Genomic DNA, 55,279 nt, shown 5'->3' with positions numbered 1-55,279 from the left:
CTCGCACGTCGAAGCGGCCGGCGTCCCGCTCGCGGCGCTCACCGCCTGGGGCATGGTCGTCGAGCTCGCCAAGGCGCACGAGGGCCAGCGGATCCTCATCCACGCCGGGTCGGGCGGAGTCGGCCACTTCGCGGTGCAGTTCGCCGCCTACTTCGGCGCCTCGGTGATCGCGACCGGCTCGACCCGCAACCTCCAGTGGCTGCACGAGCTCGGCGCCGCGCAGGTGATCGACCACACCGCCGAGCGCTTCGACGAGCTGCTGTCCGGCGTCGATGTGGTCATCGATCTGGTCGGCAACGTCCACGACGACACGGGCTCGCGCTCGCTGAGGGTCCTCCGCCCCGGGGGCCTGATCGTGAACGCGCCCACCGGGAGCTGGCCCGGGTTCTTCGAGGAGGCGGCCGCTGCGGGCGTGCGCGCCTCCACCTACCGCGTCGCTCCCGACGGGGCGACCCTCGGCGTGGTCTCGCGCCTGCTCGAGTCGGGCGACGTCCGCGTCTTCATCGACGGCATCTTCCCCCTGGCCCGCGCCTGCGAGGCGCACGAGCAGCTCGAGACGGGTCACACCCGCGGCAAGATCGTCCTCACCGTCTCCGAGGGCTGACCTCAGCGAGATGCCGCTCCGGTACGCCACGCGGAGCGTGTCGCGTACCCGGGCGGCGTCTCGCGGGGAGGGTCAGGCGAGAGAGCGCTCGAGGACGAAGTCGTCCTCCCAGCGGTCGCCGACGAGGAAGCGCTTGCGGCCGACGACCGCGAAGCCGTGCTTGGAGTAGAACCGCTGAGCACGCGCGTTCTCCTCGTTGACGCCGAGCCAGACGCCCGCGGCACCGTGATCCCGCGCCTCCTCGAGGGTCGCGGCCATCAGCGCGGCCGCCGCTCCGGAGCCGTGCCGGCCGGCCAGGAGGTAGAACTTGCTGAACTCGACGGTCGGACGCAGCCGGATCGCCGCGACGACGTCGGCGTCGGCGGGCTCCCCGCGCACGAGCATCGCGTAGCCGGTCAGCGCGCCGGAGTCGTCGTCGACCAGGAGCGAGCGGAGCGGATCGGCGAGGTGGTCGCGGAAGCGCTCGACCGAGAGCACGGTGCGCACGAACTCGGCCTTCGCCTCCGCGGTGGTGTGCGGCGGGCAGGCCAGCGGGAAGGTCGCGGCGGCCAGCTCGGCCAGGGCCTCGGCGTCGGCGGCAGACGCCCGGCGGACGATCACGGGAGGCGCGGCGAAGCGGAGCGGCGGATCACCGGTCCAGTATGCCGGGACGACGAAGGAGGGGGCCCGCCGAAGCGGACCCCCTCCTCACGTCAGTGCGTGCTCGGCTCAGGCCAGGACGTTGACGTCCAGCGGGATGCCGGGGCCGAAGGTCGTCGAGACGGCGGCCTTCTGGATGTAGCGGCCCTTCGAGGAGGACGGCTTGAGGCGGAGGATCTCGTCGAGCGCGGTCTTGAAGTTCTCCTGGAGCTGCTCCTCGGTGAACGCGGCCTTGCCCACGACGAGGTGCACGTTGGCGTGCTTGTCGACGCGGAACTCGATCTTTCCGCCCTTGATCTCGGTCACGGCCTTCGCCACGTCCGGGGTCACGGTGCCGGTCTTCGGGTTGGGCATGAGGCCGCGGGGGCCGAGCACCTTTCCGAGACGGCCGACCTGGCCCATGAGCTCCGGGGTCGAGACGGCGGAGTCGAACGAGGTGTACCCGCCCGCGACCTTCTCGATGAGCTCGGCGCCGCCGACCTCGTCGGCACCGGCGGCCAGCGCGGCCTCGGCGGCCGGACCGGTCGCGAACACGATGACGCGGGCGGTCTTGCCCGTGCCGTGGGGCAGGATGACCGTGCCGCGGACCATCTGGTCGGCCTTGCGGGGGTCGACACCGAGCTTGAGGGCGACCTCGACGGTGCTGTTGAACTTGGCGGAACCGGTCTCGCGGGCGAGCGCGACGGCCTCGTCGGCCGTGTAGAACTTGCCCTCTTCGAGCTTGGCCGCGGCGGCCCGGTAGGCCTTCGACTTCTGTGCCATGTTGTTTCTCCTTGAAACGAGAATGTGGTTCTAGAGCCTGGCGGGCTCTCCCACGGGGGTGATGGAGTTCTGGTGGTGCCGCGATCGCGGCCGTGACTGCTGCTCGCGGGAGGCGGAGAGGTCGTGCGGAGGCTTTTCCGGACCGGGCGTGCGACCCCGCTGAGGGGCCGCCGTCGGCTTCTCGAGGCTTCCGCGGTGGGTCCGCGCCGGTGGGCGCGTCGCTCCCGCCGTCGAGCAGCGCGTCGCGCTACTCGACCGTGATGCCCATCGAGCGGGCGGTGCCGGCGATGATCTTCGCGGCGGCGTCGATGTCGTTGGCGTTCAGGTCGACCTGCTTCGCCTCGGCGATCTCGCGGACCTGCGCCTGGGTGAGCTTCGCGACCTTCACGGTGTGCGGGGTCGAGGAGCCCTTGGCGACGCCGGCGGCCTTCTTGATGAGCTCCGCCGCGGGCGGGGTCTTCAGCACGAAGGTGAACGAGCGGTCCTCGTAGACGGTGATCTCGACGGGGATGACGTTGCCGCGCTGCGACTCGGTCTGCGCGTTGTACGCCTTGCAGAACTCCATGATGTTGACGCCGTGCTGACCGAGCGCCGGACCGATCGGGGGCGCGGGGTTGGCCGCGCCGGCCTTGATCTGGAGCTTGATCAGGCCGGTGACCTTCTTCTTGGGGGCCATTCTGATTCCTTTTCTCAGGGTTCGAGCGGTCGGGGGCTCCCGGCCGCTCTCCCGCGCATCCGACGGTGCCGGATCGCGGTGGAGGAGGGTCGTCCGGCGCGCACAGAGGCGGGCGCCGACACGAAAACCCGTACGAGCTTACACGAGCGGGGCCACCCCCGACAGGGCGGAGGAGGGGCCGACGCCCGGGGGCGCGTGGGGCGGTGCCGGAGGGGGCGCCGCCCGGAACGGCGAACGCCCCCTCCGACGTGCGGAGGGGGCGTTCACGCGGCGCGGAGGCGACGCGTCAGAGCTTGGTGACCTGGTCGAACGACAGCTCGACCGGGGTCTCGCGCTCGAAGAGCGAGACGAGCACGGTGAGCTTGCCGCTCTCGGGCTTGATCTCGCTGATCGAGCCGGGAAGACCCGCGAACGAGCCCTCCTTGATGGTGATGGTCTCGCCGATCTCGAAGTCGACCTCGGCGGGCAGCACGCGCTGGGCCTGCTTCTGGCCCTTGGCGCCGGAGGTCTTCGAGGGGGCGACGTCCTTGATCTCGACGAGGCTCTTCAGCATCGTGAAGGCCTCCTCGAAGCGCAGCGGGGTCGGGTTGTGGGCGTTGCCCACGAAGCCGGTGACGCCCGGCGTGTGGCGGACGACCGACCACGAGTCCTCGTTGAGGTCCATGCGCACCAGCACGTAGCCGGGGATGCGCACGCGGGTGACCATCTTGCGCTGGCCGTTCTTGATCTCGACCACGTCCTCCATCGGGACCTGGACCTCGAAGATGTAGTCCTCGGCCTCGAGCGAGACCTTGCGGTTCTCGATGTTGGACTTCACGCGCTTCTCGAAGCCGGCGTAGGAGTGGATGACGTACCACTTGCCCGGCTTGCCGCGCAGCTCGGTGCGGAAGGCCTCGTACGGGTCGATGTCGGCGAGGTCCTCACCGGCGGCCTCGGCGTCCTCGGCGGCGACCTCGGCCTCGTCCTCGACGGCCTCGAGGGCCGCTTCGGCCTCCTCGACGGTGTCGATGTGCGCGGCCTCGTCGACCGCGGAGTCGGCCTCGGGGTCGTCGACGGAGCCGATGGCGTCCAGCGCTGCCTCGAGGTCGGAGGCGAGGTCGTCCTCGGACTCGTTCTCGTCGATGATGCTCAGCGCACCCTGCTCGGCGGGCTCGACGGCGTCCTCAGCCTGCGACTGGACGTCGCCCTCCTGCTCCTCCTCGACCTCCGACGACTGCTCGGCAGCCGTCGCCCAGTCGACGTCGTCGCGGTTTCTGTCAGACACTCGTCACAACTCTCTCTCGATCGATCGGTCGCGCCCCTCGGGGCGCGTCCCGCTGTCGCCGGCACCCTCCGCTCGCGCGGCCCGGATGCTCTCGGGTCAGGCGGCGGGTGTGCCGAACACGTACGTCACGGCCAGGGCGAACACCCAGTCGAGGAAGGACACCAGCGCCATCATGATGACGACGAAGATCAGCACGACCACGACGTAGTTGCCCAGCTCCTTGCGGGTGGGCGTCACGACCTTCTTCAGCTCGGCGATGACCTGCCGGATGAAGAGGGCGATGCGCGCGAACGGGTTGCGCCGCGCGGCTCGCTGCTGATTGGCGATCGCGACGACGTCCTCGCTCGGCTCGTCGACTGCTTTCCCGGCCACCTGCACGCACCTTTCCCGCACCGGAACCTCCGGTGTGGCCGACCGCCCGTCATGGGCGGCCCTGGACCGATGACCGCAGCGTCGCGGGGACCGCGTGCGACGGGCATCGATGTGCAGGGCGGACAGGGCTCGAACCTGCAACCTGCGGTTTTGGAGACCGCTGCTCTACCAATTGAGCCACCGCCCTATGGATGCCGTTGCGAGCATCCGAGGAGGAGACCGACCCGCCGCCCCACCGCCGCGACCCTCGCGGGCGCTGTGGATGAGGGCAGAGATCGACTACCTCGGACGAGTGTACGTGGACCCGCAGGGCGTGTCCAGCCGAGCGGCGGGGGGCCTCGGAGCCCCGTGCGCGCGCAGGATACGCTGGCCGTCGTGTCCTCCACCACGCGCATCTCCGCCCGCATCGCCGCCATCGCCGAGTCCGCCACTCTGAAGGTCGACGCCAAGGCGAAGGCCCTCCAGGCTCAGGGCCGCCCGGTCGTGTCCTACGCCGCCGGCGAGCCCGACTTCCTCACTCCCGAGCACATCGTCGAGGCCGCCTCGGCCGCCGTGCTCGACCCGGGGAACTACCGCTACACCCCCGCGGCGGGCCTCCCCGACCTCCGCGCTGCCATAGCTGAGAAGACGGCGCGCGACTCCGGATGGGCCGTCGACCCCTCGCAGGTCGTGGTCACCAACGGCGGCAAGCAGGCCGTCTACCAGGCCTTCCAGACCCTCCTCGACGACGGCGACGAGGTGCTGGTGCCGACCCCGTACTGGACCACCTACCCCGAGGCGATCAAGCTCGCCGGCGGCGTTCAGGTGGACGTGTTCGCGGGCGCCGACCAGGGCTACCTGGTCACCGTCGAGCAGCTGGAGGCCGCGCGCACCGAGCGCACCAAGGTGCTCCTGTTCGTCTCCCCCTCCAATCCCACCGGCGCCGTCTACTCGGCCGAGCAGACCCGCGAGATCGGCGAGTGGGCCGAGGAGCACGGCCTCTGGATCATCGCCGATGAGATCTACCAGAACCTCGTCTACTCCACCGGCGACCAGGACGACGCGAGCCCGCTCGAGCACGCGACCTCGATCGTCGAGGCGGTGCCGGCCCTGCGCGACCGGACGATCCTCGTCAACGGCGTCGCGAAGACCTACGCGATGACCGGCTGGCGCGTCGGATGGATGGTCGGCCCGGCCGACGCGATCAAGGGCGCCTCGAACCTGCAGTCGCACCTCTCGAGCAACGTCTCGAACATCTCGCAGCGCGCCGCGATCGCCGCCCTCACCGGCCCGCAGGAGCCGGCCGAGGAGATGCGCCTGGCCTTCGACCGCCGCCGCCGCACCATCGTCGCCGAGCTGAACGCGATCGACGGGATCGAGTGCCCCACCCCCGGCGGCGCGTTCTACGTCTACCCCGACGTGAACGGGCTGCTGAACCGCGAGTGGAACGGCACCACCCCGACGACCTCCCTCGAGCTCGCCGACCTCATCCTCGAGCAGGCCGAGGTCGCCACCGTCCCCGGGGAGGCCTTCGGACCGAGCGGCTACCTCCGCCTGTCCTACGCCCTCGGCGACGACGCGCTCCTCGAGGGCGTGCGCCGCTTGCAGCGGCTCTTCGGCACCGTCTAGCCCCTCTCCTCCTGCGTCGTCGATAGGCCGCGGCCGGCTCGACGACGAGGTGCGTCGCAGAGAGCGGGATGCGCAGCGCGGACGACGATCCGCCGACACGCGGATCGCCGGTCGCCGCTCGACCGTGCCTCACGGTGACCGGCGGGTACTGCGACGCGCCTGTCCGACAGGTGAGGGGTGCCTGGCATCTCGGGGCGGGGAGGGCAAGAGGGAGGCGGAAATCGGGGATCACTGTCGCCGGAGGGGTGCGACAGGGCACGCTGTGACGATGAGCGAAGACCACGCCGTCCGAGTCCGCGACCTGCGGAAGGACTACGGGGGCGCTCCGGCGGTCGCGGGAGTCTCCTTCGACATCCACCGGGGCGAGACCTTCGCGCTCCTCGGCCCGAACGGCGCCGGGAAGTCGACGACCATCGAGATCCTCGAGGGCTACCGCGACCGCTCCGGCGGCGAGGTGTCGGTGCTCGGGGTCGACCCGCGCCACGGCGACCTGGCGTGGAAGGCGCGTCTGGGGATCGTCCTGCAGTCCAGCGGCGAGTCCGGCAACGCGACGGTGCGCGAGCAGATCGCGCACTTCGCCAGCCTCTATCCGCGACCGCGCGACGTCGACGAGACCATCGAGGCCGTCGGGCTGACGTCCAAGGCCCGCTCGCGCATCGGGCGCCTCTCCGGCGGCCAGCGCCGCCGTGTCGACGTCGCCCTCGGCATCATCGGCCGTCCCGAGCTGGTGTTCCTCGACGAGCCCACCACGGGATTCGACCCCGAGGCCCGCCACTCCTTCTGGGACCTGATCGCTCTGCTCAAGAGCGAGGGCACGACCATCCTGCTCACCACCCACTACCTCGACGAGGCCGCCCGCCTCGGCGACCGCGCCGCCGTGATCTCCGGCGGGCGGCTCCTGGCCATCGGCCCGATGAGCGCGATCGGAGGGGACGAGGCGCGCGTCCCGATCGTGCAGTGGCGCGAGGACGGCGTGCTGCACCGGCTGCGCACCACCGAGCCCGCCCGGACCGTCGCCGAGCTGCACGCCCGGATCGGGGAGCCGACGGCGCTCGAGGTCGTCCGCCCCAGCCTCGAGGACATCTACCTCGACCTCATCCGCGAGGACCGCGACGCGGTCGACCTGATCGGAGAGCCCGCGTGACCGCCGTCGCCACCCGCCCCCGCACCCTCTCCACCGGCCCGGGACGCACCGTCCACCTCGGACTCGCCCGGGCCCGCTACGAGATCCGCTCGTACTTCCGCGCTCCGGACCAGGTGTTCTTCACCTTCCTCTTCCCGGTGCTGCTCCTGACGATCTTCTCGGTCGCGTTCGGCGACACCGCGGTGATGCAGGCGAACCCGCAGGACCCGGGCATCCCGATGGCGGAGTACTACGTGCCGGGCCTGGCCGCGGCCGGGATCCTGCTCTCGGGCGTCCAGAACCTGGGCGTCGACATCGCGGTCGAGCGCGGCGACGGCACGCTCAAGCGCCTCGCGGGAGCACCGCTGCCGGTCTTCAGCTACTTCATCGGCAAGTTCGGCCAGGTGCTCGTGACGAGCCTCGCGCAGACGGCCCTGCTGCTCCTCGTCGCGGCGACGGTGTTCTCGGTCGAGCTGCCCACCGACAGCGGGCGCTGGGCGACCTTCGCCTGGGTCTACCTGGCAGGAGTCGCGACGTCGGCCATCCTCGGCATCGCCGTCTCCGCGCTGCCCCGCTCGGGCAAGAGCGCGACCGCCGTGATCGTGCCGCCGCTGCTCGTGCTGCAGTTCATCTCGGGGTCGTACCTGTCGTTCACGACGCTGCCGGACTGGCTGCAGAACACGGCGAGCGTCTTCCCGCTCAAGTGGATCGCGCAGGGCATGCGCGCCGTGTTCCTGCCGAGCGGGTTCGAGGAGGCGGAGGTGAACGGGTCGTGGGACCTCGGCGGCGTCGCGCTGGTGCTCGGTATCTGGCTCGTCGTGGGGCTCGTCGCCTGCCGCTTCGGCTTCCGCTGGATCCGCCGCGACAGCTGAGCCGGAGGAGGCCGCGGCCGGAGGGCGCGCGTCCCCGGGAGCGCGGGGCCTGCGCGCGCAGACCGCGCGGACTCAGACCGCGGTGCCGACCACGACGGGCTCGGGGTGCAGCAGCACGCCGAACTCCGCCAGGACGCGGCCCTGGACGTACCGGGCGAGCTCGGCGACCTGCTCGGCCGTCGCTCCTCCGCGGTTGGTCAGGGCGAGGGTGTGCTTGCTCGACACGGCGGCCCGCGAGCCGGGCAGGGCGAAACCGCGCGAGACGCCGGCGTGCTCGATCAGCCACGCGGCGCTGAGCTTCACCAGGCCGTCGGCGCGGGGAGGCACGGGCAGCCCGACGGGCGCTCCGGCCTCGACCGCGGCGAGCGGGGTGATGACGGGCGCCTCCGCCGTCGGCTCGACCGGCCAGCGCGGCGCCTCGGGCGGCAGGGAGTCGGCGAACGCGCTCGTGACGAGGGGGTTGGTGAAGAAGGAGCCGGCGCTCGCGGTGTCCGGGTCCTCCGGATCGAGGACCATGCCCTTGCCCGCACGCAGCGCCAGCACGGTCTCGCGCACCCGCGCGAGCGGCACGCGGTCGCCGAGCGCGACTCCGAGCGCCGACGCCAGCTGACCGTAGGCGACGGGAGTGCCGTCGCCCTCGGCGCCGACCTCCTCGAGCGCGAACTCGACGGCCAGCACCGCGCCCCGGCGGCCCTGCTTGATCACGGAGGTGCGGTAGGCGAACTGCAGCTCCTCCGCCGTCAGCCGGACGGGCTCGCGGGCGCCCTCGTCGAGGAAGTCGACCGCGACCAGCGTGTCCGAGAGCTCCTGGCCGTAGGCGCCGATGTTCTGCACCGGCGACGCACCGACCGTGCCGGGGATGCCGCTGAGAGCCTCGAGGCCCGCCCAGCCGCGCTCCACGGTCGTCGCGACGAGGCCGTCCCACGACTCGCCCGCCTGGACCCGCAGGAGCACGAGCCCCGGCTCGTCGGAGGGGAGCCGCTCGACGCCGGTGGTGCGCACGCGCACGACCGTGCCCTCGACCCCGTCGTCGCCCACGAGGAGGTTGGAGCCGCCGCCGAGCAGCAGCCACGGCTCGTCGTCCGACCACAGGCCGACGAGCGTCTCGACCAGCTCCGCCTCGGTGGCGGGCTCGACGAGGCGCTCGGCGGGTCCGCCGACGCGGAGGGTGGTCAGGGCGGAGAGCAGCGGCGCGGAGGTCACGCGAGTCGGACCCGTGCCTGGGCCTTGCCGAGGACGGACTGGCCCTCGACCGAGACGGCGAGGTCGACGCGGACCCAGCCCTCCTCGGCGTTCACAGCACCGATCCTGGCGACCACGTCGATGGCGGCGCCGTCGCGCGGGTCCACCACGACGGGGCGGGTGAAGCGCACCTGGTAGTCGACCACGCGTCCGGGGTCGCCGACCCAGTCGACGACGACCTGCACCGCGGTGCCCATCGTGAGCATGCCGTGCGCGAGCACGCCGGGCAGGCCGACCTCGGCGGCGACGTCGTCGCGGTAGTGGATGGGGTTGAAGTCGCCCGAGGCGCCCGCGTAACGCACCAGGGTGCCGCGGTCGATCGGGAAGCGGCTCTCGGCGACGACCTGGCCGACGCTCAGCTCGGCGAGAGCGGGCAGTGCGGTGCTCATTCGTCTCCCCTGACCACGAGGGTCGAGATCGCGGTGACGACGTGCTCGCCGCTCGCGTCGACCATGCGGGACTCGGTGGTGACCATCGAGTGGGCGCCGAGCTTCTTGATGGCGGCGACCGAGAGGGTCGCGGTCAGCTCGTCGCCGGCGACGACCGGACGGGACAGCACGAAGCGCTGGTCTCCGTGCACGACGCGGCTGAAGTCGATCCCGCCGTCGGGCTCGGCGAGCAGCTGCTGGAGCGTGAACTCCTGCACGACGACGGCGAAGGTGGGCGGAGCGACGAGGTCGGGGTGCCCGGCGGCGCGGGCGGCCTCGACGTCGTGGTGCAGGGGGGAGGTCGCGGAGACGGCGCGGGCGAACTCGCGCACCTTCTCGCGCCCCACCTGATAGGGCTCCGTGGGCGCGAAGACGCGCCCGACGAGTTCGGGGTTCACTGGCACCCGGCCATACTAGGCGCTGCCGTCGCGGGGCCCTCGGGGCTCCGGAGGCGCCGCCGGTGGTCACCCGGGTATGACCACCGAGAATTTCCCATCCGTGTATGGCTGACCCGCGGCCGAACTTCTCCGAAGCTGGCGGGCATGTCGACACCCACTCCCGAGCGCGACTGGGCGACCTACGCCCGCGAGCTCGGCACCAACATGCACCGGGCCCGCATCGCCAAGGGCGCCAGCCAGGAGCGGATCGCCCACGCGGCCGGGCTCGCGGGCTACACCTACCAGAAGTTCGAGAAGGGCGAGTCGAAGCCCGGCTCGCCCGCGAACCCCACGCTGCACACCCTCCTCGCGCTCTGCGAGGCGCTCGAGATCGAGCTGACGGACCTCCTGCCGCCCGATCCGCCGCGCACCTCACGAGGCGCCGAGTAGCCGGAGCACCGCGCCGGCCAGCCGCGACCCCGAGCTGAGATCGAGGTCGACCTCGCCGAGCCCGTCGGCCTCCAGGCGGAGCCTGTCCTCCCCCGACTCCCCCGGGCGGCACAGGGAGACGTGCACCGTCGCGCCCGCGGCCCCGTCTCGGCCCGCCCAGAGCACCACCGGGAGCGAGCTCGCCGCGGAGCGGTGCAGCCGCTCCCCCGCCGCGACCAGCTCGTCGTGCTCGCCCGCGCACCAGCGCGGGCACCCCTCGTCGTTCCTGCCGTCCATCCGCTCCTCCACGTTCCGCACCCCTCGGTCGAGGAGACCAGCCCACCAGGCGGTACCGACACCGAGGGCCCGCCGCGCCCCAATCCCGACCGGGGTGTGGACAGGAGACGGTCGTCCGCCCGTTGTGGAGGAGCGAGGACCAGGATCCCATACGCAGGTGGTGCCGCCAGGGGTCCGGCACGAAGCACCGGCGCGGTGTCAGCGGTGGACGATCAGCCAGGTCGCGATCGCCGTGGTCGAGCCCGTGTTGACCATGCGGTGCGGCCGCTCGCACGGGAACGTGATGGCGTCGCCCGGCCCGAGGACGACCGACTCGTCCTCGAACTCGACCGTCAGCTCTCCGAGCGTCACCGTCCCCATCTCGAACCCGTCGTGGCGGAGCAGCTGCCGGTGCGCCGTCGAGGTCGAGCCCGGCGGGTAGGTCGACTCGAAGAAGTCGACGGCGTCCAGCGGACGCGGCGCCAGACGGCGGAACAGCACTCCGCCCTCGAGCGCCACGGGCGACGACTCGCGCGCCCGGACGACCGCGGTCTCGACCGGCGCCGACGCGCCCTGGTCGAACACGGCGGACAGCGGGACCCCCAGCGCGTCCACGAGGGCGATCAGCCGGCCGACCGAGGGCTGCATGGCTCCGCGCTCGATCTGCGAGACGGCGCTCACGGAGATGCCGAGTCGCCCGGCGAGTGCCTTCAGCGACAGGCCCGCCGAGAGCCGCAGCTCCCGCAGCCGGGCGCCGAGTCCGGCCCCGTCCGCGATCGCCCGGGCGGCCGCCTCGTCGGGCGCGGTGTCGTCGGAGGGCATGGCCCGTCCCCTCTCGCGGATCGTCACACAGCCGTAACGGAGCCGAAACGAGCGGCGGCCTCCCGACTCGTAGCGTGGCCCGCGTGAAGTGATCACTTCACTCGGAACGCTCTCCGCGACGCCCCGCCTCCTCGGCCGGACGTCCCGACCACCCTGACACATCCGCTCCGTGCCGCTCTGCGCACGACCGCCCGAGAGGTGGATCCACCCATGTCCGACCGCGTCACCGCACCCCGAGTCACCGCTCCTCCCGTCGATCCGGATCCCGCCGCCGCGGCGAGCGCCGGCTACGACGACCGCCTCTCCAACGAGGACCTCGCCCCGCTCCGGAAGCAGCGCTGGTCGAGCTACAACATCTTCGCGTTCTGGATGTCGGACGTGCACAGCGTCGGCGGGTACGTGACCGCGGGCTCGCTCTTCGCGCTGGGCCTGGCCGGCTGGCAGGTGCTCGTCGCCCTGGTGGTGGGCATCGTGATCGTGCAGGTCTTCTGCAACCTCGTCGCCAAGCCCAGCCAGGTCACCGGCGTGCCCTACCCCGTCATCAACCGGGCGATCTTCGGCATCCGCGGCGCGAACATCCCGGCGATCATCCGCGGACTGATCGCGATCGCCTGGTACGGCGTGCAGACCTACCTGGCGGCGCAGTCGCTGAACATCGTCTTCCTCAAGTTCTTCCCGGGCATGGCCGCCCTGAACACGCCCGAGGCGTCGTTCCTCGGCCTCTCGGCCCTGGGCTACCTCTCCTACGCGATCCTCTGGGTCGCGCAGGCCGCGCTGTTCTGGCGGGGCATGGAGTCGATCCGCCGCTTCATCGACTGGGCGGGACCGGCGGTCTACGTGGTGATGCTCGTGCTGGCCGTCTACCTGGTGTCGCAGGCGGGCTGGGAGAACATCTCGCTCACCCTCGGCTCCGGCGAGCCGCTCGACCTCGCCGCCGCGGTGCCGGTGATGATCTCGGCCGTCGCCCTGGTCGTCTCCTACTTCTCGGGCCCGATGCTCAACTTCGGCGACTTCTCCCGGTACGCCCGCAGCTACGGCGCCGTGAAGCGCGGCAACCTGCTCGGCCTCCCGATCAACTTCCTCTTCTTCTCCCTCCTCACCGTGATCACCGCCTCGGCGACCGTGCCGGTCTTCGGCGAGCTGATCACCGACCCGATCGAGACCGTCGAGCGGATCGACACCTGGTTCGCCGTGCTCCTCGGCGGGCTCACCTTCGTCATCGCGACGATCGGCATCAACATCGTCGCCAACTTCATCTCCCCCGCGTTCGACTTCTCGAACGTCAACCCGAAGAAGATCAGCTGGCGGATGGGCGGCATGATCGCCGCCGTCGGCTCGGTGCTGCTCACCCCGTGGAACTGGTACTCGAACGACACCGCCATCCACTACACGCTCGGCATCCTCGGCGCGCTGATCGGACCGCTGTTCGGCGTCCTCATCGCGGGCTACTACCTGATCAGCCGCCAGCGCGTCTGGGTGGACGACCTCTACACGATGAGCGAGAAGGGCCGCTACTGGTTCTCGCGCGGCTTCAACCCCAACGCCGTCTGGGCGACCGTGATCGGCGGAGTCCCCTCCGTCGCCTCGGTGCTCGTGCCGCGCTGGATCGCGGAGGCGGGAGGCGCGGAGTTCACCTGGCTCGGCGACTACAGCTGGTTCCTCGGCTGCGGGCTCGGATTCGTCGCGATGGCCGTGCTCGAGCGGCGCGCGCCGCGGATCGGGCGCCTCGACGAGGACCTCGAGCACGTCAGCGACGGCTCGACCGTCTGATCCGGCCGGCACGGAGGAGGGATCCGCTCCGGCCGCTCCGCATCCCGCGGACCGGCGGCCGGGCGGGTCCCTCCCCCTCCCGGCACCCGAACCGAGGAACCACCATGCGCATCACCGTCGTCAACCCGAACACCAGCACTGCGATGACCGCGGCGATCGGCCGGGCCGCCCGCTCCGTCGCCTCGCTCGGCACCGAGATCACGGCCGTCACCCCGCCGATGGGTCCGGCGTCGATCGAGAGCCACTACGACGAGGCGCTCGCCGTGCCCGGCGTCCTGCACGAGATCGCCCGGGCGGAGGCGGCCGGCTGCGACGGCGCGGTCATCGCGTGCTTCGGCGACCCGGGCGTCGACGCCGCGCGCGAGATCGCGAGCGGCCCGGTCGTGGGGATCGCCGAGGCCGCCATGCACATGGCCGCGCTCGTCGGCCGGGGCTTCAGCGTGGTCACCACGCTCTCGCGCACGAGCGGCCGCGCCTGGGACATCGCCCGCCGCGCCGGGTTCGGCGACGCCTGCCGTCAGGTGCGCGCCTGCGACATCCCCGTGCTCGAACTCGACGACCCCCGCTCCGACGCCCGCCGCGCGATCCTGGCGGAGTGCGCCGAAGCGCTGGCCGTCGACGGGTCCGACTCGATCGTGCTGGGCTGCGCGGGCATGGCCGACCTGTGCCGCGACCTCTCACGGGAGCTGGGCGTGCCCGTGATCGACGGCGTCGCCTCGGCGGTGCGCCTGGTGGAGGGGCTCGTCGCGATGGGCGTCAGCACCTCGCGGCGCGACGAGTACGCCGCGCCGCGGACGAAGGCGATGGCGGGGCTGCTCGCTCCGTTCGAGCGGGTCTGAGGTTCCACGTCCCGTGCAGTCGGGCGTTCTGCCGGACCCCCGACCCGGACCCACCTGCGAGGATCGGGGGATGAGCGTCCTCCGCGATCTCGGCCTCGGTGCCCGGCTCTTCCTCCGCGGCTTCCGCACCTGGGTCCGCTCGCCGCGGGCGATGCTCCTCGGCGCGATCCCGCCCCTGATCGTCGGCCTGGTCTTCGTCGGCGTGCTGGTCCTGGTGCTCACGCGGGTGCAGGACGCGGTGACCGCGCTCACCCCGTTCGCAGGCGGCTGGGACGAGGGCACGGCCGCCACCGTCCGCCTGGTGCTCTCGATCGCGGTGGTCGGCGCCGTGCTCGCCCTCGGCGTGGTCCTCTTCGCCGCGGTGACCCTGCTGGTCGGCGACCCCTTCTACGAGCGGATCTGGCGGCGGGTCGAGGACGACCTCGGCGGCGTGCCCGACGAGCGCGAGAGCACCTTCTGGCAGGGGGTCGGCCGCGGCCTCCGCGACTCCGCCGTGCTGGTCGCCACCTCCCTCGGGATCGGCGTGGTCCTGGTGCTGCTGGGCCTGGTGCCGCTGGTCGGCTCGATCGTCGGCCTCGTCGCCGGCGCCCTGGTCGGCGGGAGGGCCCTCGCGCTCTAGCTGACCGGGTTCGCGGGCGACGCCCGGGGGCTCTCCCTCCGCGACCGCCGCCGCCTCCTCGGCGAGCACCGCGCGGTCTCGCTCGGCTTCGGCATCGCCGTCTACCTGGCGTTCCTCGTCCCCGGGGGCGCGGTCGTCGCCACCCCCGCCGCGACGGCCGGCGCGACCCTCCTGCTCCGGACCCTGCGGGGCGAGCCGACCGAGCGGCCCGCCGCCTGACACCGCTTGGCCGCCGCCCGGCTCTCCCCTAGACTCGCCGCGTGCGCACGTCGATCCGAAGCCCCTGGTGGCCCGCCTCCTAGGCGGACCGACGCGCAGACCCCTCGCACGCGACCGCCTCCTCCGGGCGGTCGTTCTGCATGTCAGGGCCCGGGTGGGGCACGACCCGATTCAAGGACCACGATGACCTCGCTCCTCTCCCGCATCCTCGCCTCCGACGGGACGCTGCCGTTCGCGGTGGTCCTCCGCCAGGGCCGCGACGCCGTCGACGTGTTCACGGGCGACGTGCTCGACGTCGAGGGCCTGGCCGACATCCCGCTCGACGGCGACGACGTGCTGACCCTCGTGCCCTACCGGCAGGTGCGCGAGCGCGGCTTCGCGGCGAAGGACGACGGAGCCCCGCTGCGCAACCTCGTGGTGCGCGAGCGCGAGAGCGTCCCCCTGGCGGAGGTGCTGCGGCTCCTGCCCGAGCGGGAGATCCCGGTCGAGGAGCGCGGCTTCGACGTGCCGGACGACGAGTACGCCGACATCGTCCGCCGGGTGATCGAGGACGAGATCGGCCGCGGCGAGGGCGCCAACTTCGTCATCAACCGCGCCTTCGTCGCGCAGACCGACGCGCCGCCCGTCGAGGCGGTCCTGGCCTGGTTCCGCCGCCTGCTCACCGACGAGTCCGGCGCGTACTGGACCTTCGCGATCCACACCCCCGGCGTCGACGGCGCGCAGACGGTCACCGCCGTCGGCGCGACCCCCGAGCGCCACGTCTCGGTGCGGGACGGCGTCGCGATGATGAACCCGATCAGCGGCACCTTCCGCCACCCCGCGGCCGGACCCACCGGGGAGGAGGTGCTCGCGTTCCTCGCCGACGTGAAGGAGAGCGAGGAGCTCTTCATGGTCGTGGACGAGGAGATGAAGATGATGAGCGCGGTCTGCCCGGACGGCGGCCGCATCCTCGGGCCGTTCCTCAAGCAGATGTCGCGGCTCAGCCACACCGAGTACCTGCTCGAGGGCCGCACCGGACTCGACGTGCGCGAGGTCCTGCGGCTGACGATGTTCGCGCCCACGGTCACCGGCTCGCCGATGGAGAACGCGTGCGCCGTGATCGCCGAGTACGAGAAGGAGCCGCGCGGCTACTACTCCGGCGTGCTCGCCCTCTTCGAGCCGGAGGAGCACGGCTACACGGTCGACGCCCCCATCCTCATCCGCACCGCCTACCTCCGCGCGGACGGCCGCCTCACCGTGCCGGCCGGCGCGACGCTCGTGCGCCACTCCACCCCCGAGGGCGAGGTCGCCGAGACGCGGGCGAAGGCGTCGGGCGTCCTCTCCGCCCTCGGCCTGCTGCCGCACCGCGAGGTGCCGCCGGCCATCGACCTGAACGCGCAGCCGGGCGTGCAGGAGGCGCTCGAGGCGCGCAACGAGCGGCTCGCCTCGTTCTGGCTCCGACCCCAGGCGCCCGAGCACATCGCCGGCCTCGCCGGGCACACCGCGCTGATCGTCGACAACGAGGACCAGTTCACGACGATGCTCGCCCACCAGCTGCGCCACCTCGGGATGGACGCCCGGGTCGAGCGCTGGTCGGAGGTCGCCGACGTGCTGAGCGACGACCTCGTCGTCTTCGGCCCCGGCCCGGGCGACCCCCGCGACGCCTCCGAGCCGCGGATCGCGCACCTGCGCTCGCTGATGACCGCGCGGCTCGAGGCGGAGCGGCCGATGCTCGCCGTCTGCCTCAGCCACCAGATGCTGTCGCTGCTGGCGGGCCTCCCGGTCGAGCCGCTTCCCGCGCCCCGCCAGGGCGTGCGCTTGACGGTGGACGTGTTCGGCGAGGACGCCGCGATCGGCTTCTACAACACCTTCTCCTCCGTCGCCCCCGGCGTCGCGCGCACGCCCCGGCTGGGGCTCGAGGTCTCGGTCGACCCGGAGACGGGAGTGGTCAACGCCCTCCGCGGCGAGCACGTCGCGTCGGTGCAGGGGCACCTGGAGTCGGTGCTCTCCTCCGACGGCCTGCGCACCCTGGAGCGGCTGGTCCGCACCGCGACCGCCCAGCCCGCGCGCGCATGAGCGGCCTGCGGCTGATCGCATCGCCCGCCTACCCGGCCGAGCTGCAGGAGGCGGTGGCCGCCGCCGTGCGCGCGGCGGCCGAGGCGGCGCGCGGCTGGTACGGGCGCGGCGACAAGGTCGCGGCGGACGAGGCGTCGGTCGCGGCGATGCGCGCCGTGCTGGCCGACGCTCCGTTCGACGGCGTCGTCGTGATCGGCGAGGGCGAGAAGGACGAGGCCCCGATGCTCGCGAACGGCGAGCGCCTCGGCCGCGCCTCCGCTCCCTCCTGCGACGTGGCGGTCGATCCGCTCGACGGGACCCGGCTCACGGCGGAGGGGCTCCCCGGCTCGGTGAGCGTGATCGCGCTGGCCCCGCGAGGCACGCTGTTCGACCCGCGCGACGTGTTCTACATGGACAAGCTGGTCTGCTCCGGAGCGGGCCGGGGCGCCGTCTCGCTCGACCTCCCTCCCGCCGAGAACGCCGCACGGCTGGCGGCGGCGCTCGGGAAGCCCGTCGCGGAGCTGGTCGTCGTCGTGCTCGACAAGCCGCGTCACTCCGGGCTGATCGCGGCCCTGCGCGCGGTCGGGGTCGCGCTCGAGCTGCGCGGCGAGGGCGACGTGTCGGTCGCGATCGAGGCGGCCGATCCCGCGGGCCGCGTCGACCTCGTCCTCGGCATCGGCGGAACCCCGGAGGGAGTGGTCGCCGCGTGCGCCGTCCGCGCCCTCGGCGGGGTGATGGAGGGGCGCCTCGCCCCCCAGACCGCACCGGAGTGCGCCAACGCCCTGGCCGCCGGCCACGACCTCGACCGCCTGCTGACCCTGGAGGACCTGGTCTCCTCGGACGACGTGCTCTTCGCGGGCTGCGCGGTCTGAGACGTCTCCCGCGGGCAGGACCTCGCCCGGGAACGCCGAAGGCCCCGGCTCGACGCGCGAACCGGGGCCTTCTCGCTGTAGCGGGAGCGGGACTTGAACCCGCGACACCACGATTATGAGCCGTGTGCTCTAACCACCTGAGCTACCCCGCCGCGCGTTCTTCGCAGGTCTGGCCTGCGGGGAACGGAGCCCCCTGTGGGAATCGGACCCACTACCTCTTCCTTACCAAGGAAGTGCTCTACCAATGAGCTAAGGGGGCGCACCTGCGGGTCTGACAGCCCCTCTCGGGGCGTGCCCGCGATTTGGCACCGTTAGACGATAGCACCTCCGCGGAGCGTCGACGACCGCGGGGGACGCGCCCCCGCGGCCGCCCGTCTGCGGCTACGCCCGGCTCGCCTCGTCGAGCGCGGCGAGCTCCTCGGCGCTCAGCTCGAGGGAGGCCGAGGCGATCAGCGCCGGCAACTGCTCCATCACGCGGGCGCTGGCGATCGGCGCGACCACTCCGGGCTGCGAGCGGAGCCACGCGAGGGCCACCGTCGCCACCTCGGCGCCGTGCGCCTCCGCCGCCGCGTCGAGCGCCGCCAGCACCCGGCGGCCGCGGCCGTCGAGGTAGCGGGAGGCGCCGTCGGCGCGCGGACCCTCGGGCGTCGATCCGTCACGGTACTTGCCGGTCAGGAATCCTGACGCCAGGGCGGAGTAGGGGACGACGGCCAGCCCCGCCTCGCGGGCGAGGGGCAGCAGGTCGGCCTCGATCCCGCGCTCCACGAGGTTGTAGTGCGGCTGCAGCGCGACGGGCGCGTGCAGGCCCTCCTCGCCCGCGATGCGCAGCCACTCCGCGACGCGCTCGGCGCTGAAGTTCGACACTCCGATCGCGCGAACCAGGCCCTGGTCCACGAGCTCGGAGAACACGGCGGCGATGTCGGCCATCGGCACGGCCTCGTCGTCGAAGTGGGCGTAGTAGAGGTCGATCCGGTCGGTCGCGAGCCGCTCGAGGGAGGCGCGGGCGGCCGCGCGCACGGTGTCGGGCGCGAGGCCGGTGAACTGCGGGTGGCGGCCCGCCTTCGTCGCGATCACCACGTCGTCCCGGTCCCCCGAGCGCTGCGCGAGCCACTCGCCGATGATCGTCTCGGACTCGCCGCCCGTGTTGCCCGGGACCCAGGCGGAGTACGCGTCGGCGGTGTCGATGAAGTCGCCGCCCGCGGCCGTGTAGCCGTCGAGGACGTCGAAGGAGGTCTGCCGCCCCGCGGTCCAGCCGAAGACGTTGCCGCCGAGCGAGAGCGGGAAGACGTCGATGCCGGAGTCGCCGAGCGGCGAGCGGGTGACGGAGGAGGATGCTGCGCTGTCGATGCTCATCCCCCGATTCAAGACCCGCTCCCCGCCGTGATCGATCCCCCTCCCGCGCATGCGCGGCAAGGACTCAGGCTCTCAGCGCCGCGGGTAGTCGGCGTAGGCGAAGCGCGTCGAGTCCGGCGCCCAGCCGGAGACGTTGATCGTCCCCTGCCCGCCGTGGAGGCGCTCCAGCACGCGGCCGGGCTCGAGCGTCGCGCGCCCGGGGAGGTCGAGCAGCCGCAGCTCGACGTCGACGTTCTCGGGGTGCCCGGCCGTCCCCTCCGGATAGGCGAGGTAGAGCAGGTGCGCGCCGTCGGGCGACTCGTGCGGGAACCAGTCGACCGTGTCCGACTCGACCAGGCGGGAGAGCGCGGAGCCGTCGAGGCCGATGCGGAACAGCTGCGCGCCTCCTCCGGCCCGCTCGGAGTTGAAGACGAGGGTGCGGCCGTCGGCCGAGACGTCGACGCCGTCGTCGGCCGCCTCGTCGTCGGTCAGGGCGGTGAGCGGGCCTCCCCCGGCCGGCATCGTGTAGACGTCGGTCCGCCACCGCCCGGAGGCGTCGCCGCCGCCGATCAGCGCGAGGGTCGCGCCGTCGGGCGAGACGCCGTGCAGGTAGTGCTTGAAGCGCGCGCCCTCGCGCTCGGCGCTCAGGCGGCGGGCGGGGGCGGAGCCGTCGAGCTCGACCGCGTAGAGGTGCCCGTCGCGCGCCGAGACGTAGGCGAGCCCGCCGGACGGGGCGAGCACGTGGTCGTTGTTGAGCTCGGCCGGCACCCCGTCGAGCGGGATCGGCTCGAGCACGGCCGCCCCCTCGAGCGGCAGCCGGAAGAGGCCGCCGTCGCCGTTCACGATCAGGGCGGAGCCGTCCGGAGTCCAGTTCGGCGCCTCCACGAGGACGGAGTCGGACTCGAAGACGGTCGTCGACTCCCCCGTCGCGAGGTCGTGGACGCGGAGTCGGCAGAGCTGGTCGGGGAGGAGCGAGCGGGCCATGCTCCCCACGGTAGGGCCCTGGCGGATCACGACGGGGCCGTCAAGCCTTCGCACACTCAGGTTCCGCGGGAGGGCGCTCCGATATTCTTGACCGACTTATGCGCTGGGTACACCTTGGGAGGAACATGTGATGCTCCTCATCCTCGTGATCTCGTTCGCGATCGCCGTGGTGACCCCCTGGCTGGTGGACCGGTTCGGGCCGAAGACGTTCTACGCGCTGGCGCTGATCCCGGCCGCGAGCTTCGTCGCCACCGCGACCGCCCTGCCGACGATCCTCGACGGCGGCGAGATCCGCGAGTCCGTGCCGTGGATCCCCGCGCTCGACATCGCCCTCTCCTTCCGCCTGGACGCGCTCTCGATCGTCCTCGCCCTCGTGGTCAGCGGAGTCGGCGCCCTGGTCCTCGCCTACTGCGCGACGTACTTCAGCCGCGACGAGCCCTCGCTGGGCCGGTTCGCAGCGCTCCTGTCCGCGTTCGCCGGAGTGATGTACGGGCTGGTCACGGCCGACGACGTGATCATCCTCTTCGTCTTCTGGGAGGCGACGAGCGTCCTCTCCTACCTCCTCATCGGCCACTACAGCGGGCGCAAGGAGAGCCGGGGTGCCGGGCTCCAGGCGCTCCTGGTCACGACTCTCGGCGGGCTGGCGATGCTGGTCGGGATCATCGTCCTGATCGTGCAGGCCGGTACCACCAGCCTCTCCGGGATCGTCGCCGCCGCCCCCTCCGGCCCGATCGTGTCGACGGCCCTGGTGCTGGTGCTGCTCGGCGCGTTCTCGAAGTCGGCCCTGGTGCCGTTCCACTTCTGGCTGCCGGCCGCGATGGCCGCTCCCACGCCGGTCAGCGCCTACCTGCACGCCGCCGCGATGGTGAAGGCCGGCATCTACCTCGTCGCGCGCCTCGCGCCGGGCTTCGCCGACGACTCCGTCTGGCTGCCCGTGGTGGTGAGCGTCGGAGTCTGGACCATGCTCGTCGGCGGCTGGCGCTCGCTCCGGCAGTACGACCTCAAGCTCGTGCTGGCCTACGGCACCGTCAGCCAGCTCGGCTTCCTGACCGTCGCCGTCGGCTTCGGCTCGCGCGACGCCGCGCTGGCCGGACTGACCCTGCTCGTCGCCCACGCTCTCTTCAAGGCGCTGCTCTTCCTCACCGTCGGCATCGTCGACCACCGCGCCGGCACGCGCGACCTCCGCAAGCTCAGCGGCCTGGGACGGCAGGCGCCGGTGCTCGCGAGCGCCGCCCTCGTCGGCGTGCTGTCGATGGCGGGCATCCCGCCGCTGCTGGGCTTCGTCGCCAAGGAGGCCGTGTTCACGAGCCTGATCTCGGCGATCGAGCAGGGCTCGTTCTGGGCCTGGGTCGCGCTGGTCGGCCTCGTCCTCGGCTCGATCCTCACCGTGGCCTACTCCGCGCGCTTCTTCTGGGGCGCCTTCGCCCGGAAGAAGGGGCTCGAGGACACGCACCTGCACGCCGAGCCGTGGACCTTCACCGCCGCCCCGGTACTGCTGGCCGCCGCCAGCGTGATCGGCGGGATCGCCGCCTCCGTGCTCGACCCGCTCGTCGCCGTCTACGCGGACACCCTCCCCTACGCCGCTCCGGACGCCGACCCGGAGCTCGCCGCCGCCGCGGAGGCCTCCGACCACGGCGGCTACCACCTCGCGCTCTGGCACGGCTTCGAGCCCGCGCTGGCACTCAGCGCCCTCGTGATCGCCGTCGGACTCCTGCTCTTCGCCAAGCGCGTCGCCGTCGCGCGCGCCCAGTCGATGCTGCCCAACCGGATCGACTCCGCCGAGGGCTACTGGGCCACCGTCCGCTGGCTCGACCGCGTCGCCAGCACGGTCACCGAGTCCGTCCAGCGCGGCTCGCTCCCCCGCTACCTGACGGTGATCTTCGCGGTCTTCGTCCTCGGCGTCGGCGGTGCGGCCGCCCTCAACCGCACCTGGCCGGGCGATCTCGTCTTCTGGGACAGCCCGGGCCAGCTCGCGGTCGCGGCCGTGATGATCCTCGCGGCGGTGCTGTGCGCGATCGCCCGCAACCGCGTCGCCGCCGTGCTGCTGGCCGGCGCCACCGGCTACGGGATGGTGGCCCTCTTCGCCCTGCAGGGCGCACCGGACCTCGCCCTCACCCAGGCGCTGATCGAGACGGTGACCCTCGTGGTCTTCGTCCTGGTGCTGCGCCGCCTCCCGACCCGCATCGCCGCGAAGCACCAGCCGATGCGCAAGCGCCTGCGCGCCGTCATCGGCATCGCGGTCGGAGCGGTCATGGCCCTCGCCGCCACCATCGCCCTCGGCGCCCGGACCGCGACGCCGATCTCGGCCGAGCTGCCCCGCCTCGCCTACGAGGAGGGCAAGGGCCGCAACATCGTCAACGTCCTGCTCGTCGACATCCGCGCCTGGGACACGATGGGCGAGATCTCGGTCCTCGTCGTGGTCGCCACCGGCGTCGCGAGCCTGATCTTCCTCTCCAGCCGGGCCGGAGGCGCTCCCCGCCTCGAGTCGCAGAGCGCCGACGACCGCCGCGAGCGCGCGATGGACCTGACCACCTCCTCCGCCGACGCCGAGCGCGACGGCGACCGGGGCTCCTGGCTCGTCGCCGGGCGCACGCTCCGGCCGGAGAACCGCTCGATCGTGCTCGAGGTGCTGGTGCGCCTGCTCTTCCACCCCGCGATGATCGTGTCGGTCTACCTGCTCTTCACCGGACACAACACCCCGGGCGGAGGCTTCGCGGGCGGCCTGCTCGCCGGTCTCGCCCTCGTCGCGCGCTACCTCGCCGGCGGCCGCTTCGAGCTCGGCGAGGCCGCGCCGATCGACGCGGGCAAGGTCCTCGGACTCGGCCTCTTCTTCGCCGTCGGCACCGCCGTCTCCTCCCTCGCCTTCGGCCTCGAGGTCCTCGAATCGAGCTGGCTCGACCTCGAGGTGCCGGTGCTGGGCGAGCTCCACCTGGGCACGTCCACCCTCTTCGACATCGGGGTGTACCTGATCGTGATCGGCCTCGCCCTCGACATCCTCCGCAGCCTCGGCGGCGAGGTCGACCGCCACGGCGAGGAGGCCGAGCAGGGCTCCCCCTCGGGCGACGGCGTCACGCACTCGACCGACAGCACCCCCGGCCCCGGCCAGGGCACGGTCGACGGGCTCGAGACCTCGCTCCCCACCGGCTCCACGGTCGTCGGCGGACCGGGCAGGGGGGACGGCGCATGAGCATCACCCTCGTCCTCGTCGTCGTGATGGCGGTGATGTACGCGGCGGGCGTCTACCAGATGCTCGAGCGCAGCCTCACCCGCATCCTGATCGGGTTCCTGCTCGTCGGGAACGCGACCAACATCCTCATCCTGCTGATGGCCGGCCGCTCGGGCATCGCGCCGTTCGTCACCGACGACGGGCGCTCCTACGAGCAGATCGCCGCCGAGATGGCCGACCCGCTGCCGCAGGCGCTGATCCTCACCGCGATCGTGATCACCTTCGGCGTGTCCGCCTTCCTCCTCGCGATGATCTACCGGCGCTGGCGCCTCGCCAAAGCCGACCAGGTGGAGGACGACGAGACCGACGCCTCCGTCCGCGAGGACGCGGCGGGCATCTCGGCCCAGACCACCGCCGACGACCGGGCGCTCGACGTCCTGCTCGAGTCCAGCGACGAGGGCACCGCCGCCAAGCACGGGGAGAGCGCCATGACCGACGACAGGAAGGAGGACCGATGAACGCCCTGATCCCGCTCGTCGTCACCCTCCCCCTCCTGGGAGCGGCCGTCGCGCTGATCCTCGGACGCCACCGGCGCGCGCAGATCACCGTGAACATCGTGACGCTCTCGAGCGTTCTGGTGATCTCCTCGGTGATGCTCGTGCTGGTCCTCACCGGCGACGGAGGCGGCAGCGCCGTCTACGTGGGCGGCTGGGAGCCGCCGTGGGGCATCGTGCTGGTCGTCGATCCGCTCGCCGCGCTGATGCTCGTGATCACCTCGATCACCCTGCTGGGCGTCCTGCTGTTCTCGGTCGGCCAGGGCCTCGTCGACGGCAACCGCGAAACGCCGGTCACGATCTTCCACCCGACCTACCTGATCCTCTCGGCGGGCATCCTCAACGCCTTCGTCGCGGGCGACCTCTTCAACCTCTACGTCGGCTTCGAGATCCTGCTGGCCGCGAGCTACGTGCTGATCACCCTGGGCGGCACCGCGCCGCGGATCCGCGCCGGCACGACCTACGTGGTCGTCAGCCTGGTCTCGAGCGTGTTCTTCCTCTCGGCCATCGGCCTGCTCTACGGCGCCACCGGCACGGTCAACATGGCGCAGCTCTCGATCCGCATCGCCGAGCTCCCCGCCGACGTGCAGCTGGTGCTCCACGTGGTGCTGCTGCTCGGCTTCGGGATCAAGGCGGCCGTGTTCCCCCTGTCGTTCTGGCTCCCGGACTCGTACCCCACGGCTCCGGCGCCGGTCACCGCCGTCTTCGCCGGACTCCTCACCAAGGTCGGCGTGTACGCGCTGATCCGCACCGAGACCCTGCTCTTCCCCGGCGGGAGGCTGAGCGAGGTGCTGCTGGTGGTGGCGCTGCTGACGCTGATCGTCGGCATCCTCGGCGCCGTCGCGCAGGCCGACATCAAGCGGATGCTGTCCTTCACGCTGGTCTCGCACATCGGCTACATGGTCTTCGGGATCGCCGTGGGCACCCCGGCCGGCTACGCGGCGACGATCTTCTACGTCATCCACCACATCACGGTGCAGACGACGCTCTTCCTCGCGACCGGCCTGATCGAGCGCGTCGGCGGCACCACCTCGATCCTGCGCCTCGGCGGGCTGCTCAAGGCCTCGCCGCTGCTGGCGCTGCTCTACTTCATCCCCGCGATGAACCTCGGCGGGATCCCGCCGTTCACCGGCTTCCTCGGCAAGGTGGGGCTCTTCGTCGCCGGCACGGAGGCGGCCGTCGACCAGCCGTCGTGGCTGATCTGGGCCGTCATCGCCGCCGGAGCCGTCACCTCGCTCCTGACCCTCTACGCCGTCGCGCGCGTCTGGAACATGGTCTTCTGGCGCCGGCAGGAGGAGGTGCCCGGCTACGAGTCGCCCCTGATCGACCAGCTGCAGGAGGACCCCCACGACACGGGCAGCATCCGCACCCGCCACTCGCCGCCGATGATGGTGCTCGCCACCGCGGGGATGGTCGTCGTCGGCGTCGTGCTGACCGTCGGCGCCGGTCCCCTCTACGACGCGAGCGAGCGAGCGGCGAGCGCGGTCGCCGACCCCGCGACCTACATCGCGACCGTCTACCGCGACTCGTCCTTCGGAGAGGAGGGGCCGCGATGAGCCCCCGCCGCCGCGTCGACATCTGGAACCGCGTCGCGATGTTCGTGACCCTCGTCGGGATCTGGGTGCTGCTCTGGGACGACGTCTCGGTGCTGTCGATCGTCACCGGCTTCCTGGTCGCCCTGCTGATCACCCGGGTGTTCTACCTGCCGCCGGTCGAGTTCTCGAACCGCATCAACCCGTGGTTCGTGCTCCTCTTCCTCCTGCGCCTCCTGGCCGACATCGCGGTGGCCTCGGTGCGGGTGTCCTGGCAGATCCTGACCCTGCCCGTCCCGGTCCACAACGCCATCGTCGCCGTGCACCTGCGCAGCCGCTCCGAGGGGATGCTCGTCTGGACGACGGAGGCCGTCTCGCTCGTCCCCGGCTCCCTGGTGATCGACGTGGACCCGCAGCTGAACGTCCTCTACCTGCACGTGCTCGGCGTGACCCACGACGAGGGCGAGCGGATCGACGAGGTGCGCCGGACGGTCCTCCGGACGGAAGCGCGCATCGTCCGGGCCATCGGCTCCCGCGAGGACGTGCAGCGCGTGAATCGGCCGATCGAGGCCGGATCGGGGGTGGTCCGGTGATCGACTGGCTGATCTGGATCCTGGTGCCGGTCTTCGGCGCCGCCTGCCTGCTCGCGCTCGTGCGGATCCTCCGCGGTCCGTCCGTGCTCGACCGGGTCGTCGCGGCCGACGTGCTCGTCGCGACGATCATCTGCGGGATCGGCGCCGAGATGGCGGTCGACCACCACGCGCGGACCCTGCCCGTCGCGCTCGGGCTCGCGCTGTTCGCCGTCTTCGGATCGATCAGCGTCGCCAAGTTCATGGCCAACCGCGAGGAGGACTGACATGGACCTGTTCTTCGACGTGCTCACCGCTGTGCTGCTGCTGGTCGGCGCCCTGCTCTCGCTGCTGGCCGCGATCGGCTTGATGCGGTTCGACGACCTGCTCTCCCGGATGCACGCGGGCACGAAGCCGCAGGTGCTCGGACTGATCTGCGTGATGCTCGCGGTCGCCATCCGGAACCCCGGCTTCGCCGCCGCGGGGACCATCGTGCTGGTGATCGGCTTCCAGCTGCTGACCGTGCCCGTCTCGGCGCACATGGTCGGCCGGGCGGCCTACCGGGCCGAGGCCGTCTCTCCCGGGTACCTCGTCGCCGACGAGCTCGCGGAGGCGGTCACCCGCGCCGACGAGCAGGCCCGCGCGACCGGGCCCGAGACCGCGCACGCGTCCGAGGAGCGGGCGCGCACCTCCTCCGCGCCCCCGCCCGAGGACGAGGACGGCCCGGCCGCGACCGCCTAGGCGACGAGGACGAGCTGCACGGCGGAGGCGCCGGTCATGCTGCGCAGCGCGAATCCGCCGATCGCGAGGGTGACGGCGACCAGGCCGCCGACCAGCAGCACCAGCAGCGGCACCACCCACAGCAGCGCCCGTCGGCGTCGGGCTCGGGCCTCGTCCGGCGTCTCTTCGATCACCCGTCGACTGTACGGGACGGCGGGGGGCGTGCCCCCGGCGCCCACGAGCCGCCCGATAAACTGGACCTCATGACCCTGGACTCCGCTAGCTCCGGCGCGCCCGAGAACTCCCCCGGCCCCGACTCCGAGGCCGAGCACCGCCGGGGAGCCGAGTGGTGGCGCACCGCCGTCATCTACCAGATCTACCCGCGCTCCTTCGCGGACGCGGACGGCGACGGCATCGGCGACCTGCCCGGCATCGCCTCGCGCCTCGAGAGCCTCGCCGAGCTCGGCGTCGACGCGATCTGGCTCTCGCCCTTCATGACCTCGCCGCAGAAGGACGCGGGCTACGACGTCGCCGACTACTGCGACGTCGATCCGCTCTTCGGCACCCTCGCCGACTTCGACGCGATGCTCGCCCGCGCTCACGCCCTGGGCATCCGGATCATCGTCGACCTCGTCCCCAACCACTCCTCGAGCGCCCACCGCTGGTTCCAGGAGGCGCTCGCCGCTCCCGCGGGCAGCGCCGAGCGGGCGCGCTACCTGTTCCGCGACGGCCGGGGCGAGTCGGGCGAGCTGCCCCCGAACAACTGGGAGTCTGTCTTCGGCGGCCCCGCGTGGACCCGCGTCATGGAGCCCGACGGCTCGGCCGGCCAGTGGTACCTGCACCTCTTCGACACCTCGCAGCCCGACTTCGACTGGACGAACGAGTGGGTGCGCGAGCGCTTCCGGGAGGTCCTCCGCTTCTGGCTCGACCGCGGCGTCGACGGCTTCCGCGTCGACGTCGCGCACGGGATGATCAAGGCCGAGGGGCTGCCCGACTACACGCCGCCCGCCGACAGCGGGTCGATGGGCGGAGTCGCTCCGGCCGACGGCGAGGAGCCCACCGCCCCCTACTGGGCGCAGGACGGCGTCCACGAGATCTACCGCGACTGGCACTCCCTGCTCGCCGAGTACCCGGACGACCGCGTGCTCTGCGCCGAGGCGTGGGTGCAGCCCCTTTCCAAGCTCGCCCGCTGGGTCCGCCCCGACGAGATGCACCAGGCCTTCAACTTCGCCTACCTCGAGACCCCGTGGAGCGCACCCGCCCTCCGCGACATCATCGACTCCTCCGTCGAGGCCTTCGCCGCCGTCGGCGCCCCGTCGACGTGGGTGCTGTCGAACCACGACGTCGTGCGCCACGCGAGCCGCCTGGCCCTGACGTCCGACAACCCGCAGGGCTACGGCATCGGCCCGCGCACGCCCGGACTCCCCGACCCCGTCCTGGGGCTGCGCCGCGCTCGTGCCGCGTCCGCCCTCATGCTCGCGCTCCCCGGCTCCGCCTACGTCTACCAGGGCGAGGAGCTCGGGCTCCCCGAGGCGATCGACCTGCCGGACTCGGCGCGTCAGGACCCGACCTGGTTCCGCACCGGCGGCGAGCGCTACGGCCGCGACGGCTGCCGGGTGCCGATCCCGTGGGAGGCGGACGCGCCCGCGTACGGCTTCAGCGGCTCCGGCGACTCCTGGCTGCCGCAGCCCGGCGACTGGGCGCCGCTCGCCCGCGACCGCCAGCGCGGTCTCGAGGGCTCGACGCTCGAGCTGTACCGGTCCCTGCTCGCGGTGCGCCGCGCCGAGGACCTGGGCTCCGGCGCCGTCGAGTGGCTCGAGGGCTACCCGGAGGACGTCGTGGCGTTCCGCAACGGAACGGTCACGGTGATCGCGAACCTCGGCGAGGCTCCGGTCGAGCTGCCCGTCGGCTCCGTGGTGCTGTCCTCGGAGGAGCTGCACGAGCCGGCGCTGCCGGCCGACACCACGGTCTGGCTGCGCGCGGAGTAGCGGGCCGCGGGGTCCGCCCGGCGACTCCCGCGTCCTGCCGCCGGGTCAGCGCCCGGCGTTGGCCTTGAGCCAGAGGTAGGAGTCGACCTTCGTCACGCCGTCGAGGCGGATCTCGAAGTGCAGGTGCGGGCCGGTCGACATGCCGGTCGTGCCCACCAGGCCGAGCAGCTGGCCGACCTTCACCGGGTCGCCCTCGTTCACGGCCGCCGAGCCGTGCTGCATGTGCGCGTACACGCTCGAGACGAGCTGCCCGTCGATCTCGTGGTCGACGATCACGTGCACGCCGAGCGAGCCCTCGCCGTCGATGACCGTGCGCACGACGCCGTCGGCGATCGCTTGGATGGGCGAGCCGTCGCCCGGGTTGAAGTCGGTGCCGCCGTGGTTCACCGAGCAGCCCGCGCAGTTGCGGTAGCCGAAGCGGTCGCCCACCGGCACGCCGACGGCGAAGGGCCACTGGATCGACGCGTTCGGGTCGTTCGTGAAGCCTGTGTCGGAGGTGCGGACGATGTCGGCGACGTTGGTCTGCGTCTTGCGCTCCTGCACGCCGAAGCCGTCGCGGGCGACCGTCTCGGCGCTGACCTCGCCGGCGACGAACGACTGCGCGCCGCGGCGGGCGTCGGCGCCGAAGGGGGTCGAGAGGCTCTGCGCCTGCACGTCCTCCGCGGTCAGGAGCGATGTGGCCGGCAGAGAGGTCGCCGCCACGATGGCCGCGACGAAGGAGAGGGCGACGAGTCCGCCGACCCGGGCCCGGCGCACGGGCCGGAGCGGCGTCGCGCGCGGAGCGGGGACGGGCGCCGGGGCGCTGCGGACCGAGGCGACGCGGCGCTCCGCCTCGCGCAGCTGCTCCGCCGTGGGAGCCGCGAGGAGGTCGTCGGAGCCGCTCGCCAGCGAGACGTCGGAGGCGAGGGCCAGAGCGCGCTCGCGCTCGCGGAGCTCGCGACGGGAGAGGGGTGGAGTCGATTCGCCGGGGGTCGATGCAGGGGCAGCGGGGGCGGGCGAATCGGGGCTCACGAAATCGATGTCTTCCGTCGGGGGCAGGGGACGAGCGGGCCTCCAGGGAGAGGCACCGCTCGGCTCCGTGAGCGCAGCCTGTGCGAACATCACGAATTCATAAAGGATAACCACGGCCGGCGGGATCCGGCCAGAGGCCGCCGCGCACAGGCGCGATCGGGGCACGACGCGCGGCGAGCCCCGGCGGGATCCTGCGCCGGTCCGCCTCTCGGCGCACGGAATCCGTGTCGGCTCCGCCTGGGAGAGCGGTTACACCTCGTCCGCGCGCAGGCGGCGCAGCAGATCCTCCAGCTCGGCGAAGAGAGGATCCGGTGCCGCGATGAGCAGCCCGGAGCCGAAGGATGCGCCGTCGAGTCCCGCGACCCGCGCACCCGCCTCCTCGGCGATGAGGGCGCCCGCAGCGAGGTCCCACGGGTTCAAGCCCCGCTCGTAGTACGCGTTCAGCTGCCCGGTGGCCACCGAGCACAGGTCGAGCGCCGCCGAGCCGATGCGGCGGATGTCGCGGACCGAGCCCAGGAGCTCCTGCACCACGGCGCCCTGACGCATCCGGCGGCCCGCGTCGTAGCCGAAGCCGGTGCCGACCAGCGCGAGCGAGAGGGAGGAGGGAGCCGAGACCTGCAGCGCGACTCCGTCCCGCTCGGCTCCCCCGCCTCGGCTGGCCGTGGTCACCTCGCCCGTCGCTCCGTTCACGACCGCGCCGGCGAGCGCGGTCCAGGTCGCGGGATCCGGCTCCCCCTCCACCACAGCGATGCTGACCGCGTAGGAGGGGATGCCGTAGAGGTAGTTGACGGTCCCGTCGATCGGATCGACGACCCAGGTCAGCCCGCTCGTGCCGCCTCCCGACCCCGACTCCTCGCCGAGGAAGCCGTCGTCCGGACGCGCCTCGGCCAAGCGCCTGCGGATCAGCTCCTCGACCTCCCGGTCCGCGGCCGTCACCACGTCCTCCGGGGACGACTTCGACGCGGCGATCTCGACACCGTCCTGCCGCCGCTGGCGGGCGAGGTGCGCCGCCTCGACGGCGATCGAGCGGGCGATGGCGAGGAGGGGGGCGTTGTCGCTCATGGCCCCAGCCTAGGGATCGGGCCCATCATGGGGGGATGAGCACCCCTATCGCCCTCACGGGAGCCACCGGAGCCGTGGGCGGTCGCGTCGCGCGCGAGCTCGCCGACGCCGGTCACGCCCTCCGCCTGCTGGTCCGCGACCCGTCCCGCGCGCCCGAGCTCCCCGGGGCCGAGGTGGTGCGCTCCTCCTTCGCCGACGCGGGCGACTCGCTCGAGGGCGTGCGCCTCCTCCTGATGGTCTCCGCCTCCGAGAACGAGGAGCGCCGCGCCGAGCACCTCGCGTTCGTCGGTGCAGCCGCCGCCGCGGGTGTCGAGCACGTCGTCTACACCTCCTTCGCCGGAGCCGCACCCGACGCGGTCTTCACCCTCTCCCGAGACCACGCGGCCACCGAGGACGCGATCCGCCGCTCGGGCATGGGCTGGACGTTCCTCCGCGACAACCTCTACCTCGACTTCCTGCCCGCGATGCTCGGCGACGACGGCGCGATCCGCGGACCCGCGGGATCGGGCCGTGCCGCCGTCGTCGCGCGCGAGGACGTGGCCCGCGCCGCCGCCGCGGTCCTCCGCTCCCCCTCCGAGCACCGCGGAGCCGCCTACGAGCTGACCGGGCCCGAGGCCCTCACCCTCGACGAGGTCGCGGCGAGCCTGACGGCGGCGGGCCGCCCCGCCGTGTACGTCGACGAGACCCTCGAGGAGGCGTACGCGTCACGCCGCCGGTGGAACGCACCGGACTGGCAGCTGGACGCCTGGGTCAGCACCTACTCCGCGATCGCCGCCGGACAGCTGAAGCACGTCTCGTCCGACGTCGAGCGGCTGACCGGACGGCCGCCGCTCTCCCTCGCAGCGTTCCTGGAGCAGGAGGCGCGGGGCTGAGGCGACGGCGCGGGCCGGGCCGACGGCGCGCGAGGTGCGACGGGACGAAGAGGCCGGGTCCGGCGATCCGCCGGACCGGTGCTCCCCCGGAAAGGCGCTCCCCCGGAAAGGCGCTCCGCCGGAAGGGCGATCCCCCGACATGCGGAACGCCCCGCGCATCTCGTGATGCCGGGGCGTCTGCTGGATGTTCCTGCTCGGTGGCGAGTGAGGGATTCGAACCCCCGAAGGCTACGCCGTCTGATTTACAGTCAGATCCCTTTGGCCGCTAGGGTAACTCGCCGTGGCGCACCCGACCGCGTGTTCACAACCGGAGGCGCTCAGCAAGGATACCCACGCGACCGGCGGATCGGAAATCGGTGCCGCGCGGCCTCAGTCCGCCTCCGCCGCGTAGCGGGACGCCGCCTCCGCGACCTTCCCCGCGTAGCTCCCGGCCGGGTTGTATGCCGCGATCGCCGCCCGCCATCCCGACTCCGTCGAGAGGTCGCCGCCGGCGTCGCAGAGGTACCGGGCGGCGGTCACCGCCTGCTGGTCCACGTTCTGCGGATCCCATCCGCTCGACGCCCACGCCATCCACGTCGCCGGGATGATCTGCAGCGGACCCATCGCCCGGTCGACCTCGGCGTCGCCGTCCAGAGCCCCGCCGTCGTTGTCGGGGACCCGGTCGAAGCGCGCTCCGTCCAGGCGCGGACCGTAGATCGGCTCCGTCGGCCGCCCGTCCTCGCCCAGCTCGCCGCCGTCGATCGTGCCGTGCCTGCTCTCGACGTAGCCGATGCCGGCCAGGGTCGCCCAGTCCAACCGGCAGTCGGGGTCGACCGACGCCGTGAGGAGGGCCGTGCCCGCGTAGGCGGTGAGCGCACGCAGCGGGATGCCGCTCCCCTCGGACGCCGTGCCCAGCCACGCCTCGTCGGCGAGCAGTCGCACCGGCGTCGCCGCGGCCTGCTCGGGATCCTCCAGCACGACGGGGTCGGCCGCGACGGGAGCGGTCGCCGCGGGAGGGACGGTGGACAGGCCCTCCTCGACCGTCAGCGCGGGCGGCCGCTGGCCGCAGCCGGCCAGGAGGAGGCCGGCGAGCGGGACGAGGACGAGAACGGGGAGGCGGCGCACCCCTCAGAGGTACCAGCCGCGCCTGGGGCCGGGCTCCGCCACGCCTGAAAGCTAAACTCGGAGCCATGGCAGATTCAACGTTCGACGTCGTCAGCAAGATCGACAAGATGGAGGCGGACAACGCCCTGAACCAGGCCCACAAGGAGGTCGAGCAGCGCTACGACTTCAAGAACGTCGGCGCCTCGATCGCCTGGAGCGGCGAGAAGATCCTGATCAAGGCCAACACCGAGGAGCGGGCGAACGCCATCCTCGACGTCTTCCAGTCGAAGCTGATCAAGCGCGGCATCAGCCTCAAGAGCCTCGACGCGGGCGAGCCCTTCGCGTCCGGCAAGGAGTACCGGATCGAGGCCACCCTCAAGGAGGGCATCGACCAGGAGCACGCGAAGAAGATCAACAAGCTCATCCGCGACGAGGCGCCGAAGTCGGTCAAGTCGCAGATCCAGGGCGACGAGCTCCGCGTCTCCTCGAAGAGCCGCGACGACCTCCAGGCGACCATGGCGCTCCTGCGCGGAGCCGACCTCGAGCTCGACCTCCAGTTCGTCAACTTCCGCTGAGGAATGACGCACACGGGAGCACGCGCGTGACCGCCGGAATCGACGAGCCCGACCGGCGGGGCCGCACCGGACTCGACAGGGACGGGCTCGACCTCGTCGGGAACCCCGACGTGGTCGTGAAGGAGGTCACCCTCCTCTCGAGCGACTGGTACGTCCTCCGCACCACCCGCTTCGACTACCGGCACCGCGACGGCAGCTGGACGAGCGAGCAGCGCGAGACCTACGACCGGGGTAACGGCGCGGCGGTCCTGCTCTACGACGCCGACGCGCGCACCGTCGTCCTGATCCGGCAGTTCCGCTACCCCGCGTACGTGAACGGCGACCTCGACGGGATGCTCCTCGAAGTGCCCGCCGGTCTCCTGGACGAGGACGGGCCCGAGGAGGGCGCCCGCCGCGAGGCGTCCGAGGAGACCGGACTCGAGGTCGGCCGGCTCGAGCACGTGTTCGACGCGTTCATGAGCCCCGGCTCGGTCACCGAGAAGCTGCACTTCTACGCCGGGCGCTACCGCGCGGGGACCCGCAGCGGAGCGTTCGCGGGACTCGCCGACGAGGGCGAGGACATCGAGGTCCTCGAGCTCTCGTTCGACGAGGCGCTGACCCAGATCGGCGTGCAGATCGTCGACGCGAAGACGATCATGCTCCTGCAGTGGGCGGCCCTGTCCGGCCCGTTCTCGCGCTGACCCGCGGACGTCGCGGCTCCGTGCGCCTCAGCGCGCGTACTCGGCGAGGGCGCGTCCGGTCAGCGTGTCCGCCGCCGCGAGCCCGGCCGGAGTCCCCTCGAAGACGATCGTCCCTCCGTCGTGCCCGGCTCCGGGCCCCACGTCGATGATCCAGTCCGCGTGCGCCATCAGGGCGCGGTGGTGCTCGATCACCACGACCGAGTTCCCGGAGTCGACCAGCCGGTCGAGCAGTCCGAGCAGTGTGTCGACGTCCGCGAGGTGCAGGCCCGTGGTCGGCTCGTCGAGCAGGTAGACGGATCCGGACGAGGCCATGTTGATCGCGAGCTTGAGGCGCTGGCGCTCGCCCCCGGACAGCGTGTTCAACGGCTGTCCGAGCGTGAGGTAGCCGAGACCGACGTCGACGAGACGGGCGAGCACCGTGTGCGCCGGTCCGCTCGCGAAGAACTCCGCGGCGTCGACGATCGGCATCGAGAGCACCTCGTGGATGTTCCTCCCGCGGAGGCGGTACTCGAGCACCTCAGCGGTGAACCGCTTGCCGTCGCACTCCTCGCAGACCGACGAGACCGTCGCGGCGGGGCCCAGCTCGGTGAAGATCATCCCGGCCCCCTTGCAGACGGGGCAGGCGCCTGCCGAGTTCGCGCTGAAGAGCGCCGGTCTCACACCGTTCGCCTTCGCGAAGGCCGCCCGGATCGCGTCGAGGACCCCGGTGTAGGTCGCCGGATTGCTGCGCCGCGAGCCGCGGATCGGCGACTGGTCGGCCACCACCACGCCCGGCCGACCCGCGAGCGAGCCGTGCAGGAGCGACGACTTGCCCGAGCCGGCGACTCCGGTGACGACGGTCAGCACGCCCAGCGGGACGTCCACGTCGACGCCGCGGAGGTTGTGCGTGGAGGCCCCGCGGATCTCCACCGCCCCGGTCGGACGGCGCACGGCCTCCTTCAGCGGGACGCGGTGACCGAGATGACGGCCCGTCAGGGTGTCGGACGTGCGCAGCTGCGCCACCGTCCCCTCGAACCGCAGCTCGCCGCCGTGCGCACCGGCCCTCGGACCGAGGTCGACCACGTGATCGGCGATCTCGATGATCTCCGGCTTGTGCTCGACCACCAGGACGGTGTTGCCCTTGTCCCGCAGGCGGCGCAGCAGCTCGATCATCCGCGAGACGTCGTGCGGATGCAGACCCGCCGTCGGCTCGTCGAAGACGTACGTGACGTCCGTGAGGCTCGATCCCAGATGCCGCACCATCTTGACCCGCTGCGCCTCACCGCCCGAGAGGGTGCCCGACTCCCGATCGAGCGACAGGTAGCCCAGCCCGACCTGGACGAGGGCGTCGAGCGTCCCGAGGAGGGTCTCGACGATAGGAGCGACGGACGGCGCCTGCAGCCCGCGGAGCCACGCGGCGAGGTCGGTCGCCTGCAGCGCGGCGCACTCGGCGATGTTCCGGCCCCCGATGCGCGACTCCAGTGCCGCGCGGGTGAGCCGGCCGCCTCCGCACTCGGGACAGGCGGCGAAGGTGGCCACCCGCTCGGCGAAGGCGCGGATGTGCGGCTGCGCCGCCTCCTTCGCCAGGTAGAGGCGGGTGACCTTCACCAGGAGGCCCTCGTAGGTCATCGTCATCCCGGCGATGGCCATCTTCGTGGCCGGACGGTGGAGGAACGCGTCCATCTGCTCGGGCGTGAAGTCGGCGATCGGCACATCGGCCGGATAGAGGCCCGACTCGGCGAGGCCCTTCCAGTACCAGCCGCCGACGACGAAGTTGGGGATCGCGTCGAGAGCGCCGCCCTCGAGCGACTTCGAGCGGTCGATCAGCGCGTCGAGGTCGATGCTCGACACCCGGCCTGTCCCCTCGCACCGCGGGCACATCCCCTCCGGCAGGTTGAAGGAGAACGCACCGCTCGTGCCCGCGTGCGGATCGCCGATCCGGCTGAAGAGGATCCGCAGCATCGTGTACGCGTCGGTCGCCGTGCCGACCGTGGACCGGCCGTTCGACCCCATCCGCTCCTGGTCGACGACGATCGTGGCCGACAGTCCGTCGAGCGACTCCACGTCCGGGCGGGCCGGCGACCCCATGAACTGCTGCACGAAGGCGGAGTAGGTCTCGTTGATGAGGCGCTGGGACTCGGCCGCGATGGTGCCGAAGACGAGCGACGACTTGCCGGAGCCCGAGACCCCGGTGAACACGGTGATCCTCCGCTTCGGGATGTCGACGTCGATCCCCCGGAGGTTGTTCTGGCGCGCACCGCGCACCCGGATGACGTCGTGGGGCGAGGCCGTGGTCATGCTGTCTCCGTCCAGAGCGGTGCCCGAATCCTAGAGGAGGTGCGCGGCGTCCGCGCCGGAACGACGAACGGCCCCCCGGAGTGCACCGGAGGGCCGTTCGGAGAGCACGCGTCAGAGCGCGACCGGCTCCGCCCGCGAGATCGCGATCATGTCCTCGCGAGGAACGACCTTCACGCGCGCACGGCCCTCGGGCTCGCCGAGCGCCATCTCGTGCTCGTCCAGCCGGTGCCAGCCGTCGAGATCCGTGTAGGCGATCTCCCGCTCCTCGAGCAGGGCGACCACGGCCGCCTCCTCGGGGTGCTCGGGCGTCCACCAGGACGCCTGGTCGTTGAGCACGTGCGCGACGGTCTCCATGGCGTCGGACTTGGTGTGCCCGATGAGGCCCACCGGTCCGCGCTTGATCCAGCCGGTCGCGTACACGCCGTGGACCTGCTGGTCCTCGTCGTCCAGGACCTGCCCCTCGCGGTTCGGGATCACGCCGCGCATCTCGTCGAACGGGAGGCCGTCGAGCGGCGAGCCGAAGTAGCCGACCGCGCGGTACACGGCCTGGACCGGGACCTCGCGGATCTCACCCGTGCCGCGCACTCCGCCCTCGCCGTCCGGCTCGGTGCGCTCGTACCGGATCGCGCCGACCCGACCGGATCCGTCGTCCACGAACTCGAGCGGCTTCGCCCAGAAGTGCAGGTGGAGACGACGCGAGGCGCTCCCGACCTCGCGGGTGCGCCACTGGTTGAGCACCCGGTTGATGACCATGACCTGCTTGTTGGTCGCGATGGCGGCCTCCGAAGCGGGATCGAGGTCGAAGTCCTCGTCGGCGACGATCATGTCGACGTCGCGCAGCTCGCCCAGCTCGCGCAGCTCCAGCGGCGTGAACTTCACCTGAGCGGGACCGCGGCGCCCGAAGACGTGCACGTCGGTGACAGGAGACGCCTTCAGCCCCTCGTAGACGTTCGGCGGGACCTCGGTGGGCAGGAGGTCCTCGGCGTGCTTCGCCAGCATCCGCGAGACGTCGAGCGCCACGTTGCCGTTGCCGATGACGGCGACGGAGGACGCCTCCAGCGGCCAGGTGCGCGACACGTCGGGGTGGCCGTCGAACCAGCTGACGAAGTCGGCCGCACCGTAGGAGCCCTCGAGCTCGACACCCGGGACGTCGAGCGGAGCGTCGCGGACGGCGCCGGTCGCGAAGATCACGGCGTGGTAGTGCCGCTTGAGATCCTCGAGCGTGATGTCGGTCCCGAAGTGCACGTTGCCGAAGATGCGGATGTCGCCCCGGTCGAGCACCTCCCGCAGCGCGGTGATGATCCCCTTGATGCGCGGGTGATCGGGCGCGACGCCGTAGCGGACCAGGCCGTAGGGCGCGGGCAGGTGCTCGAACAGATCGATCGAGACGTCGTACTTCTTCTCGGCCTTGATCATGAGGTCGGCGGCGTAGATGCCCGCGGGACCCGCGCCGACGATGGCCAGCCTGAGCTTGGTCATTGCGTTCCTCCTGCCGGGGCGCCGCAGCGCACAACCGGTCTCATTCCTGCGGCGCAGGGCGCGCCGCGACGATCGGGGTCAGCCGTTGCGCTCGACGACGGTGTCGGCGAAGCGCGTCAGCGCCTTGCGGACGGAGCCGTCGGGCAGCGGAGCGAGGGCGGCGACGGCCTCGTCGGCCCACCGGTGGGCCTCGGCGAGGGTCTGCGCGGTGACGTCGTGATCGCGCAGCTGAGCGATGGCGTCCGAGATGTCGGCGCTCTGCTCCTCCGTGTGCGCGATGGCGTCGTTCGAGCGGCTCACATAGCTCTCGATGCGGGCGAGGAGAGCCGCGGCCTCCCTATCGGAGGAGGCGCGCTCGCGCAGGCGCAGGATCGGCAGCGTCGACACGCCGGCGCGGATGTCCGTGCCGGGGTTCTTTCCGGTCTCCTCCGGCTGGGGAGAGAGGTCGATGACGTCGTCGACGATCTGGAAGGCGACGCCGATCTTCTCGCCGAAGACGCGCATGGCCTCCTCGTACTCCTCCGGAGCCTCCGAGAACGCGACTCCCGTGCGGCCCGCCGCGGCGATCAGGGACCCGGTCTTGTCGGCCAGGACGGACAGGTAGTGCTCGACCGGGTCCTCGCCGTCGGTCGGGCCGACCGTCTCATGCAGCTGCCCGAGGACGAGCCGCTCGAACGTGTCGGCCTGGAGCCGGATCGCCTTGTCGCCGAGCTCGACCATCAGCTGGTTCGCGCGGGCGAAGAGCAGATCGCCCGTCAGGATGGCCACGTTGTTGCCCCACACGGTCTGCGCCGACGGGACGCCGCGGCGCTTCTCCGCCTCGTCCATGACGTCGTCGTGGTAGAGCGATGCGAGATGCGTGATCTCGATCGCCTGCGCACCGAGCAGGACCTGCGGCGTGTTGCCGCGGCCCAGCGACGCGGCCAGGAGGGTGAGCATCGGGCGCACGCGCTTGCCGCCCGCCTCGAGGAGGTACCGGGTGGAGACGTCGGCCACGGCGTCCGCGAAGGACAGCTGCCGGACGAGACCCTCCTCGACCTGCTCCAGACCCGCGTCGATCGTGCGGGCGAGAGCGCGGTCCGACGAGGAGGAGAAGATGCGCTCGGAGAGGCCGAGCTGCGCCGTCAGAGACGGGCTGCGACGGGCGACGGGCGCAGTGGCGTTCACAGGGAAACCCTAACGTCTCGGCCTGTGCGGACCCCGGTCGTCATCGGGTCGCCGCGATCGGCTTGACGCCGCGGTGCAGCGCCACGATGCCCGCGGTCAGATCGCGGTAGGCCACGCGCTCGAAGCCCGCCGCGCGGAGCCAGGCGGCGACGACGCTCTGCTCCGGCCAGGCCCGGATGGAATCGCCTAGATAGTCGTACGCAGGATTGTTCGACGACGCGAGGCGCACGACGGCGGGCATGACCGTCGACAGGTAGAAGTCGTACGCGGCGGCCAGCGGAGCGATCGGCGGAGTCGAGAACTCGCAGATCACGACCCGGCCGCCGGGCTTCAGCACACGCAGGAACTCGGCGAGCGCCGTCCTCGGCTCGGCCACGTTGCGCAGACCGAACGAGATGGTCACGGCGTCGAACGACTCGTCCTCGAACGGGAGGTCCATCGCGTCGGCCTGGACGAACTCGATCCGGTCGTTGCCCGCCTGACGGCGACGGCCGACGGCGATCATCCCCGGGGAGAAGTCGGCTGCGACGACCTGGGCGCCCGACCGCGCCAGCGACGCGCTCGACGTTCCGGTGCCGGCCGCGATGTCGAGGATGCGCTCACCGGGAGCAGGGTTGACGGCGCGAGTGGTCGCGATCCGCCAGAGCCGGTCGTTCCCCACCGAGAGGAGTCCGTTCACCAGGTCGTAAGCGGGAGCCACGGTGTCGAACATCGAGGCGACCTCGTCGGGCCGTTTGGTGAGGTCTGCCTTCGTCACGATCCGCAAGTCTACGGCGAGACGCGGGACGGCGGCTGTGCATCCGCCGTCCCGCGCCGGTCGGCGCGCTCCCCCCCCCTGGGGAAGCGCCGGGACCGCCCCGCTCCGCCTCGCGCGGCGGCCCCGGACCGGATCACGGTAGCAACGGAGCCCTGCGCCCCGAGCCCCGCGGCATGGGACGTCCCACCTTCTGGCGCGGGCGTACCCTGCTGAGGTGACGCTCATCGGCGCTGGAACCCCCCTGCTGCGTGCGGAGACGACTCCACTGGACTCTCCGCAGTCGCTCCTCTCCCACTCCGACCCGAGGCGGCCCCTCCTCTGGCAGCGCGACGGCGCCGGCCTCAGCGGACGCGGCGAGGCCCTGCGCCTCGAGTTCTCGGGCCCGGAACGGCTGCGGGATGCCGCGGCGGCCTGGCGTCGGCTCTGCGACGCGGCGACGGTGGAGGACCGGGTCGGACTGCCCGGGACGGGGCTGGTCGCGTTCGGGACCTTCGCTTTCTCGAGCCGATCCGAGGCGACGAGCGTGCTGATCGTGCCGCGCACCGTGATCGGGACGCGCGACGGCCGGTCATGGCTGACGCGGATCACGATCGGCGAGGCGGAGAGACCGTATACGCCGAGCGAGGAGCCGCTGGGGGCGGAGTACCACGTGCCGCTCTCGCCGGGTGCGCTGCCGCCGGACGGGTACCGCGCGGCGGTCGCTGCCGCGGTGGAGACGATCCGGGCGGGTGAGCTGTCCAAGGTCGTGATCGCGCGCGATCTGAAGGGACGGCTCCCGCCGGGGGCGGACCTGCGTCAGATGCTGGGTGCGCTCACCGAGCGGTACCCGGACTGCTGGGGCTTCGCCGTGGACGGATTCCTCGGCGCCAGTCCGGAGACGCTGGTCGCGGTCGATCGGGGCGAGATCTCGGCGAGGGTGTTGGCCGGCACGGCCGCACGAGGCGAGGATCCCCTCGCCGACGCGGACGTGGAGGCCGCTCTGCTCGAGAGTCCGAAGGACCGCTCGGAGCACGCTTTCGCTCTCGCCAGTCTGGTCCGGGAACTCGAGCCCCACACACGGGAGCTGACGGCGGGCGCCGCCCCGTTCACGCTCCGCCTGCCGAACCTCTGGCACCTCGCGACGGACGTGCGAGGAATTCTGGACGACTCCTCCAGCGCGCTCGATCTCGTCGATGCTCTTCACCCGACCGCCGCAGTGGCCGGCACTCCGACCGCCGACGCCCTTGCGCTCATCGAGCACCTGGAGCCCTTCGACCGCGGTCGGTACGCAGGACCCGTCGGCTGGATCGACGGCAACGGCGACGGCGAGTGGGCTGTCGGACTCCGCAGCGCCGAGGTCACGGCCGAGGGCGCGGTCACGGCCTGGGCGGGCGCCGGCATCGTGGCCGACAGCGTTCCCGAGTCCGAGCTCGCCGAGACCCGCATGAAGTTCCGCCCGATCACCGACGCGCTGGCCTGACGCACGTCGGGAGTCGTTGAAGCCGTCGGCTACCCGGCGCCTACCCCGCCGGGTCCCCGTCGAGCCGGGGAGCACCCGGCCGTCGTCCTGCACCCACCGGCGGACGCCCGGGCAGCGCCGGCGGCCGGGTCGTCACGCGGCGGCCGGTCGGTGTGGTCCAGTCCGCTGTGCCGTCCGGATGGAGCAGATACGTCCAGCGGTCGCCGTGGCGCACGTGGTGGTGGGCGACGCACAGGGAGGCGAGGTTGTCGGGAGTCGTCTCTCCCCCGTTCCGCCATTCGACGCTGTGGTCGGTCTCCGTCGAGGACGCCGGCCGGGTGCAGCCCGGGAAGCGGCAGGTCTGGTCGCGGAGGCGGACCAGCAGCCTCATCCTCGGCGGTGGGAGCCGGTGGCGGCGCCCGACGGAGACGACCGCGCCGGTCTCCTCGTCGGTCAGCACGGGAGTGAAGGCGGCGTCGTCGTCGATGAGCGCTCGCACCGTCTCGGCAGGGATCGGCCCGTAGCCGTCGAGCTCGGCGGCCGCCTCGTCGTCACCCGCGGCGGTGCTCGCCGCCACGGTGACTCTCACCTCGGCCCGCAGCCCGGTCGAGGGCGCCGCGGCTCCCTCCGGAGTGGTCCCCGCCACGTCCCCGTGGCAGAGCAGGTCGGCCCACGCATCGGCGCGGAGCTGCGCCAGCGTCCGCAGATCGCGGTCCCCTTCGGCGCCGTCCCGCAGATCCCTCGCGATGCGGTCGAGTCGGGCGAGCGCTCCGACGGCCTCGGGCGCGGGGACGTGCGCGCAGACCGTCGCCATGCCGTCGATCCCGGCTGTCATCCACACCCGGCGGTCCTCGCGGGCGCGAGCGTGCCGCTCGGCGAGGGGCTCGTCGTGCAGCTCCTCCCGCACCCGCGCGAGGGCGTGGCGCAGCTGCCCCGGGGTCAGCGTCTCCGCGAGGTCGACGGCCCGGTCGTCGTAGGCCGCGCGCGCCGCTGCCGGGAGGGTCGCCGCGACGGAGCAGACGAGCTGGCCGGCCTCCCAGCGCATCCTGGCGTCGGCGAGCGCGGAGCGGGTCCGCGGCAGCTCCTCCATCAGGAGCGAGGCGTGCAGCAGCTCCCTGGCGGCGGTGCGCTCGGAGACCCCGAGGGCGACGGCGAACTCCGCTCGGATCGACCGTTCGACGAGGTCCGTCGCATCCTTGCTGTCCGTCGAGGAGCCTCGGGCGAACGCGTCGGGACAGGTCAGCGCCGCGCGGTGTCCCGCGTGCAGCGCCTCCGCCGCGGTCAGGAGCACCGGGGAGGCGCTCCTCGCGAGCGCCGCCGCCCGGTCGCCGAGGGCGAGGACCTCTCCTCGCACCGTCTCCGCATCAGCCATGCCTCCAGCGAAGCAGCAGCAGACGAGCTGCGGAGCTCGAACGAGGCGTCCCCGGGAGAACAGCGTCCGACGACGACCTGTGGAGGACCGACCGACCGGACCCGTGCGGACTCAGCGCTCGAGCCGGATCTCCACGATGCCCGGCCCGTCACCCGGCGAGGTCAGCGCCTGCTCCAGCTCGCCGCGCGTCGCCGCACGACGGTGGCCCCACCCGTAGGCGCGCGCGAGAGCCTCCAGATCGGCGTTCTGCGGGGTGAACTGCACGCGGTCGAACGCATCGGGATGCGAGCTCGACGCGACCTCGAGTCCGTCGAAGATCGTGCCGCCCCCGTCGTTCACGACGACGAGCTGCACGCGCGGGCGTCGCTCTCCGGGCGGGAGGAGGAGGCCGCCGGCCTCGTGGAGCAGAGTGAGATCGCCGAGGACCGCCCGGGTGACTCCGCCGGCTCCCTGCTCGGTCGCCTGCGAAGCCACCGCGATCCCGAGAGCCGTCGAGATCGTGCCGTCGATGCCGGCGAGGCCGCGGTTCGCCAGGACGGATATCCGCTTGCCCGGCAGGGTCCCGTCGGCGACGCGGATCAGCCGCGACGCTCCGAACAGCAGCCGGTCGTGCGGCCAGGTGACCTTCCAGACCGCGGCGACGACGAAGTCGCGGGTGAGCGGTGCCCTGATCGCGGCGAGGGCGTTGCGCGCGTAGCCGCGGCGGTCCTCGACCGACATCGACCCCGCGTCGGGGACCTCGTCCAGCTCGTCGGGGTCGACCGTCAGGGCGCGGCTCGCGGACACCCAGGATCCGGCCCAGGCGCGCTCGCCGCGCTCAGGACGCGGCGACCCCTCGGGGCGGACCACGTCGACGCCTCCGACGCGGCGGGCGCGCCGGCCGGGGTTGTAGAACTGATCGCGCACGGCGTCCACGACGATCACCTCGACGTCCTCGCGGCGCAGCAGATCGGGGACCTCGCGGGAGAGCGTCGGGTGTCCGAGCACGATCGCCCGGCGGATGCGTCCGCCGAAGTCGGGCTCGCCGAGCAGGCGCCGCCAGGCGACGACGAGCTGCGGTCCGAAGCGGGCGCCGGAGGAGACCTCGGCCAGCAGCGGCCAGTCGCCGGCGCGAGCGATCTCCTCGGCCGCGGCGCCCGCCTTGTCCCCGGCGATGACGACCGTGAGCGGCTCACCGGGACCGGCGGTCACGACGGCACCCGGGATCCAGGATCCGACGGCGGGCGACGAGACCGGTTCGATCCGCTCCATGTCGGGCAGAGCGGAGGAGAGCGGATCGCGGAAGGAGAGGTTCAGATGGACCGGCCCGCGGCGCGCCACGGTGACGGCACGATCGGCGAGCGCCCGCGCGTCCTCGGGCAGGGAGGCGTCGTCCGGAGCAGCGACGTCCTCGAACAGCCGCACGGCACGCCCGTACAGCTCGCGCTGCTCGGCCGTCTGGTTCGAGCGGATGCCGCGCAGCTCGTCGGGCCGGTCGGCGGTCAGGACGATCATCGGCACGTCCGAGGCGTCCGCCTCGAGCACTGCCGGGTGCAGGTTCGCGGTCGCCGTGCCGGAGGTCGTGATCACGAGCGCCGGCATCCGGGATTCGAGGGCGAGGCCCAGCGCCAGGAACCCCGCGGAGCGCTCGTCGATCCGCACGTGCAGCCGGATGTCGCCGCGGGTCTCGAGCTCGGCCGCCACCAGGGCGAGCGCCTGCGAGCGGGAGCCCGGAGCGACGACGACGTCGCGGACGCCGAGCGCGACGAAGCGGGTGAGGAGGTCGACCGCGAATCGGGTGGAGGGGGCGACCGGCCGGTGCTCAGGCATCCCGGCGGCCGGGGCCGTCGGCCTCGCCCTGCTCGTCCATCTCGGCGAGGTCGCGCTCGAGCTGGGCGATGCGCTCGGCCTGCAGGCGCTCCTCCTCGGGGTCGCGCTCGGTGCGGAGGGTGCCGAGGAAGTCGGGGTCGTCGTCCGGAGCGGTGTAGCGGCGGCCGGCGGCGCGCTGCTTGCGAGGGCGGCCGATCCAGAACCACAGTCCCGCACCGATGACCGGGAGGATCAGCACCACCAGGAGCCAGGACCACTTCGGGATCGCCCGCACGGCGTGACGGTTGCTCATCGCGACGTCGATCACGGTGTAGACCGTGAAGACGGCGAGGGCCACGAGCAGGCCGATGACGAGGCGGATCATGGACACGAGTCTACGTCCGGCACCCCCGTCGGGGAGGGTCCGCACGGACGCTGGACAGGAGGCTCCCACGGTGCTCACGGAAGCGCGTGCAGGGGCCGACGTACACTGTCCCGGTGAAACTGAGCCGCGCGGTCGTCGTCTACTCGCTCCTGCGCCTGGCGATGTTCGCCGGCGTCTTCGTGCTGGTGTACCTGCCGGCGCGCACCTTCGTCGACTCGGAGCTGACGGCCGCGGTCACCGCGGGCTTCGTCGCCGCGATCGCGAGCCTGTCACTCTCCTACATCCTGCTGAGGAAGCCCCGCGAGCGCATCGCGGAGGCGATCTACGAGCGCCGCAAGGACGTCCCGCGCGCCCCGACCGACGACGACGTCGAGGACGCCGCGGTCGACGCGACCCGCGACGACCGCTGAGCCGGGCGATCCCGCCGGCGAGGGCTCCCCTCGGACGCGCTGACCCCGCTCGCACCAGGCCCGGCACGCAACAGCCGATATCACCCGAATCCGGCCCACCCGAGCCCGCCTCGTGCGAGCCTCCGCTCTAGAACGCCAGCGCCGCCCCGAGGATGACCGCGTAGGCGAGCCCGCCCAGGCTGGTCAGCTGCAGCGCCAGGATGAGTTCCTTCGCCGTCTTCGCCGTCAAGGTGATCAGGATGGCCGGCAGGATCATCAGAAGCACGAAGAGCGTCAGCCATGCCAGCGGGTAGAACAGCGCGAGGATCACCGCGATGCCGAACGGGATCAGCACGAAACCCGTGTAGATCGCTCGGGACACGGCCGGTCCTGCGAGCACCGCGAGGGTCCGCTTGCCCGAGAGGCGGTCGGTCGGGATGTCGCGGATGTTGTTGACCATGAGCACGGCGCAGGCGAACAGGCCCGCCGCCACGGCGCCGAGCCACGACTCCTGGTTGGTGCGGCCGATCTGCACGAACGTGGTGCCGACGGTGGCGACCAGGCCGAAGAACACGAAGACGAAGAGCTCGCCGAGCCCGAGGTAGCCGTAGGGGCGGCGTCCGCCGGTGTAGAACCAGCCGGCCGCGATCGCCGCCGCGCCGACGATCAGGAACCACCACTGCCCTGAGAGGGCGGTGAGCACGAGGCCGGCGACGGCCGCGATCCCGAAGAAGACCAGGGCGACGGTGAGCACCTGGCGGGGCTTCGCCGCTCCGGAGCCGGTCAGCCGCGAGGGTCCGACGCGGTTGGCGTCGGTGCCGCGCACGCCGTCGGAGTAGTCGTTGGCGTAGTTGACGGCGATCTGCAGGGCGAGCGAGACGGCCAGGCAGAGCAGGGCGCGCACCCAGTGCCAGCCCTCGTCGACGACCTGGGTCGCTCCGGTGCCGATGAGCACGGGGGCGACGGCCAGCGGGAGGGTGCGGAGGCGGGCGCCGGCGATCCACTCGCGGGGACCGGCGGGCTTCACGACGACCGCTCGCGGGCTGCCCCCGGGGCGGCCGCTGGAGGACTTCTTCTTGCGACTCGTACTCGACACGGAGGGAATCCTACCCACCGGCCCGTCGACGCTCGGAGCCGGTCAGGCCTGCTCGGCGAGCACCTCGAGGGCGCGGCGGTCGGGCTTCCCGGAGGCGAGGAGGGGGATGCGGCCGACCGGCAGCACGGCCGCGGGAGCGGCGGCGCGCCCGAGGCGGTCGGCGATCAGGGCGCGCAGGTCGGTGAGCGGGGGAGCCTCCTCCGCCGTCACGACGACCGGGACCTCGCCCCACTGCTCGTCCGCCCGCCGCACGACGACCGCGTCGGGGACGGTCCCCTCGCGCAGCACGGCCTCGACGGCGTCGAGCGACACCTTCTCCCCGCCCGACACGATCACGCGGTCGAGCCGGCCGGTCACCCGGAGGCGCCCGTCGACGATCGAGCCCGCGTCGCCCGTGCGGTACCAGCGCTCCCCGTCGAGCTCCAGGAAGGCGGCGGCGCTGCGCTCGTGGTCGATCGCGCCGTCGGCGTCGAGGTAGCCCTCCGCGAGGGTCGGGCCGCCGAGCAGCACCTGCCCGTTCTCGACGCGCATCCGCACGTCGTGGAGCGGGACGCCGTCGTAGACGCAGCCGCCGGACGTCTCGCTCGATCCGTAGGTCAGGCGGATGCGCACGCCGAGGGCGGCGGCGCGGTCCCGCAACGGCTGCGGCGTCGCCTGGCCGCCGATCAGGAGCGCGTCGAACGAGCGGAGCGCCTCGGCCGCGGCCGGATCGCGCTCGGCGAGATCCAGCAGCCTCGCGAGCTGCACGGGGACCAGCGAGGAGTACCTCCGCTCCCCCGCCGGCATCGTCCGAGCGAGAGCGAGGAAGGCCGCCGCGTCGAAGCCGCCGGCCGGGAGGACGACCGGGTCGGCCTCCGCCGTCAGCGAGCGGACGAGCACCTGCAGTCCCGCGACGTAGTGCGTCGGCAGGCAGAGCAGCCAGCGTCCCGGCCCGCCCAGCTCGGCGAGGGTCGCGGAGGCGCTGGTGAGCAGGGCCGCTGTCGAGAGCGCGACCCGCTTGGGCGGCCCCGACGAGCCCGAGGTCTCGACGACGACGGCGACGCGCTGGGGCACGACGGCGCCATCGGAGGCGGTCGCGGCGCCGGGGGCGGAGACAAGGATCGCCGGGCCGCTGCCGTCCAGGGCCGCGCGCAGAGCGAGGAGGACGGCCTCGACCGTCGCGTCGACACCGGCGAGCGGGCGGGTCACCTGCGTGCCCTCCGGCTCAGAACTGCCACGGGAACGGCGACCAGTCGGGCTCGCGCTTCTCGAGGAAGGAGTCGCGTCCCTCGACGGCCTCGTCGGTGCCGTAGGCGAGGCGCGTCGTCTCGCCCGCGAAGAGCTGCTGGCCCACGAGGCCGTCGTCCACGGCGTTGAACGCGTACTTCAGCATCCGGATGGCCGTGGGCGACTTGGTGAGGATCGTCTCGGCCCACTCCACCGCGGTCGTCTCGAGCTCGGCGTGCGGGACGACCGCGTTCACGGCGCCCATCTCGTAGGCGCGCTGCGCGGAGTACTCCCGCGCGAGGAAGAACACCTCGCGCGCGGCCTTCTGCCCGATCTGGCGGGCGAAGTACGCGGAGCCGTAGCCCGCGTCGAAGGAGCCGACGTCGGCGTCCGTCTGCTTGAAGCGCCCGTGCTCAGCGGAGGCGAGGGTGAGGTCGCAGACCACGTGCAGCGAGTGCCCGCCTCCCGCGGCCCAGCCGGGGACGGCCGCGATGACGACCTTCGGCATGAAGCGGATGAGGCGCTGCACCTCGAGGATGTGCAGGCGGCCGTTCCGCGCTGAGTCGATGCCCTCGGCGGTCTCGCCGTCGGAGTACCGGTAGCCGTCGCGGCCGCGGATCCGCTGGTCTCCCCCGGAGCAGAACGCCCAGCCCCCGTCGCGCGGGCTCGGGCCGTTGCCGGTGAGGATGACGACGCCGACGCGCGGGTTCGTCCGGGCGTCCTCGAGGGCGCGGAACAGCTCGTCGACCGTGCGCGGCCGGAACGCGTTGCGGACCTCGGGCCGGTCGAACGCGACCCGCGCGATGCGGCCGGAGCGGTCGTGGTGGTAGGTGATGTCCTCGAGTGCGTCGAAGCCGTCGACGGCCGCCCAGCGGTGCGCGTCGAACAGTTCGGAGACCTGCGTGCTCATGTCACGACCCTACTGATCCGGACTGCACGGCGACTCGACACCGCTCGGGCAGACGGAAGGGGACCCCGCTGACGCGGAGTCCCCTTGCCGGTGCTCGCCCCTACTTGGCGGCGGAGGTGGTGCGGTTCTCGGCCGACACCATCCAGGCGTACTGCTCGAGGCTCTGGATGATCGCGTGGAGGAGGTCCGCGCTGGTCGGGTCCTCCTCGTCCACCTGGTCGTGGACCTCGCGCATGGTGGCGGCGGTGTTCTCGAGGCGGATCGTGACCAGGTCGACGGTCTCGGCCGTGTCGATCTCGCCGTGCGGGTACTCGGGGAGGGTGGTGGTCGCGGCGACGGTGTCGCTGCGGCCGTCCGGGATCCCGTGGAGGGCGCGCATGCGCTCGGCGATGTCGTCGCTGAACTCGCGCGCGGCCTCGATGATCTCGTCGAGCTGCAGGTGAAGGTCGCGGAAGTTCTTGCCGACGACGTTCCAGTGGGCCTGCTTGCCCTGGACGTGGAGCTCGATCAGGTCGACGAGGACGATCTGGAGGCTGTCGAGCAGCTCCTTGGAGGCCTTGAAGCCCTTCTCGGCGTTCTGACGGCGGCTGGTCTTGGCACCGGAGCCCGCGGGGGCTTCGACGTGGCGTTCGAGGGTGGTGGTCATGGACCGTTCCTTTCTCTTGCAGTGCCGGGTGCGGTGTCCCGCCCCGAGTCTGGCTTCTTCGGCTGGACGGCGCCCGCACGCGCGGGGTGCGCGCGCTGGGCGGGGCCCGTGGTTGCAGGGATCAGATCGTGGCGACGGATCCGGAGTCGACGCGGTAGTTCGAGCCGTTCACGAACGAGGCGCGGTCGGAGCAGAGGAAGGCGATCACGGCTGCGACCTCCTCGGCCTCGCCCCGGCGCTTCAGCTCCATGTACGGCCGCTCCTCGTCGAGGAAGGACGAGATCGCCTCGTCGACCGAGGTGCCCCTCTGCTCGGCGCGCTTGGACATCATCGCGTCGGTCATCGGAGTGCGGATGAACGCGGGCGAGACCGTGTTCACGTGCAGGCCCTCCTGCGCGTAGGAGCGCGAGAGGCCCTTGGCGAAGGCGAGGACGCCCGCCTTCGCGGCGCAGTAGGGCAGTTCGTCGTCGTAGGGCTGCACGGCGTCCTCGGAGGCGGTGAGCACGAGCCGACCCCAGCCTCCGGTGCGGAGGTCGGGGAGGAACTCGCGCACGAGCCGCACAGGCCCGAGCAGATCGACCTCGAGGGTGCTGGTCCAGCCCTCGTCGTCGATCTCGTGGAAGAGGCCCTGCGCCCCCGTGACTCCGGCGCACTGCACGAGGATGTCGATCGCGCCGACCGCTCCGGCCACGCGGCGGTGCAGCTCGGCGAGCTGCTCCGTGCTGGTGACGTCGGCGGCGAAGGCGTGCAGGCGGCCCTCCGGAGCGTCGAGCCCGGCCGCGGCCCGGTCCAGCTCCGCCTGGTCCTTGTCGGTGATCACGACGGTCGCGCCCTCGGCGAGGAGGAGCTGCGCCGTGGCCAGGCCGATGCCGGAGTCGCCTCCGGTGACGAGGGCGGTGCGGCCGGTGATCCCGAGATCCATGCTGAGGTGCTCCTTGTGGGTGCGGTGCGAGGGGGTGGTACCGGTCTACGCCCCTCGGAGCCGGCCCTCAACGGGTTGCGCGGACGCAGTCGGCGGGGTTACGCGCGGCCGACCTTCTCCGGCGCCAGCTCCTCGATGGTGATGGCCGCGTTGATCAGCGCGAGGTGGCTGAGCCCCTGCGGCAGGTTGCCCCAGAAGGCCAGGTCGTCGACCGCGATCATCTCGGACATGATCCCGACGTCGTTCGGGACCGTGGCGACGAGCTCGTCCATCAGGGCGACCGACTCGTCGTGCCGACCGACGCAGGCCAGGGCGGACGCGAGCCAGAACGAGCAGGCCACGAACGGGTGCTCCTCGCCCTCCATGCCGGAGTAGCGGAACAGCAGCGCGCCGCGGCCGAGCTCCTTCACCAGGGCGTCGATGGTGGAGATCATCCGCTCGCCGCGCTCGTAGCCGCTGGGCGCGTGCAGGAGCACCGAGGCGTCCAGCTCCTCGCTGCCCGGGTACATCACGTAGGAGCCGAGCTCCTCGGACCAGCAGTGCTCCTCGATCCACTCGCGGATGCGGTCGCGCTCGAAGCGCCAGCGGTCGGGGCTGCCCGCGACCTGGCCGAGCTCCGCCAGGTGCACGGCCGCGTCGAGCGCCTGCCAGCAGCCCATCTTCGAGGAGGTGTAGTGCTGCTCCTCCTCCAGCTCCCACATGCCCGCATCGCGGTTCCGCCACAGGTCGCAGGTGGTGTCGGCGACGCGGGCGAGGAGCCGACCGGTCTGGATGTCGAGGACGTTGCCCTCGTCGACGTAGATGCGGCAGATGTCGAAGAGGTCGCCGAAGACGCCCAGCTGCAGCTGGCTCTGCGCTGCGTTGCCGGCGACGACCGGGCCGATGCCGGCGTAGCCCGGGACGTCGAACTCCTCCAGGACGGTCGGCATGGAGCCGTCGAGTCCGTAGAAGATGTGCAGATCCGGTCCGTGCTCCTTGATCGTGCGGAGGAGCCAGGACAGCGCGGCGTGCGTCTCCTCGCGCAGGCCGAAGCGCACCAGCGCGTGCATCGTGTACGCGGCGTCGCGCACCCAGGCGAAGCGGTAGTCCCAGTTCTTGCCGCCGTTGGGCGACTCCGGGAGCGACGTGGTCGCGGCCGCGGCGATGGCTCCTGTGGGCGAGTAGATCAGCAGCTTGAGCGCGAGGGCGCTGCGCTGGACGGCCTCGGACCACGGGCCGTCGTAGGAGAACTCCTCCGACCAGTCCTGCCAGCTGCGGATGGTGCGGTCGATGCCGCGGTCGACGTTCTTCGCGACCGGGAAGTGCAGCGGCTCGTCGTGCGTGGCCGACACGACCAGGACGTGCCGCACGGCGTCCTTCCCCGCGGTCACGACGAAGGAGCCCGTCAGCTCGTCGCCGGCGCCGGAGGGCGCGTCGTCGCCGTCGGGCCCGTGCTCCTGCCCGGTGACGCCGATGGTGATGTCTCCGGCGCGGATGAGCGAGCGGCCGTCGGCGTTCTGGATCCACGGGGAGAACCGGCCGAGTCCCGTTCCGGGACGCACGGCCCAGCGCATCCGCACCTCGCCGTCGACACCGTCCACGCGGCGCGCGAGCTCGGCCCACGGGAGGCGGCCCGCGATCCCGGTGACGAGCGCGTCCGTCACGCGGACGGTGCCCGACTCGGTGGTGAAGGTGGTCTCGAGGACGTTCGTGTCGCGGATGTAGGCGCGCGAGACCTCGGCGGGCTCCTCGGGGGCGAGCTCGACGCAGCCGCCGGACTCGGCGTCGATCAGGGCGGCGAAGGCGGGGGTGGAGCCGAGGTCCGGGACGGGCATCCAGTCGACGCTGCCGTCCTTCGCGATCAGGGCGACCGTGCGACCGTCTCCGATCGCGGCGTAGTCGCGCAGGGGCCTGGTCGAGCGGGGTGCAGCCATCCCCTCACCGTAGGGCGCGGGCGGTGCGCCGATTCGGGCTTGCGGGCGGACGGGCTTGCTTGTAGCGCCCGGTCAGGTCGCGGCGACTCCGCCGTACTCCTCGAGGCGGTCGGTGAACTCGCCGCGGTCCTCGTCCTGCAGGACCCCGTTCGCGTACCCGGCGAGGAACGCGCCCTGCGGGTCCGGCGAGAGGCCGACTCCGTCCAGCATGTCGGCGACCAGGCCGGTCGGATCGGCGTCGAGGTCGACGAGGCCCATCTCGATCGCGGGCACGAGGTCGGCGGAGGAGCGCGCGGTGACGATCCAGAGCGCGGCCGACGCCTCCTCGTCCGAGAGGTCGCCGTCGAGCTCGTAGCCCGCCTCCGACCACTCCTCGGGGGTGTCGGCCACCTCGACGTCGTCGAAGCCGAGGGGCGAGAGCGCTGCGGTGAAGCGGTCGACCGCCGCCTGCCTGTCGGCGTCGGTCGAGACGTCGGCGGCGGCGTACTCGGTCGCCGAGATGTAGTCGTACAGAAGGGAGGGACCGCCGTAGGCGTTCTGCGACTGCTCGTAGTACTCGTCGTCGGCCGAGGTCCACTCCTCGGGGACGGCGCCCTCGACGGCCGCGACGGCCTGCTCGGCACTCGCGCGCACGTCCTCCGCGGACGGCTGGCCGAGGATCGTCGCGGCGTCACCGTCCTGGTAACCGGGGTAGTCGTAGAGCGGATCGGACGGGTCCCCGCTGCCGAACGGGTCGTCCGTCGGGTCGCCGAACGGCTCGGACGGAGCGCTCGTCGACGCGCTGCCGGCGGCGGAGTCGAGCGCGCCGCCCACTCCGACGGCGACGAGCGTGCCGAGCACGCCGGTGTAGACGACGCCCACGAGGAGGCTCGTGCCCAGCGCGATCCAGGCGCCCCTGCCGAGCGGGCGGCGGGAGGGGACGGAGCCCTGCGTCGGGCCCGGGGCGGGCGCGGGCGGCGGGCTCATCGGCATCTGGCTCATCGCACTCCTCCGGACTCCAACGGCAGCCTCGTCAGTCTGGCACCTCGGCGGGCGCTCGGAGGAGGGACCCCGGGGGCTTGCGCGCGCGTCGCCGACCTCCTGCGCCCGGGTGGCCGCCGCGTGGCCCCGGCCGGTGGACAATGGCCGGATGGACGACGTCGTGCCCGCCTCCCCGCTCCCCTCCCTCGGCGAGATCGACGCGGGACTCCGCGTCGTCGCTCTGCCGCTGCGCACCCGCTTCCGCGGTGTGGACCACCGCGAGATCGCGCTCGTGCGCGGCCCCGAGGGCTGGACCGAGTTCTCGCCCTTCCTCGAGTACGGCGCGGAGGAGTCGGCGGCGTGGCTCCGGGCGGCGATCGACTACGGCTGGAGCGAGCAGCCGGCACCGCTGCGCGACCGCATCCCGGTGAACGCGACCATCCCGGCCGTCGCACCGCACGAGGTCGCCGCCGTGCTCGCGAGCTACCACGGCTGCCGCACGGCGAAGGTGAAGGTCGCCGAGCGCGGCCAGACGCTGGCCGACGACGTGGCCCGGGTCGTCGAGGTCCGCCGCCTGCTCGGTCCGGAGGGCCGGATCCGCGTGGACGCGAACGGCGGCTGGAACCTCGACGAGGCCGAGCACGCCGTCCACGCCCTCGCGGAGTCCGACCTCGAGTACGTCGAGCAGCCGTGCGCGAGCGTCGACGAGCTGGCGGAGCTGCGCTACCGGGTGAAGTACATGGGCATCCCGATCGCCGCCGACGAGAGCGTCCGCAAGGCCGCCGATCCACTCGCCGTCGCCCGGGCCGGAGCCGCGGACCTGCTGGTCGTGAAGGCCCAGCCGCTCGGCGGGACACGCCGGGCGCTGGCGCTCGTCGCCGAGGCGGGGCTGCCGGCGGTGGTCTCGAGCGCGATCGACAGCTCGGTCGGACTCGCCATGGGCGCCGCCCTGGCCGCGGCGCTCCCCGAGCTGCCCTTCGACTGCGGACTCGGCACCGCGTCCCTCCTCGCCGCGGACGTCACGGAGCGGCCGCTGCGGCCGGTCGACGGCGGCATCCCCGTCGGCCGCGTGGAGGTCTCGGAGGAGCTCCTCTCCCGTCACGCCGTGTCACCGGAGCGGCTCGCCTGGTGGCGGGCGCGGCTCCGCGACTCCTACGCGCTGCTCTGATCGTCGGCGGCGGGCACCGTGTCGGAGGGGCGGCAGAATGGGAGCGTCGGCCGCCGGTGCCCGACGCGTCCCCCACCCTCGAGCATCGGAGCCCCGTGAGCGCATCGACCGTCCCCGTCTTCCTCGACTGCGACACCGGAATCGACGACTCGCTCGCCCTGGCGTACCTCCTCCGCTCGCCCCGGGCCCGCCTCGTCGGGATCAGCACGGTCAGCGGCAACACCGACGCCCGCCGGGCCGCCGTCAACAGCCTCGGCCTGCTCGCGCTGGCCGGCCGCGACGACGTGCCGGTCGCCGTGGGGGCGCACCACTTCCTCGAGGAGGACTACGCCGGCGGATCTCCGCACGTGCACGGCGACGACGGCATCGGCGGGGTCGCGCTGCCCGAGGGCGGCGAGCCGGTCGACGAGGATCCGGCCGACCTCCTCCTCCGTCTCGCTCGTGAGCACGAGGGCGAGCTGCGGCTGGTCGCGATCGGCCCGCTGACGAATCTCGCGCTCGCCCTCCGTGCGCACCCGGAGATCGCGTCCCTCGTCCACTCGGTGACCGTGATGGGCGGAGCCGCGCTGGTCCCCGGCAACGTGACCGCCGTGGCGGAGGCCAACATCTGGCACGACCCTGCGGCCGCCGCCGAGGTCGTCGCGGCCGACTGGGATCTCACGCTCGTGCCCCTGGACGTGACCATGCGGCACCTGCTGACGGAGGAGGATCGCGCCGTCCTGCTCGCGTCGCCCGATCCCCTCGCGCAGGCCATCGGGCAGGCGCTCGACTTCTACTTCGACTTCTACGTCGGCCACTTCGGCGAGCGCACCGCTGCCATGCACGACCCCATGGCCGCCGCGATCGCCGTCGACGCCGTCGCCCTCACCTCCGCCCCGCGCGTCCACGTCACTGTCGACGCCACCCACGGCCCCGGCCGCGGCCAGACCGTCGCCGACCTCCGCGGCATCTACCGCGGCGTCCACCCCTCCGACGCCCGCACCCGCATCGTCCTCGCCCTCGACGCCCCTTTCGCCCCCCACCTCATCGACATCGTCACCGCCGTCTGACCCGCGCGGGGCCACCCGAAGCCCGTCCGTGCCCCCGGCCCCGACACGCCCGTTCCTCGATCAGCACGCACCGACCCGGCGCTTCCGTACGCGGGAACTCGACAGGCTCGCTCCGAGCGTTCGTGTCAGGGGATCTCGATACTCGCGCTGCTCACTACTCGATCAGCATGTCCCGTCGACCGCCGTCCCCCCGTCCTCCCGCGAAGCGCAGCTCCCCAGAACCCGACCGCGCAGCGGAGCGCTCCCCCGCGGCGACCGCTCCCCCACGGCGATCGCGAAGCGGAGCCCACCCACCTCGGCGACCGCGAAGCGGAGCCCACCCACCTCGGCGACCGCGAAGCGGAGCCCACCCACCTCGGCGACCGCGAAGCGGAGCCCACGC

55 protein-coding genes and 4 tRNA genes (1 of these 59 cut by a window edge) are annotated in these 55,279 nt (G+C 72.6%); 24 read left to right on the top strand and 35 right to left on the bottom strand.

Features of this window, described 5'->3' with window-relative positions:
• Positions 1-604: the 3' portion of an NADP-dependent oxidoreductase gene (locus tag C5C37_RS10535; protein ID WP_374952914.1), read on the top strand. It extends 425 nt beyond the left edge of the window; the window shows 604 of its 1,029 coding nt (coding positions 426-1,029); its start codon lies off the left edge, out of view; the stop codon is at positions 602-604.
• Positions 605-676: 72 nt separating this feature from the next.
• On the opposite strand, the gene C5C37_RS10530 is transcribed toward C5C37_RS10535, so the two are convergent.
• The 6 genes from C5C37_RS10530 to C5C37_RS10505 form a co-directional block, all read right to left on the bottom strand.
• Positions 677-1,204: a GNAT family N-acetyltransferase gene (locus C5C37_RS10530; RefSeq protein ID WP_104338906.1), complete on the bottom strand. Its 528-nt coding sequence runs from the start codon at positions 1,202-1,204 to the stop codon at positions 677-679.
• Positions 1,205-1,312: 108 nt separating this feature from the next.
• Positions 1,313-2,005, bottom strand: coding sequence for a 50S ribosomal protein L1 (gene rplA / locus C5C37_RS10525; RefSeq protein ID WP_104223633.1), 693 nt, complete (start codon positions 2,003-2,005; stop codon positions 1,313-1,315).
• Between the two features lie 247 nt (positions 2,006-2,252).
• A complete protein-coding gene (rplK, locus tag C5C37_RS10520) occupies positions 2,253-2,681 on the bottom strand; it encodes a 50S ribosomal protein L11 (RefSeq protein ID WP_104223632.1) in 429 nt (142 codons plus the stop codon).
• A gap of 286 nt (positions 2,682-2,967) precedes the next feature.
• The gene (gene nusG, locus C5C37_RS10515) at positions 2,968-3,945 is read right to left on the bottom strand and encodes a transcription termination/antitermination protein NusG (protein ID WP_104234235.1); all 978 of its coding nucleotides are present in this window, start codon (positions 3,943-3,945) and stop codon (positions 2,968-2,970) included.
• Between the two features lie 96 nt (positions 3,946-4,041).
• On the bottom strand, positions 4,042-4,317 hold the full coding sequence (gene secE, locus C5C37_RS10510) for a preprotein translocase subunit SecE (protein WP_068208793.1): 276 nt from the start codon (positions 4,315-4,317) through the stop codon (positions 4,042-4,044).
• 114 nt (positions 4,318-4,431) lie between these two features.
• Positions 4,432-4,504 (bottom strand) — tRNA-Trp (locus C5C37_RS10505).
• A 179-nt stretch (positions 4,505-4,683) separates the two neighbouring features.
• Between C5C37_RS10505 and C5C37_RS10500 the strand changes: the two genes are divergently transcribed.
• From C5C37_RS10500 to C5C37_RS10490, 3 genes are all read left to right on the top strand, one after another.
• Positions 4,684-5,925, top strand: coding sequence for a pyridoxal phosphate-dependent aminotransferase (locus C5C37_RS10500; protein ID WP_374953262.1), 1,242 nt, complete (start codon positions 4,684-4,686; stop codon positions 5,923-5,925).
• Between the two features lie 268 nt (positions 5,926-6,193).
• Positions 6,194-7,069 (top strand): ABC transporter ATP-binding protein, encoded by an 876-nt coding sequence (locus C5C37_RS10495; RefSeq protein WP_104223630.1) that lies wholly within the window; start codon positions 6,194-6,196, stop codon positions 7,067-7,069.
• Positions 7,066-7,920, top strand: coding sequence for an ABC transporter permease (locus C5C37_RS10490; protein ID WP_104338905.1), 855 nt, complete (start codon positions 7,066-7,068; stop codon positions 7,918-7,920). Before C5C37_RS10495 ends, C5C37_RS10490 begins: the two co-directional genes overlap by 4 nt.
• A 72-nt stretch (positions 7,921-7,992) precedes the next feature.
• Here the strand turns inward: C5C37_RS10490 and C5C37_RS10485 are convergent, their stop codons facing one another.
• From C5C37_RS10485 to C5C37_RS10475, 3 genes are read right to left on the bottom strand one after another with little or no spacing between them, the layout of a single operon-like run.
• The gene (locus C5C37_RS10485) at positions 7,993-9,123 is read right to left on the bottom strand and encodes a UDP-N-acetylmuramate dehydrogenase (RefSeq protein WP_104260446.1); all 1,131 of its coding nucleotides are present in this window, start codon (positions 9,121-9,123) and stop codon (positions 7,993-7,995) included.
• On the bottom strand, positions 9,120-9,551 hold the full coding sequence (locus C5C37_RS10480) for a MaoC/PaaZ C-terminal domain-containing protein (RefSeq protein WP_104238284.1): 432 nt from the start codon (positions 9,549-9,551) through the stop codon (positions 9,120-9,122). The genes C5C37_RS10485 and C5C37_RS10480 overlap by 4 nt, the downstream gene beginning before the upstream one ends.
• Entirely contained in the window at positions 9,548-9,994 is a 447-nt protein-coding gene (locus tag C5C37_RS10475) for a MaoC family dehydratase N-terminal domain-containing protein (protein ID WP_104227045.1), read from the bottom strand. The genes C5C37_RS10480 and C5C37_RS10475 overlap by 4 nt, the downstream gene beginning before the upstream one ends.
• 138 nt (positions 9,995-10,132) lie before the next feature.
• Between C5C37_RS10475 and C5C37_RS10470 the strand changes: the two genes are divergently transcribed.
• Positions 10,133-10,417: a helix-turn-helix domain-containing protein gene (locus C5C37_RS10470; RefSeq protein WP_104223625.1), complete on the top strand. Its 285-nt coding sequence runs from the start codon at positions 10,133-10,135 to the stop codon at positions 10,415-10,417.
• On the opposite strand, the gene C5C37_RS10465 is transcribed toward C5C37_RS10470, so the two are convergent.
• Positions 10,400-10,693: a DUF6907 domain-containing protein gene (locus C5C37_RS10465; RefSeq protein ID WP_104227044.1), complete on the bottom strand. Its 294-nt coding sequence runs from the start codon at positions 10,691-10,693 to the stop codon at positions 10,400-10,402. The genes C5C37_RS10470 and C5C37_RS10465 overlap by 18 nt on opposite strands.
• A 198-nt stretch (positions 10,694-10,891) precedes the next feature.
• Positions 10,892-11,494 (bottom strand): helix-turn-helix domain-containing protein, encoded by a 603-nt coding sequence (locus C5C37_RS10460; protein WP_104338904.1) that lies wholly within the window; start codon positions 11,492-11,494, stop codon positions 10,892-10,894.
• Between the two features lie 210 nt (positions 11,495-11,704).
• On the opposite strand from C5C37_RS10460, the gene C5C37_RS10455 reads away from it, so the two are divergent.
• The 5 genes from C5C37_RS10455 to C5C37_RS10435 all read left to right on the top strand — a co-directional run bounded on the left by C5C37_RS10455 (position 11,705) and on the right by C5C37_RS10435 (position 17,847).
• Positions 11,705-13,264: an NCS1 family nucleobase:cation symporter-1 gene (locus C5C37_RS10455; RefSeq protein ID WP_104227042.1), complete on the top strand. Its 1,560-nt coding sequence runs from the start codon at positions 11,705-11,707 to the stop codon at positions 13,262-13,264.
• A 104-nt stretch (positions 13,265-13,368) separates the two neighbouring features.
• Positions 13,369-14,103, top strand: a complete 735-nt coding sequence (locus C5C37_RS10450) for an aspartate/glutamate racemase family protein (RefSeq protein ID WP_104234239.1) — start codon at positions 13,369-13,371, stop codon at positions 14,101-14,103.
• A gap of 70 nt (positions 14,104-14,173) precedes the next feature.
• On the top strand, positions 14,174-14,722 hold the full coding sequence (locus tag C5C37_RS10445; RefSeq protein ID WP_219814478.1) for an EI24 domain-containing protein: 549 nt from the start codon (positions 14,174-14,176) through the stop codon (positions 14,720-14,722).
• Between the two features lie 402 nt (positions 14,723-15,124).
• Positions 15,125-16,996, top strand: coding sequence for an anthranilate synthase family protein (locus tag C5C37_RS10440; RefSeq protein WP_104338903.1), 1,872 nt, complete (start codon positions 15,125-15,127; stop codon positions 16,994-16,996).
• Positions 16,993-17,847, top strand: a complete 855-nt coding sequence (locus C5C37_RS10435; protein ID WP_104338902.1) for a fructose-bisphosphatase class II family protein — start codon at positions 16,993-16,995, stop codon at positions 17,845-17,847. Before C5C37_RS10440 ends, C5C37_RS10435 begins: the two co-directional genes overlap by 4 nt.
• 78 nt (positions 17,848-17,925) lie before the next feature.
• Here the strand turns inward: C5C37_RS10435 and C5C37_RS10430 are convergent.
• The 4 genes from C5C37_RS10430 to C5C37_RS10415 all read right to left on the bottom strand — a co-directional run bounded on the left by C5C37_RS10430 (position 17,926) and on the right by C5C37_RS10415 (position 20,163).
• Positions 17,926-17,999, bottom strand: a tRNA-Met gene (locus C5C37_RS10430).
• 35 nt (positions 18,000-18,034) lie between these two features.
• Positions 18,035-18,106: transfer RNA gene (locus tag C5C37_RS10425), tRNA-Thr, on the bottom strand.
• Between the two features lie 122 nt (positions 18,107-18,228).
• Positions 18,229-19,200, bottom strand: coding sequence for an aldo/keto reductase (locus C5C37_RS10420; protein ID WP_104260450.1), 972 nt, complete (start codon positions 19,198-19,200; stop codon positions 18,229-18,231).
• Positions 19,201-19,272: 72 nt separating this feature from the next.
• Positions 19,273-20,163: a PD40 domain-containing protein gene (locus C5C37_RS10415; RefSeq protein ID WP_104338901.1), complete on the bottom strand. Its 891-nt coding sequence runs from the start codon at positions 20,161-20,163 to the stop codon at positions 19,273-19,275.
• Positions 20,164-20,293: 130 nt separating this feature from the next.
• On the opposite strand from C5C37_RS10415, the gene C5C37_RS10410 reads away from it, so the two are divergent.
• The 6 genes from C5C37_RS10410 to mnhG are packed head-to-tail and all read left to right on the top strand — an operon-like array spanning position 20,294 to position 26,725.
• The gene (locus C5C37_RS10410) at positions 20,294-23,350 is read left to right on the top strand and encodes a Na+/H+ antiporter subunit A (protein ID WP_104335860.1); all 3,057 of its coding nucleotides are present in this window, start codon (positions 20,294-20,296) and stop codon (positions 23,348-23,350) included.
• The gene (locus C5C37_RS10405; protein WP_104338900.1) at positions 23,347-23,847 is read left to right on the top strand and encodes a Na(+)/H(+) antiporter subunit C; all 501 of its coding nucleotides are present in this window, start codon (positions 23,347-23,349) and stop codon (positions 23,845-23,847) included. Before C5C37_RS10410 ends, C5C37_RS10405 begins: the two co-directional genes overlap by 4 nt.
• A complete protein-coding gene (locus C5C37_RS10400) occupies positions 23,844-25,439 on the top strand; it encodes a Na+/H+ antiporter subunit D (protein ID WP_104319315.1) in 1,596 nt (531 codons plus the stop codon). The genes C5C37_RS10405 and C5C37_RS10400 overlap by 4 nt, the downstream gene beginning before the upstream one ends.
• Complete coding sequence (locus C5C37_RS10395; RefSeq protein WP_104234245.1) at positions 25,436-26,008, top strand: Na+/H+ antiporter subunit E; 573 nt, start codon at positions 25,436-25,438, stop codon at positions 26,006-26,008. The genes C5C37_RS10400 and C5C37_RS10395 overlap by 4 nt, the downstream gene beginning before the upstream one ends.
• Positions 26,005-26,271, top strand: coding sequence for a monovalent cation/H+ antiporter complex subunit F (locus C5C37_RS10390; RefSeq protein WP_308471052.1), 267 nt, complete (start codon positions 26,005-26,007; stop codon positions 26,269-26,271). The genes C5C37_RS10395 and C5C37_RS10390 overlap by 4 nt, the downstream gene beginning before the upstream one ends.
• A gap of 1 nt (position 26,272) precedes the next feature.
• Entirely contained in the window at positions 26,273-26,725 is a 453-nt protein-coding gene (gene mnhG / locus C5C37_RS10385; RefSeq protein ID WP_244229587.1) for a monovalent cation/H(+) antiporter subunit G, read from the top strand.
• Here mnhG and C5C37_RS17505 read toward each other — a convergent pair.
• Positions 26,722-26,898, bottom strand: a complete 177-nt coding sequence (locus tag C5C37_RS17505) for a hypothetical protein (RefSeq protein WP_181067860.1) — start codon at positions 26,896-26,898, stop codon at positions 26,722-26,724. The genes mnhG and C5C37_RS17505 overlap by 4 nt on opposite strands.
• A 69-nt stretch (positions 26,899-26,967) precedes the next feature.
• On the opposite strand from C5C37_RS17505, the gene C5C37_RS10380 reads away from it, so the two are divergent.
• Positions 26,968-28,692: a glycoside hydrolase family 13 protein gene (locus C5C37_RS10380; RefSeq protein WP_104338899.1), complete on the top strand. Its 1,725-nt coding sequence runs from the start codon at positions 26,968-26,970 to the stop codon at positions 28,690-28,692.
• 45 nt (positions 28,693-28,737) lie between these two features.
• Here C5C37_RS10380 and C5C37_RS10375 read toward each other — a convergent pair whose 3' ends face one another.
• Together C5C37_RS10375 and C5C37_RS10370 are read right to left on the bottom strand one after the other, a co-directional pair.
• Positions 28,738-29,703 carry a M23 family metallopeptidase gene (locus C5C37_RS10375; RefSeq protein ID WP_146076953.1) on the bottom strand — a complete coding sequence of 322 codons (966 nt, stop codon included), beginning with the start codon at positions 29,701-29,703 and terminating at the stop codon, positions 28,738-28,740.
• 249 nt (positions 29,704-29,952) lie between these two features.
• Positions 29,953-30,765, bottom strand: coding sequence for an inositol monophosphatase family protein (locus C5C37_RS10370; protein WP_104260456.1), 813 nt, complete (start codon positions 30,763-30,765; stop codon positions 29,953-29,955).
• Positions 30,766-30,800: 35 nt separating this feature from the next.
• Between C5C37_RS10370 and C5C37_RS10365 the strand changes: the two genes are divergently transcribed.
• Positions 30,801-31,637, top strand: coding sequence for an NAD(P)H-binding protein (locus tag C5C37_RS10365; RefSeq protein ID WP_104338898.1), 837 nt, complete (start codon positions 30,801-30,803; stop codon positions 31,635-31,637).
• Positions 31,638-31,835: 198 nt separating this feature from the next.
• Here the strand turns inward: C5C37_RS10365 and C5C37_RS10360 are convergent.
• Positions 31,836-31,917: transfer RNA gene (locus tag C5C37_RS10360), tRNA-Tyr, on the bottom strand.
• An 89-nt stretch (positions 31,918-32,006) separates the two neighbouring features.
• A complete protein-coding gene (locus C5C37_RS10355; protein ID WP_104254843.1) occupies positions 32,007-32,741 on the bottom strand; it encodes a hypothetical protein in 735 nt (244 codons plus the stop codon).
• Positions 32,742-32,806: 65 nt separating this feature from the next.
• Between C5C37_RS10355 and C5C37_RS10350 the strand changes: the two genes are divergently transcribed.
• Together C5C37_RS10350 and C5C37_RS10345 are read left to right on the top strand one after the other, a co-directional pair.
• Positions 32,807-33,295 carry a YajQ family cyclic di-GMP-binding protein gene (locus tag C5C37_RS10350; protein WP_104223606.1) on the top strand — a complete coding sequence of 163 codons (489 nt, stop codon included), beginning with the start codon at positions 32,807-32,809 and terminating at the stop codon, positions 33,293-33,295.
• A 26-nt stretch (positions 33,296-33,321) separates the two neighbouring features.
• Positions 33,322-33,975 carry an NUDIX domain-containing protein gene (locus C5C37_RS10345; protein ID WP_104223605.1) on the top strand — a complete coding sequence of 218 codons (654 nt, stop codon included), beginning with the start codon at positions 33,322-33,324 and terminating at the stop codon, positions 33,973-33,975.
• 27 nt (positions 33,976-34,002) lie between these two features.
• Here the strand turns inward: C5C37_RS10345 and C5C37_RS10340 are convergent, their stop codons facing one another.
• The 4 genes from C5C37_RS10340 to ubiE all read right to left on the bottom strand — a co-directional run bounded on the left by C5C37_RS10340 (position 34,003) and on the right by ubiE (position 39,655).
• Entirely contained in the window at positions 34,003-36,252 is a 2,250-nt protein-coding gene (locus tag C5C37_RS10340; RefSeq protein WP_104338897.1) for an excinuclease ABC subunit UvrA, read from the bottom strand.
• A gap of 111 nt (positions 36,253-36,363) precedes the next feature.
• A complete protein-coding gene (locus C5C37_RS10335) occupies positions 36,364-37,731 on the bottom strand; it encodes an FAD-dependent oxidoreductase (RefSeq protein ID WP_104223603.1) in 1,368 nt (455 codons plus the stop codon).
• A gap of 78 nt (positions 37,732-37,809) precedes the next feature.
• Positions 37,810-38,898, bottom strand: coding sequence for a polyprenyl synthetase family protein (locus C5C37_RS10330; RefSeq protein WP_104249782.1), 1,089 nt, complete (start codon positions 38,896-38,898; stop codon positions 37,810-37,812).
• A 40-nt stretch (positions 38,899-38,938) separates the two neighbouring features.
• Positions 38,939-39,655, bottom strand: a complete 717-nt coding sequence (ubiE, locus tag C5C37_RS10325) for a bifunctional demethylmenaquinone methyltransferase/2-methoxy-6-polyprenyl-1,4-benzoquinol methylase UbiE (RefSeq protein ID WP_104226060.1) — start codon at positions 39,653-39,655, stop codon at positions 38,939-38,941.
• Positions 39,656-39,869: 214 nt separating this feature from the next.
• Between ubiE and C5C37_RS10320 the strand changes: the two genes are divergently transcribed.
• Positions 39,870-41,114, top strand: a complete 1,245-nt coding sequence (locus C5C37_RS10320) for an isochorismate synthase MenF (RefSeq protein WP_374954044.1) — start codon at positions 39,870-39,872, stop codon at positions 41,112-41,114.
• A 40-nt stretch (positions 41,115-41,154) separates the two neighbouring features.
• On the opposite strand, the gene C5C37_RS10315 is transcribed toward C5C37_RS10320, so the two are convergent.
• From C5C37_RS10315 to C5C37_RS10305, 3 genes are all read right to left on the bottom strand, one after another.
• Positions 41,155-42,465 carry an HNH endonuclease signature motif containing protein gene (locus C5C37_RS10315; protein WP_104338896.1) on the bottom strand — a complete coding sequence of 437 codons (1,311 nt, stop codon included), beginning with the start codon at positions 42,463-42,465 and terminating at the stop codon, positions 41,155-41,157.
• Between the two features lie 111 nt (positions 42,466-42,576).
• Positions 42,577-44,274 (bottom strand): 2-succinyl-5-enolpyruvyl-6-hydroxy-3-cyclohexene-1-carboxylic-acid synthase, encoded by a 1,698-nt coding sequence (gene menD, locus C5C37_RS10310; protein ID WP_104338895.1) that lies wholly within the window; start codon positions 44,272-44,274, stop codon positions 42,577-42,579.
• The gene (locus C5C37_RS10305; protein WP_104262987.1) at positions 44,267-44,638 is read right to left on the bottom strand and encodes a PLD nuclease N-terminal domain-containing protein; all 372 of its coding nucleotides are present in this window, start codon (positions 44,636-44,638) and stop codon (positions 44,267-44,269) included. The genes menD and C5C37_RS10305 overlap by 8 nt, the downstream gene beginning before the upstream one ends.
• A 113-nt stretch (positions 44,639-44,751) precedes the next feature.
• On the opposite strand from C5C37_RS10305, the gene C5C37_RS10300 reads away from it, so the two are divergent.
• Complete coding sequence (locus C5C37_RS10300) at positions 44,752-45,048, top strand: DUF4229 domain-containing protein (protein WP_104239140.1); 297 nt, start codon at positions 44,752-44,754, stop codon at positions 45,046-45,048.
• 127 nt (positions 45,049-45,175) lie between these two features.
• On the opposite strand, the gene C5C37_RS10295 is transcribed toward C5C37_RS10300, so the two are convergent.
• The 7 genes from C5C37_RS10295 to C5C37_RS10265 form a co-directional block, all read right to left on the bottom strand.
• On the bottom strand, positions 45,176-46,123 hold the full coding sequence (locus C5C37_RS10295; protein WP_374953116.1) for a 1,4-dihydroxy-2-naphthoate polyprenyltransferase: 948 nt from the start codon (positions 46,121-46,123) through the stop codon (positions 45,176-45,178).
• Between the two features lie 42 nt (positions 46,124-46,165).
• The gene (locus C5C37_RS10290) at positions 46,166-47,311 is read right to left on the bottom strand and encodes an AMP-binding protein (protein ID WP_181127404.1); all 1,146 of its coding nucleotides are present in this window, start codon (positions 47,309-47,311) and stop codon (positions 46,166-46,168) included.
• Between the two features lie 16 nt (positions 47,312-47,327).
• Positions 47,328-48,239 (bottom strand): 1,4-dihydroxy-2-naphthoyl-CoA synthase, encoded by a 912-nt coding sequence (locus C5C37_RS10285; protein ID WP_104249778.1) that lies wholly within the window; start codon positions 48,237-48,239, stop codon positions 47,328-47,330.
• 100 nt (positions 48,240-48,339) lie between these two features.
• Positions 48,340-48,885: a Dps family protein gene (locus tag C5C37_RS10280; protein ID WP_104223596.1), complete on the bottom strand. Its 546-nt coding sequence runs from the start codon at positions 48,883-48,885 to the stop codon at positions 48,340-48,342.
• Positions 48,886-49,006: 121 nt separating this feature from the next.
• Entirely contained in the window at positions 49,007-49,807 is an 801-nt protein-coding gene (locus tag C5C37_RS10275; protein ID WP_104338894.1) for an SDR family NAD(P)-dependent oxidoreductase, read from the bottom strand.
• A 98-nt stretch (positions 49,808-49,905) separates the two neighbouring features.
• Positions 49,906-51,720, bottom strand: coding sequence for a glycoside hydrolase family 15 protein (locus C5C37_RS10270; protein ID WP_104247930.1), 1,815 nt, complete (start codon positions 51,718-51,720; stop codon positions 49,906-49,908).
• 72 nt (positions 51,721-51,792) lie between these two features.
• Positions 51,793-52,701 (bottom strand): hypothetical protein, encoded by a 909-nt coding sequence (locus C5C37_RS10265; RefSeq protein ID WP_104262954.1) that lies wholly within the window; start codon positions 52,699-52,701, stop codon positions 51,793-51,795.
• A gap of 148 nt (positions 52,702-52,849) precedes the next feature.
• On the opposite strand from C5C37_RS10265, the gene C5C37_RS10260 reads away from it, so the two are divergent.
• Positions 52,850-53,848, top strand: coding sequence for an o-succinylbenzoate synthase (locus tag C5C37_RS10260; protein WP_104247928.1), 999 nt, complete (start codon positions 52,850-52,852; stop codon positions 53,846-53,848).
• 95 nt (positions 53,849-53,943) lie between these two features.
• Positions 53,944-54,897, top strand: coding sequence for a nucleoside hydrolase (locus tag C5C37_RS10255; RefSeq protein WP_104287693.1), 954 nt, complete (start codon positions 53,944-53,946; stop codon positions 54,895-54,897).
• 162 nt (positions 54,898-55,059) lie between these two features.
• Here C5C37_RS10255 and C5C37_RS17735 read toward each other — a convergent pair.
• Positions 55,060-55,279: hypothetical protein (locus C5C37_RS17735; protein ID WP_219814477.1), on the bottom strand; the 220-nt coding region annotated here is incomplete at its 5' end.

This window comes from Rathayibacter sp. AY1F9 (assembly GCF_002932155.1).
In the GTDB taxonomy this organism is placed as follows: Bacteria; Actinomycetota; Actinomycetes; order Actinomycetales; family Microbacteriaceae; genus Rathayibacter.
Note: the sequence above shows the minus strand (reverse complement) of the source record. Positions and strands in the feature narration are given on the sequence as shown.

Bases quoted from the DNA above. Each gene is read 5' to 3' on its own strand.
- C5C37_RS10410 (WP_104335860.1), top strand. From the start codon at position 20,294: ATGCTCCTCATCCTCGTGATCTCGTTCGCGATCGCCGTGGTGACCCCC.
- C5C37_RS10440 (WP_104338903.1), top strand. From the start codon at position 15,125: ATGACCTCGCTCCTCTCCCGCATCCTCGCCTCCGACGGGACGCTGCCG.
- C5C37_RS10350 (WP_104223606.1), top strand. From the start codon at position 32,807: ATGGCAGATTCAACGTTCGACGTCGTCAGCAAGATCGACAAGATGGAG.
- C5C37_RS10305 (WP_104262987.1), bottom strand. From the start codon at position 44,638: ATGATCCGCCTCGTCATCGGCCTGCTCGTGGCCCTCGCCGTCTTCACG.
- C5C37_RS10265 (WP_104262954.1), bottom strand. From the start codon at position 52,701: ATGAGCCAGATGCCGATGAGCCCGCCGCCCGCGCCCGCCCCGGGCCCG.
- C5C37_RS10460 (WP_104338904.1), bottom strand. From the start codon at position 11,494: ATGCCCTCCGACGACACCGCGCCCGACGAGGCGGCCGCCCGGGCGATC.
- C5C37_RS10470 (WP_104223625.1), top strand. From the start codon at position 10,133: ATGTCGACACCCACTCCCGAGCGCGACTGGGCGACCTACGCCCGCGAG.
- C5C37_RS10455 (WP_104227042.1), top strand. From the start codon at position 11,705: ATGTCCGACCGCGTCACCGCACCCCGAGTCACCGCTCCTCCCGTCGAT.
- C5C37_RS10400 (WP_104319315.1), top strand. From the start codon at position 23,844: ATGAACGCCCTGATCCCGCTCGTCGTCACCCTCCCCCTCCTGGGAGCG.
- C5C37_RS10280 (WP_104223596.1), bottom strand. From the start codon at position 48,885: ATGACCACCACCCTCGAACGCCACGTCGAAGCCCCCGCGGGCTCCGGT.
- C5C37_RS10275 (WP_104338894.1), bottom strand. From the start codon at position 49,807: ATGGATCTCGGGATCACCGGCCGCACCGCCCTCGTCACCGGAGGCGAC.
- C5C37_RS10335 (WP_104223603.1), bottom strand. From the start codon at position 37,731: ATGACCAAGCTCAGGCTGGCCATCGTCGGCGCGGGTCCCGCGGGCATC.
- menD (WP_104338895.1), bottom strand. From the start codon at position 44,274: ATGCCTGAGCACCGGCCGGTCGCCCCCTCCACCCGATTCGCGGTCGAC.
- C5C37_RS10260 (WP_104247928.1), top strand. From the start codon at position 52,850: ATGGACGACGTCGTGCCCGCCTCCCCGCTCCCCTCCCTCGGCGAGATC.
- C5C37_RS10395 (WP_104234245.1), top strand. From the start codon at position 25,436: ATGAGCCCCCGCCGCCGCGTCGACATCTGGAACCGCGTCGCGATGTTC.
- rplK (WP_104223632.1), bottom strand. From the start codon at position 2,681: ATGGCCCCCAAGAAGAAGGTCACCGGCCTGATCAAGCTCCAGATCAAG.
- C5C37_RS10315 (WP_104338896.1), bottom strand. From the start codon at position 42,465: ATGGCTGATGCGGAGACGGTGCGAGGAGAGGTCCTCGCCCTCGGCGAC.
- C5C37_RS10365 (WP_104338898.1), top strand. From the start codon at position 30,801: ATGAGCACCCCTATCGCCCTCACGGGAGCCACCGGAGCCGTGGGCGGT.
- C5C37_RS10450 (WP_104234239.1), top strand. From the start codon at position 13,369: ATGCGCATCACCGTCGTCAACCCGAACACCAGCACTGCGATGACCGCG.
- C5C37_RS10370 (WP_104260456.1), bottom strand. From the start codon at position 30,765: ATGAGCGACAACGCCCCCCTCCTCGCCATCGCCCGCTCGATCGCCGTC.
- C5C37_RS10340 (WP_104338897.1), bottom strand. From the start codon at position 36,252: ATGACCACGGCCTCGCCCCACGACGTCATCCGGGTGCGCGGTGCGCGC.
- C5C37_RS10465 (WP_104227044.1), bottom strand. From the start codon at position 10,693: ATGGACGGCAGGAACGACGAGGGGTGCCCGCGCTGGTGCGCGGGCGAG.
- C5C37_RS10480 (WP_104238284.1), bottom strand. From the start codon at position 9,551: ATGAGCACCGCACTGCCCGCTCTCGCCGAGCTGAGCGTCGGCCAGGTC.
- C5C37_RS10270 (WP_104247930.1), bottom strand. From the start codon at position 51,720: ATGGCTGCACCCCGCTCGACCAGGCCCCTGCGCGACTACGCCGCGATC.
- C5C37_RS10435 (WP_104338902.1), top strand. From the start codon at position 16,993: ATGAGCGGCCTGCGGCTGATCGCATCGCCCGCCTACCCGGCCGAGCTG.
- C5C37_RS10495 (WP_104223630.1), top strand. From the start codon at position 6,194: ATGAGCGAAGACCACGCCGTCCGAGTCCGCGACCTGCGGAAGGACTAC.
- C5C37_RS10380 (WP_104338899.1), top strand. From the start codon at position 26,968: ATGACCCTGGACTCCGCTAGCTCCGGCGCGCCCGAGAACTCCCCCGGC.
- C5C37_RS10405 (WP_104338900.1), top strand. From the start codon at position 23,347: ATGAGCATCACCCTCGTCCTCGTCGTCGTGATGGCGGTGATGTACGCG.
- rplA (WP_104223633.1), bottom strand. From the start codon at position 2,005: ATGGCACAGAAGTCGAAGGCCTACCGGGCCGCCGCGGCCAAGCTCGAA.
- C5C37_RS10415 (WP_104338901.1), bottom strand. From the start codon at position 20,163: ATGGCCCGCTCGCTCCTCCCCGACCAGCTCTGCCGACTCCGCGTCCAC.
- C5C37_RS10445 (WP_219814478.1), top strand. From the start codon at position 14,174: ATGAGCGTCCTCCGCGATCTCGGCCTCGGTGCCCGGCTCTTCCTCCGC.
- C5C37_RS10420 (WP_104260450.1), bottom strand. From the start codon at position 19,200: ATGAGCATCGACAGCGCAGCATCCTCCTCCGTCACCCGCTCGCCGCTC.
- C5C37_RS10285 (WP_104249778.1), bottom strand. From the start codon at position 48,239: ATGAGCACGCAGGTCTCCGAACTGTTCGACGCGCACCGCTGGGCGGCC.
- mnhG (WP_244229587.1), top strand. From the start codon at position 26,273: ATGGACCTGTTCTTCGACGTGCTCACCGCTGTGCTGCTGCTGGTCGGC.